Origin of the sequence: Actinoplanes siamensis (assembly GCF_016862395.1) — a bacterium.
GTDB classification, from domain to species: domain Bacteria; phylum Actinomycetota; class Actinomycetes; order Mycobacteriales; family Micromonosporaceae; genus Actinoplanes; species Actinoplanes siamensis.
On sequence record NZ_BOMW01000040.1, the window covers coordinates 1 to 56425 of the forward strand.

The 56425-nt window shown below is 72.1% G+C and carries 53 protein-coding genes, 1 tRNA gene and 1 pseudogene (1 of these 55 cut by a window edge); 27 read left to right on the plus strand and 28 right to left on the minus strand.

Going from position 1 to position 56425, the window contains the following annotated elements:
• Both Asi03nite_RS21175 and Asi03nite_RS21180 read right to left on the minus strand, forming a co-directional pair.
• Positions 1–2192 (minus strand): hypothetical protein (locus Asi03nite_RS21175; protein WP_203682163.1); only part of this gene is annotated, 2192 nt, incomplete at its 3' end.
• 133 nt (positions 2193–2325) lie between these two features.
• Positions 2326–3987, minus strand: coding sequence for a copper resistance CopC/CopD family protein (locus tag Asi03nite_RS21180; protein ID WP_203682164.1), 1662 nt, complete (start codon positions 3985–3987; stop codon positions 2326–2328).
• Between the two features lie 95 nt (positions 3988–4082).
• Between Asi03nite_RS21180 and Asi03nite_RS21185 the strand changes: the two genes are divergently transcribed.
• The 6 genes from Asi03nite_RS21185 to Asi03nite_RS21210 all read left to right on the plus strand — a co-directional run bounded on the left by Asi03nite_RS21185 (position 4083) and on the right by Asi03nite_RS21210 (position 9116).
• Positions 4083–4631: a sigma-70 family RNA polymerase sigma factor gene (locus Asi03nite_RS21185; RefSeq protein ID WP_203682165.1), complete on the plus strand. Its 549-nt coding sequence runs from the start codon at positions 4083–4085 to the stop codon at positions 4629–4631.
• 89 nt (positions 4632–4720) lie between these two features.
• Positions 4721–5206, plus strand: coding sequence for a MauE/DoxX family redox-associated membrane protein (locus tag Asi03nite_RS21190; protein ID WP_203682166.1), 486 nt, complete (start codon positions 4721–4723; stop codon positions 5204–5206).
• Positions 5203–5943 carry a DsbA family protein gene (locus tag Asi03nite_RS21195; protein ID WP_203682167.1) on the plus strand — a complete coding sequence of 247 codons (741 nt, stop codon included), beginning with the start codon at positions 5203–5205 and terminating at the stop codon, positions 5941–5943. The genes Asi03nite_RS21190 and Asi03nite_RS21195 overlap by 4 nt, the downstream gene beginning before the upstream one ends.
• Positions 5940–6998 (plus strand): hypothetical protein, encoded by a 1059-nt coding sequence (locus tag Asi03nite_RS21200; RefSeq protein WP_239102822.1) that lies wholly within the window; start codon positions 5940–5942, stop codon positions 6996–6998. Before Asi03nite_RS21195 ends, Asi03nite_RS21200 begins: the two co-directional genes overlap by 4 nt.
• A gap of 40 nt (positions 6999–7038) precedes the next feature.
• Positions 7039–8376 (plus strand): AAA family ATPase, encoded by a 1338-nt coding sequence (locus tag Asi03nite_RS21205; protein ID WP_203682168.1) that lies wholly within the window; start codon positions 7039–7041, stop codon positions 8374–8376.
• Complete coding sequence (locus Asi03nite_RS21210) at positions 8373–9116, plus strand: HNH endonuclease family protein (protein ID WP_203682169.1); 744 nt, start codon at positions 8373–8375, stop codon at positions 9114–9116. The genes Asi03nite_RS21205 and Asi03nite_RS21210 overlap by 4 nt, the downstream gene beginning before the upstream one ends.
• 11 nt (positions 9117–9127) lie before the next feature.
• Here the strand turns inward: Asi03nite_RS21210 and Asi03nite_RS21215 are convergent, their stop codons facing one another.
• The gene (locus Asi03nite_RS21215; RefSeq protein WP_203682170.1) at positions 9128–9499 is read right to left on the minus strand and encodes an Asp23/Gls24 family envelope stress response protein; all 372 of its coding nucleotides are present in this window, start codon (positions 9497–9499) and stop codon (positions 9128–9130) included.
• A 263-nt stretch (positions 9500–9762) separates the two neighbouring features.
• Here Asi03nite_RS21215 and Asi03nite_RS21220 point away from each other — a divergent pair, with 263 nt between their 5' ends.
• From Asi03nite_RS21220 to Asi03nite_RS21230, 3 genes are all read left to right on the plus strand, one after another.
• Positions 9763–10191, plus strand: a complete 429-nt coding sequence (locus Asi03nite_RS21220; RefSeq protein ID WP_203682171.1) for an S-adenosylmethionine decarboxylase family protein — start codon at positions 9763–9765, stop codon at positions 10189–10191.
• Between the two features lie 21 nt (positions 10192–10212).
• Positions 10213–10689, plus strand: coding sequence for a thioredoxin-dependent thiol peroxidase (gene bcp / locus Asi03nite_RS21225; RefSeq protein ID WP_203682172.1), 477 nt, complete (start codon positions 10213–10215; stop codon positions 10687–10689).
• A gap of 402 nt (positions 10690–11091) precedes the next feature.
• Positions 11092–11178, plus strand: a tRNA-Leu gene (locus tag Asi03nite_RS21230).
• 98 nt (positions 11179–11276) lie between these two features.
• On the opposite strand, the gene Asi03nite_RS21235 is transcribed toward Asi03nite_RS21230, so the two are convergent.
• Entirely contained in the window at positions 11277–11588 is a 312-nt protein-coding gene (locus Asi03nite_RS21235) for a hypothetical protein (RefSeq protein WP_203682173.1), read from the minus strand.
• 22 nt (positions 11589–11610) lie between these two features.
• On the opposite strand from Asi03nite_RS21235, the gene Asi03nite_RS21240 reads away from it, so the two are divergent.
• From Asi03nite_RS21240 to hutH, 8 genes are all read left to right on the plus strand, one after another.
• Positions 11611–12423 (plus strand): MOSC domain-containing protein, encoded by an 813-nt coding sequence (locus Asi03nite_RS21240; protein ID WP_203682174.1) that lies wholly within the window; start codon positions 11611–11613, stop codon positions 12421–12423.
• Positions 12424–12508: 85 nt separating this feature from the next.
• Complete coding sequence (locus Asi03nite_RS21245; protein WP_203682175.1) at positions 12509–13444, plus strand: expansin EXLX1 family cellulose-binding protein; 936 nt, start codon at positions 12509–12511, stop codon at positions 13442–13444.
• A 295-nt stretch (positions 13445–13739) separates the two neighbouring features.
• A complete protein-coding gene (locus Asi03nite_RS21250; protein WP_203682176.1) occupies positions 13740–14684 on the plus strand; it encodes a MurR/RpiR family transcriptional regulator in 945 nt (314 codons plus the stop codon).
• Positions 14685–14848: 164 nt separating this feature from the next.
• Positions 14849–16483, plus strand: a complete 1635-nt coding sequence (gene hutU, locus Asi03nite_RS21255) for a urocanate hydratase (RefSeq protein WP_203682177.1) — start codon at positions 14849–14851, stop codon at positions 16481–16483.
• Positions 16476–17630 (plus strand): allantoate amidohydrolase, encoded by a 1155-nt coding sequence (locus Asi03nite_RS21260; RefSeq protein ID WP_203682178.1) that lies wholly within the window; start codon positions 16476–16478, stop codon positions 17628–17630. The genes hutU and Asi03nite_RS21260 overlap by 8 nt, the downstream gene beginning before the upstream one ends.
• The gene (locus Asi03nite_RS21265) at positions 17627–18928 is read left to right on the plus strand and encodes a formimidoylglutamate deiminase (protein ID WP_203682179.1); all 1302 of its coding nucleotides are present in this window, start codon (positions 17627–17629) and stop codon (positions 18926–18928) included. The genes Asi03nite_RS21260 and Asi03nite_RS21265 overlap by 4 nt, the downstream gene beginning before the upstream one ends.
• Positions 18925–20151: an imidazolonepropionase gene (gene hutI, locus Asi03nite_RS21270; RefSeq protein WP_203682180.1), complete on the plus strand. Its 1227-nt coding sequence runs from the start codon at positions 18925–18927 to the stop codon at positions 20149–20151. Before Asi03nite_RS21265 ends, hutI begins: the two co-directional genes overlap by 4 nt.
• Positions 20148–21683: a histidine ammonia-lyase gene (hutH, locus tag Asi03nite_RS21275; RefSeq protein ID WP_203682181.1), complete on the plus strand. Its 1536-nt coding sequence runs from the start codon at positions 20148–20150 to the stop codon at positions 21681–21683. The genes hutI and hutH overlap by 4 nt, the downstream gene beginning before the upstream one ends.
• An 85-nt stretch (positions 21684–21768) precedes the next feature.
• On the opposite strand, the gene Asi03nite_RS21280 is transcribed toward hutH, so the two are convergent.
• From Asi03nite_RS21280 to Asi03nite_RS21305, 6 genes are all read right to left on the minus strand, one after another.
• Positions 21769–22179, minus strand: coding sequence for an MFS transporter (locus tag Asi03nite_RS21280; protein WP_203682182.1), 411 nt, complete (start codon positions 22177–22179; stop codon positions 21769–21771).
• Positions 22176–22889, minus strand: a complete 714-nt coding sequence (locus Asi03nite_RS21285; protein WP_203682183.1) for a MerR family transcriptional regulator — start codon at positions 22887–22889, stop codon at positions 22176–22178. Before Asi03nite_RS21285 ends, Asi03nite_RS21280 begins: the two co-directional genes overlap by 4 nt.
• A gap of 79 nt (positions 22890–22968) precedes the next feature.
• Positions 22969–23583 (minus strand): RdgB/HAM1 family non-canonical purine NTP pyrophosphatase, encoded by a 615-nt coding sequence (gene rdgB / locus Asi03nite_RS21290; protein WP_203682184.1) that lies wholly within the window; start codon positions 23581–23583, stop codon positions 22969–22971.
• 73 nt (positions 23584–23656) lie between these two features.
• On the minus strand, positions 23657–24385 hold the full coding sequence (rph, locus tag Asi03nite_RS21295; RefSeq protein WP_203682185.1) for a ribonuclease PH: 729 nt from the start codon (positions 24383–24385) through the stop codon (positions 23657–23659).
• Between the two features lie 10 nt (positions 24386–24395).
• A complete protein-coding gene (locus tag Asi03nite_RS21300; RefSeq protein ID WP_203682186.1) occupies positions 24396–25604 on the minus strand; it encodes a glycosyltransferase in 1209 nt (402 codons plus the stop codon).
• Between the two features lie 64 nt (positions 25605–25668).
• Positions 25669–26415: an MBL fold metallo-hydrolase gene (locus tag Asi03nite_RS21305; RefSeq protein WP_203682187.1), complete on the minus strand. Its 747-nt coding sequence runs from the start codon at positions 26413–26415 to the stop codon at positions 25669–25671.
• Positions 26416–26714: 299 nt separating this feature from the next.
• Here Asi03nite_RS21305 and Asi03nite_RS21310 point away from each other — a divergent pair, with 299 nt between their 5' ends.
• Positions 26715–27101 (plus strand): hypothetical protein, encoded by a 387-nt coding sequence (locus Asi03nite_RS21310; RefSeq protein ID WP_203682188.1) that lies wholly within the window; start codon positions 26715–26717, stop codon positions 27099–27101.
• A 9-nt stretch (positions 27102–27110) separates the two neighbouring features.
• On the opposite strand, the gene Asi03nite_RS21315 is transcribed toward Asi03nite_RS21310, so the two are convergent.
• The 5 genes and pseudogenes from Asi03nite_RS21315 to clpS all read right to left on the minus strand — a co-directional run bounded on the left by Asi03nite_RS21315 (position 27111) and on the right by clpS (position 29821).
• Positions 27111–28076 (minus strand): PLP-dependent cysteine synthase family protein, encoded by a 966-nt coding sequence (locus Asi03nite_RS21315; protein ID WP_203682189.1) that lies wholly within the window; start codon positions 28074–28076, stop codon positions 27111–27113.
• Between the two features lie 5 nt (positions 28077–28081).
• Positions 28082–28396 (minus strand): MoaD/ThiS family protein, encoded by a 315-nt coding sequence (locus Asi03nite_RS21320; RefSeq protein WP_203682190.1) that lies wholly within the window; start codon positions 28394–28396, stop codon positions 28082–28084.
• 55 nt (positions 28397–28451) lie between these two features.
• Positions 28452–28948: pseudogene (locus tag Asi03nite_RS21325) on the minus strand (M67 family metallopeptidase).
• 61 nt (positions 28949–29009) lie between these two features.
• Positions 29010–29510: a DUF2017 domain-containing protein gene (locus Asi03nite_RS21330; protein ID WP_203682192.1), complete on the minus strand. Its 501-nt coding sequence runs from the start codon at positions 29508–29510 to the stop codon at positions 29010–29012.
• 20 nt (positions 29511–29530) lie between these two features.
• A complete protein-coding gene (gene clpS / locus Asi03nite_RS21335; protein WP_185039781.1) occupies positions 29531–29821 on the minus strand; it encodes an ATP-dependent Clp protease adapter ClpS in 291 nt (96 codons plus the stop codon).
• 96 nt (positions 29822–29917) lie between these two features.
• Between clpS and Asi03nite_RS21340 the strand changes: the two genes are divergently transcribed.
• Together Asi03nite_RS21340 and Asi03nite_RS21345 are read left to right on the plus strand one after the other, a co-directional pair.
• The gene (locus Asi03nite_RS21340) at positions 29918–31204 is read left to right on the plus strand and encodes a nicotinate phosphoribosyltransferase (protein WP_203682193.1); all 1287 of its coding nucleotides are present in this window, start codon (positions 29918–29920) and stop codon (positions 31202–31204) included.
• A gap of 9 nt (positions 31205–31213) precedes the next feature.
• Positions 31214–31795 (plus strand): isochorismatase family protein, encoded by a 582-nt coding sequence (locus Asi03nite_RS21345; RefSeq protein ID WP_203682194.1) that lies wholly within the window; start codon positions 31214–31216, stop codon positions 31793–31795.
• Between the two features lie 141 nt (positions 31796–31936).
• Here Asi03nite_RS21345 and Asi03nite_RS21350 read toward each other — a convergent pair whose 3' ends face one another.
• From Asi03nite_RS21350 to Asi03nite_RS21365, 4 genes are all read right to left on the minus strand, one after another.
• Positions 31937–32974 (minus strand): LLM class flavin-dependent oxidoreductase, encoded by a 1038-nt coding sequence (locus Asi03nite_RS21350; protein WP_203682195.1) that lies wholly within the window; start codon positions 32972–32974, stop codon positions 31937–31939.
• 183 nt (positions 32975–33157) lie between these two features.
• Positions 33158–34447, minus strand: coding sequence for an MFS transporter (locus Asi03nite_RS21355; RefSeq protein WP_203682196.1), 1290 nt, complete (start codon positions 34445–34447; stop codon positions 33158–33160).
• A 279-nt stretch (positions 34448–34726) separates the two neighbouring features.
• Complete coding sequence (ctaD, locus tag Asi03nite_RS21360; protein WP_203682197.1) at positions 34727–36487, minus strand: aa3-type cytochrome oxidase subunit I; 1761 nt, start codon at positions 36485–36487, stop codon at positions 34727–34729.
• Positions 36488–36670: 183 nt separating this feature from the next.
• Positions 36671–37777, minus strand: a complete 1107-nt coding sequence (locus tag Asi03nite_RS21365; protein WP_203682198.1) for an FAD-dependent monooxygenase — start codon at positions 37775–37777, stop codon at positions 36671–36673.
• A 331-nt stretch (positions 37778–38108) separates the two neighbouring features.
• Between Asi03nite_RS21365 and Asi03nite_RS21370 the strand changes: the two genes are divergently transcribed.
• Together Asi03nite_RS21370 and Asi03nite_RS21375 are read left to right on the plus strand one after the other, a co-directional pair.
• The gene (locus tag Asi03nite_RS21370) at positions 38109–39170 is read left to right on the plus strand and encodes a DNA polymerase ligase N-terminal domain-containing protein (RefSeq protein WP_203682199.1); all 1062 of its coding nucleotides are present in this window, start codon (positions 38109–38111) and stop codon (positions 39168–39170) included.
• Between the two features lie 130 nt (positions 39171–39300).
• Positions 39301–40668: an MGH1-like glycoside hydrolase domain-containing protein gene (locus Asi03nite_RS21375; RefSeq protein ID WP_203682200.1), complete on the plus strand. Its 1368-nt coding sequence runs from the start codon at positions 39301–39303 to the stop codon at positions 40666–40668.
• 133 nt (positions 40669–40801) lie between these two features.
• Here Asi03nite_RS21375 and Asi03nite_RS21380 read toward each other — a convergent pair whose 3' ends face one another.
• The 7 genes from Asi03nite_RS21380 to Asi03nite_RS21410 all read right to left on the minus strand — a co-directional run bounded on the left by Asi03nite_RS21380 (position 40802) and on the right by Asi03nite_RS21410 (position 47013).
• Positions 40802–41887, minus strand: a complete 1086-nt coding sequence (locus Asi03nite_RS21380; RefSeq protein WP_203682201.1) for an S-(hydroxymethyl)mycothiol dehydrogenase — start codon at positions 41885–41887, stop codon at positions 40802–40804.
• 43 nt (positions 41888–41930) lie between these two features.
• Positions 41931–42380: a MarR family winged helix-turn-helix transcriptional regulator gene (locus Asi03nite_RS21385; protein WP_203682202.1), complete on the minus strand. Its 450-nt coding sequence runs from the start codon at positions 42378–42380 to the stop codon at positions 41931–41933.
• A gap of 199 nt (positions 42381–42579) precedes the next feature.
• On the minus strand, positions 42580–42969 hold the full coding sequence (locus Asi03nite_RS21390) for a cupin domain-containing protein (RefSeq protein WP_203682203.1): 390 nt from the start codon (positions 42967–42969) through the stop codon (positions 42580–42582).
• Between the two features lie 18 nt (positions 42970–42987).
• Positions 42988–44667 carry an EAL domain-containing protein gene (locus tag Asi03nite_RS21395; RefSeq protein WP_203682204.1) on the minus strand — a complete coding sequence of 560 codons (1680 nt, stop codon included), beginning with the start codon at positions 44665–44667 and terminating at the stop codon, positions 42988–42990.
• Between the two features lie 286 nt (positions 44668–44953).
• Positions 44954–45376, minus strand: coding sequence for a PDDEXK-like endonuclease domain-containing protein (locus tag Asi03nite_RS21400; RefSeq protein ID WP_239102823.1), 423 nt, complete (start codon positions 45374–45376; stop codon positions 44954–44956).
• A gap of 573 nt (positions 45377–45949) precedes the next feature.
• Positions 45950–46618, minus strand: coding sequence for a hypothetical protein (locus Asi03nite_RS21405; protein WP_203682205.1), 669 nt, complete (start codon positions 46616–46618; stop codon positions 45950–45952).
• Between the two features lie 137 nt (positions 46619–46755).
• Positions 46756–47013 carry a hypothetical protein gene (locus Asi03nite_RS21410; RefSeq protein ID WP_203682206.1) on the minus strand — a complete coding sequence of 86 codons (258 nt, stop codon included), beginning with the start codon at positions 47011–47013 and terminating at the stop codon, positions 46756–46758.
• A gap of 1249 nt (positions 47014–48262) precedes the next feature.
• Here Asi03nite_RS21410 and Asi03nite_RS21415 point away from each other — a divergent pair.
• The 5 genes from Asi03nite_RS21415 to Asi03nite_RS21435 all read left to right on the plus strand — a co-directional run bounded on the left by Asi03nite_RS21415 (position 48263) and on the right by Asi03nite_RS21435 (position 54488).
• Positions 48263–49558, plus strand: coding sequence for an AAA family ATPase (locus Asi03nite_RS21415; RefSeq protein WP_203682207.1), 1296 nt, complete (start codon positions 48263–48265; stop codon positions 49556–49558).
• A gap of 36 nt (positions 49559–49594) precedes the next feature.
• A complete protein-coding gene (locus Asi03nite_RS21420) occupies positions 49595–50593 on the plus strand; it encodes a beta family protein (RefSeq protein ID WP_203682208.1) in 999 nt (332 codons plus the stop codon).
• 21 nt (positions 50594–50614) lie between these two features.
• Positions 50615–51457, plus strand: coding sequence for a bifunctional DNA primase/polymerase (locus tag Asi03nite_RS21425; protein WP_203682209.1), 843 nt, complete (start codon positions 50615–50617; stop codon positions 51455–51457).
• A gap of 152 nt (positions 51458–51609) precedes the next feature.
• Positions 51610–52173 (plus strand): flavoprotein, encoded by a 564-nt coding sequence (locus tag Asi03nite_RS21430; RefSeq protein ID WP_203682210.1) that lies wholly within the window; start codon positions 51610–51612, stop codon positions 52171–52173.
• Between the two features lie 449 nt (positions 52174–52622).
• Positions 52623–54488 (plus strand): GAF domain-containing SpoIIE family protein phosphatase, encoded by a 1866-nt coding sequence (locus Asi03nite_RS21435; protein WP_239102824.1) that lies wholly within the window; start codon positions 52623–52625, stop codon positions 54486–54488.
• Here the strand turns inward: Asi03nite_RS21435 and Asi03nite_RS21440 are convergent.
• Both Asi03nite_RS21440 and Asi03nite_RS21445 read right to left on the minus strand, forming a co-directional pair.
• Positions 54465–55946 (minus strand): hypothetical protein, encoded by a 1482-nt coding sequence (locus Asi03nite_RS21440; RefSeq protein WP_239102825.1) that lies wholly within the window; start codon positions 55944–55946, stop codon positions 54465–54467. The two genes, Asi03nite_RS21435 and Asi03nite_RS21440, sit on opposite strands and share 24 nt — an antisense overlap.
• Positions 55943–56425: the 3' end of a hypothetical protein gene (locus tag Asi03nite_RS21445; RefSeq protein WP_203682211.1), read on the minus strand. 579 nt of this gene lie beyond the right edge of the window; 483 of the gene's 1062 nt are visible here — the last part of the coding sequence; its start codon lies beyond the right edge, outside the window; the stop codon is at positions 55943–55945. Before Asi03nite_RS21445 ends, Asi03nite_RS21440 begins: the two co-directional genes overlap by 4 nt.

Sequence of the window (56425 nt, forward strand, 5' to 3'; positions counted from 1 at the left end):
TCGGGCTGGCCGGACTCGGGCTGGCCGGACTCGGGCTGGCCGGACTCGGGCTGGCCGGACTCGGGCTGGCCGGACTCGGGCTGGCCGGACTCGGGGTCGGCGGCCTCGGCCTCGTGGATCGACGGGCGTTGCGTCTCGGCGGCGCGGGCCGACGGGACCGGCTTGGACGGCGCGGCCGGCTGCCGGGTGGGGAACGGGACGATCGGCGACTTGGGCTCTTCCCGCTTCTCCGTCTCCGGGGCCGGCTCCTCCGTCTCGCGCTTCTGATCCTTCTCCGTCGCCGCTGCCTCTACGGCCTTCTCCTCGGCGGCCGTGGCCGTTTCCCGGTTCTCGGTCGGGAAGTCGCCGGCCGGGGCCGGCTTCGCGGTGCGGGCGGGGTCGGCGGGCCGGGCCGGCGGGCGGTCGCCGCCCGTCCTGGTCAGGCCGGAGGCGGCCCAGTCGGTGATGTTCGGGCCGGTGAGCAGGGCGACTCGCCGCGGCGCCGGGGCCGGCCATCCACCGCCTCGCCGGGTGGTACCGCCCGTCGCCCGGTCCGCCGGCTGCGGAGCGGCGCTCGGCACGGCAGCCGGGGTGGCCGGGTTGTCGTGCGGAGACGCGGCGTCGGCAGCCGCGACGGCTTTGTCCGCCAGGGCGGCGGCGTCGGACAGTGCGACAGCGTCGGCGAGAGCGTCCGCCACCGAACCCGCGCCGGCCTCGGACGCGGGCGAGCTTTCCGCGGCGGAGCCGACGGCCGGGGTCCGGCCTGCGGGCGAGGCCGGCTGGGCGTCCAGGATCAGGTCCTTCGAGGGGAGCTTGGCGGCCCGGCTCCGCGCGGCTTCGGCCAGGGCGGCAGCGGCCTGCGCTTCGGTCTGACGGGCTCGTTCCGGGGCGGTTTCGGCCACCCAGGCGCCTACCGCGGTGGCATGGAACTCCGGCAGGTCGGCCGGGGCGGGCGGGCGACGGCGGCCGGAGCGCGGCGGGGTGGCGGTCTCGTTCAACAGGTTCAGCGGCTCGCCCGGGGCGGGTGTCGGGGTGGCGGCCCGCGAGACAGCGTTGCCGGTGGCGGCGTCGGGACGGGTGGCCGGGGACGGAACCGGAAGAGCGCCGGGCACCACCGGGGTGAGGCCGCTGGGCGAGATGCCCGCGTGGGTGTCCCCATCGGCAGGCCCGGCGGAGGCGGCGGACGCGGCGGGGACGGGGGTCTCGGTCGTACCGGGAACGGGGTTCGGTTCGGCTGAGGGGCCGACGGCCGTACCGGAAGAGATGGGGGAAACCGCAAGCGAGTCTCCTCCCGCGCCCACCGAATTCCGGGGCGGCCAGGCGAATTGCGGCAACGCCGGCGGCCGGACCGGGCGGGAATCGGCCAGGGTGCGCGGGCGGTGGGCGCCTTTGCCACGGCTCGGCAGGAAGCCGCCGAACATGCCGGAGCCGGCCGGAGGGGCTGCCGGCAGCGCCGGTTGCCGGCGGAACGGCAGCGGCGTGCCGATGGCCAGCATCAGGTCCGGGACCTGGCTGGGCTCGACGACGTAGACCACCTCGCGCCGGCGGCGCGGCGTGGCCAGCACCACCACGCCGATCATCAGGAAGACCGTGCCGAGCGAGATCAGCGCCCAGGCGGCCGGGTCGAGCCAGCCGGGGCGGGCCTCGACCGCGCCGTTCAGGCGCAGTTCCCGGGCGCCCGAGGCGTTCATGACGACCAGGCTGTAGTCGCCGGTCATCGCCTTCGGGGTCCAGTGGATCGAGCCGCTGCCGGTGCGGGTCCAGAAGTCCTGGCGGCCGGGCTCGCTGGGCAGCGCGTGGCCGCCGTCGACGGGGACCGAGGTGATCGGGAGCTCGCCGGTGCCGACCTGGACGCCGCGGATCTCGGTGTACGGAACGCCGCTCAGGTAGGCGGTGACCTTGTCGGAGGGGGCCAGGCCGACGAAGGCGGGGCCGGCTTCGGTGGCCGCGGTGATCCGCAGCTCCGTGTCGCCGATACGGGCGAACGAGGCGTCGTCGCGCAGCAGACGGTCGACGTCCGGGACGACGATCGCGTACCCGGGGGCGGTGAGCCGCTGCAGTTCGGCGCTGAACGCGCCACCCTCGTCGCGGTGCCGCAGGGCGGCCCAGAGGCACCCGCCGGCGAGCAGCGCGGGCAGTCCGATCGTCAAAAGCAGCATGCCGAGGACCGGCCGGATCAGCCGCATCGTCAATTCCCCCTTCTCGGGCCCCACTGCGCGCACCATACCGAGGCAAATATCCCCAAAATGGGCAAACGAGCAGCCCGCCCTCGATAGATACGGCAAAGGCCCGATCCCATCCGGAATCGGGCCTTTCGCCGGGGAGAATCGGCCGAACAGCCGAGGGTCAGCGGATCTCGGCGGTCATCGTGAACGTGCTCTGATCGATGTCCGACGTACGCGCGGTGAACTTGAACGTCCAGTCCCCGGCCTGCGGCAACGCGATGTCGCCGATCGCGTGGAAGTCGGTGATCCGCAGCAGCGGGATGTCGATCGCCTCGATGCCCTTGGCCGGCAGCGCCGCTGTCGCCTTCCACTCGACCACCGGCAGTGGCTTGTTGTCCGGGGTGTACGCGTACAGGTGCATCGAGTTGTTCCCGACCGCCGCCGGATAGAGGTCCACCTGCAGCGACATGGTCTTGTCCGTCAGCGTCCGGGTGACCGTGGTGTCGGCTGTCGTGGTCCGCGCCGCGTCGGCGGTGCGCGGTGGCGCGATCTGCACCAGCGCCGCGGTCACGCCGAGCACCACCGCGGTGATCCCCAGCTCGGCCAGCACTACCCGGCGCAGGCCGCGCGGCGACTCCTCGGCGGCCCGCTCCTTGACCAGCTTCCGGGAGAACGCGGCCACCCCGATCACGATCGCCGCCAGCGCCACCTTGGTCAGGATCAGCCGGCCGTACGTGCTGTTGAACAGCCCGTTCAGCGTGGACACCTCGATCAGGGCCTGGACCACGCCGGCGAAGACCAGCGCGCCGACAGCGGTGAACGCCCAGCGGGACCAGATCGGCAGGATCGCGCTCAGTTCCCGGGCGTTGGCCCGGGGCAGCAGGAACGCGAAGAGCATCACCAGGCCGCCCAGCCAGACCGACATGGCGGCCAGGTGCAGCGCGTCGAGCACCACCGAGACACCGGCCACCGGGGAGGCGGTCGGGTGCCCGGTCAGCGGCCAGGTGGCCAGCGCCGCCACACCCAGGACCCCGAGCAGCGCCAGGTCCAGTTTCGACTCGCCGCCGGAACCGAGCAGCAGCGGGCGCAGCAGGAACCCGGCGGCCACCACCACGGCCAGCCGGACCAGCATCACCGCGCCGAACGTGCTGCCCAGCACGTCCCTGAGGTCGCCGACCCGGACGTCGAAGAGGCTGGTGCCCAGCGTGTACGGCGCCTGCAGCCAGAGGGCCAGCACGGTGCTGCCGGCGACCAGGCCGATGCCGGTCCAGATCAACCGGCCGGGGTCACGGCGGGACAGCCGCTGCGGCCAGAGCAGCGCCAGCACGAGCACCGGTCCGACCAGGAGCACCAGACCCGCGTACCCCAGATATTTGCCGATCGGGATGAGGGCCCGGACCAGCGGGTCCACCTTGACGTCCTCGGCGCCGTCCGCGGTGGGCGTCGCCGACGCGGCGCCCACCGAGTAGGTGATCGTGCCGGCCACCGGGTGGGTGTCCGCGGAGATCACCCGATAAGTGACCAGGTACGTCCCCCGCCCGCCCCCGGACCGCAGCGGGATCGTCACGGTCGCCCCGTCCACGGTCGGGTCGCCCTGGTCGGCGCGGGACCCGTCGGGCGCGAGCACCTGGATCTTGCCGGAGATCAGCTGAACCGACTCGCTGAACGTCAGGGTCACCTTGTTCGGGGCGTCCGGCACGATGTTGCCGTTGTTCGGATCGCTGCTGACCAGCGCGGCGTGCGCGCTGGCCGGTCCGGCCGAGAACAGCACCCCGAGCATGCCGATCAGCAGCCCGAGCAGAACGGTCGCGGCGCGGCGTCGGTCGACGGTCATGACGGCCATGCTCTCTGATCACCATCCGATCGACCACCCGCGGGTGGTCGCGGGTGGCGTACGCATGGTCCCAGACCCGGCCGGGACGCGTACGATGCCCATTCGTGACCGCTGGTGAGCAGGAGACGGACGAGACCACCGCGCTGGCGCTGGCCGCCCGCGACGGCGACCCGGTGGCACAGGCCGGTTTCGTGCGCGCCACCCAGGCCGAGGTGTGGCGGTTCACCGCCGCGCTCGTCGATCCCGGCGCTGCCGACGACCTGACCCAGGAGACGTTCCTGCGGGCGTTCCGGGCGCTGGACACCTTCGAAGGGCGGTCCACGGTGCGCACCTGGCTGCTCGGCATCGCGCGGCGGACCTGCGCCGATCACCTGCGGACCGTGGTGCGGCGGCGGAAGCTGGACGTCCGGCTGGCCGCGCAGGCCGCCACCGAGGGGCCGGCGCCCGATCCGGCGCACAGGTTGACCAGCGCCGATCTGCTGGGCCGGCTGAGCAACGAGCGGCGGACGGCGTTCGTGCTCACGCAGGTGCTCGGATTGTCGTACGCCGAAGCCGCTGAAGTGGAAAATGTCCCGGTGGGGACGATCCGCTCCCGGGTGGCCCGGGCCCGCGACGAACTGATCACCGAAGTGGCCAAGGCCCGGGCGAGCTAGGACTTATCGCCCTGTTCGTGACGTCTGCCACGGAAGACGCGATGCTCGGGAACCCAGGCTCGGTCAACTCCGTCTAACGGGGCGTGACCATGGGAACCCTCACGCGGCCGGCGGTCTGGCCGTGGATCTCCACGCTGGCCCGGCTGGGGCTGGCCGCCGTCTGGCTGGTCGCGGGCGCCACCAAGGTCGGTGACCTGGCCGAGTCGGCGCGCGCGGTGAACGCGTACCAGCTGATGTCGTACGACGTGGCCAAGGTGGTCGGCGGCGTCCAGCCGTTCCTGGAGATCGCGCTCGGCCTGCTCCTGCTGATCGGGCTGTCCACGCGGCTCACCGCGGCGATCTCCGCCGCGCTCCTGGTGATCTTCATCGCCGGGATCGTCTCGGCCTGGGCCCGCGGCCTGCGCATCGACTGCGGATGTTTCAGCTCGGGCGGCGAGCTCGGCGCCGGGCGGGACACCGCGTACGGCCTGGACTTCCTGCGTGACCTCGGTTTTCTGGCACTCTGCGGGATCCTGGTGTGGCGGCCGCGGTCCCGTTTCTCGATCGATGGCGTGCTGATGGGGGAATCGTCGTGAGCAAGGGCACTCGGGACCGGGCGCAGAAGGCGCGGCAGATCGTCGCGCAGCAGCAGGCCGCGGAGAGACGCCGCAACGTCACCATCTGGACGTCGGTGGCGGTGGTCGTGGTGCTGGTCATCGCCGGCTTCGTCGGGTACGCCACACTCTCCGGGCAGGACAAGGGCAAACTCGTCACGCCGAGCGTGGCGGTGGACGAGGGCACCGCGTTCGCGGTCGGCACCGGGCCGGTCACCGTCGACATCTACGAGGACTTCATGTGCCCCGTCTGCAACCACTTCGAGCAGCAGAGCGGCGCCACCCTCAAGCAGTACGTCTCGTCCAACAAGATCACCCTGCGGTACCACCCGGTGTCGATCCTGGACCGCGCCTCGAACGGCACGGAATACTCGACCCGTTCGGCCGGGGCCGCCGCGGCCGCCGCGGAGCAGGGCAAGTTCACCGAGCTGCACGACGTGCTCTACGCCAACCAGCCGGCCGAGGGCAGCGACGGCCTCACCAACTCCAAGATCATCGAGCTGGCGAGGTCGGTAGGTTTGACCAGTGACAAGTTTGCCGATGCGGTCCACGCCGGTACGTACGAGCCATGGGCGACGAAGGTGACCGAGACGTTCTCCGCGCGCGGTTTCACCGGCACCCCGACCATCGTGATCAACGGGACCAGGCTGACCGGGCCGGGCGACACCCCGCCCTCCAACGAGCTGGTCACCCAGACCATCGACAAGGCGGCCGGGTGAGACGGCTCCTGCTGATCCTGGCGGTGGCCGGCGCGGTGATCGCGCCGGCCACGCCCGTGTCCGCGCACGGCGGCGAGGGGGCGAACGTCACGTCGTACCGGACCACGGTCACCGGCGTCAGCAGCCCGATGGACGGCCTGTCGGTACGCGTCGTCGAGGGCGGCGCCCGGCTCGAACTGGTCAACGACACCGGGCGGCCGATCGAGGTGCTCGGCTACTCCGGCGAACCGTACCTGGAGATCCGCCCGGACGGCGTCTACCAGAACCAGTCCTCCCCCGCGACGTATGTGAACCGGACCCTCGCCGGCGAGACCCCGGTGCCGCCGGCCGCCGATGTCACCTCCGCGCCCACCTGGCAGAAAATCTCCTCCGACAGCACGGTCCGCTGGCACGACCAGCGCACGCACTGGCTCGGGACGGCTCGCCCGCCGCAGGCGGTGGCCGACCCCGATCACGCGCATCGGCTGCGGGACTGGGCGGTGCCGCTGCGCGACCAGGTGCGGGTCTTCGAGATCCGGGGCACGCTCGACTACGAGCCGCCGCCGGTGACCTGGGCCTGGTGGGCCGGGGCTGTCCTGGCGGGCCTGCTCCTGACCGCCCTGCTCCGCTGGTGGCCGCGGTTGGTGGCGCCGCTCGCGCTGATCGCCGGCCTGTCCGTTCTTGTGTACGCGGTGACGCGCGGCCTGGACGGCGCGGGCTGGTCCGGAGTCCTGCTGGTGACCGGCGCCCTGGCCCTCGGCGCGGCGTGGCGGCACCCGCCGTTCTACCTGGCCCTCGCCGGCTTCGTGGTGGCCGCGTTCGCCGGTTTCGCCAGCTCCGACGCCTTCCTCGCGGCGGTCGTGCCGGCGGTGGGCCCCGGCTGGCTGGCCCGCGCCTGCGTCGCGCTGACCATCGCGGCCGGCGCCGCGCTGGCGATGACCGGCCTGCTCCGGATGCGCGCCGCCGTCCCGGCCACGCCGCGGCCATCCCCCGCCGAGACGGTGCCGGGCGACCAGCGCCGGCAGGCGCCGCCTGGGCCGCGCCGGAGCCCGGGTGATCCACGCGACAGACGCTAGGGTGTTCTGAACGTCGCCCGGTAGGTCCTGGGAGGAATCGGTGTATCTCCACCGCCTGCGTGTCAGCGGTGTGCGCGGTTTCCACGGCAGGCACGAGGTCGATCTCGGGTTCGACCTCGCGCCGGCTGACGGCGCAGGCAACCGCTACCCGGGATTCGTCGTCATAGCCGGGCGGAACGGATCAGGAAAGACGACGCTCCTCCGCGCCGCCGCGACCGTCCTGGCCGGTCCGGTGGTGTCCAACATCCTGACCGAAGGCGTCCGAGCCTGGGTCACACACGGAGCTTCGATCGCGGTGGCTCACGGCGAGGTCCAACCCTCCGGCGACGAGCTCGACGTGACAACACGCCGGTTCGACGCCCGGCTGAGGTGGGACCCGGCCGAGGGGCCGGTCACCCGGCCACACATCGACTGGCCGAGCGCTCCCGGGCAGCACGAACCCACCACACTTGCTGCCGAGCACTCTCCCTGGACACCTCATCCGCGAGGGTGGTTCTCCGCCGGCTACGGGCCGTTCCGGCGCTTGGCCGGGACCAGCGGCGAGGTCGCACGCCTGATGGCCGGAGATTGGACAGTCGCGAGATTCGCCACACTGTTCCGGGAAGAGGCCTCCCTCGCCGAGACCGTCCCGTGGCTGCAGCAGATCAACTACCGCGCCCATTCCGGGCAGACGCGTTACGCACAGCTGGAGGAACGCTTCTTCGCGCTGCTCAACGACGGGCTGTTCCCCGACGGGCACACCGTCGACCGGGTGGATCCGGACGGGTTGTGGATCGGCCGGGGACTCGGCGCGCCCGTCCAGATCGATGAGATGAGTGACGGCTACCGCAGCGTCGGGGCTCTGATCACCGACATCGTGCGGCAGATCGATTCCTGTTTCAACGGAGCGATCCCGTGGGCGGCCGACGGCAGTCCGAGAGTCCTGTGCTCCGGCGTCGTCCTGATCGACGAGATCGATGCCCACCTGCATGTATCGTGGCAGAAGCGGATCGGGCCGTGGCTGCGCGAGCACTTTCCGAACATCCAGTTCATCGTGACCACTCACAGTCCGTACATCTGCCAGAGCGCCTCCCCCGGTGGCCTCATCCAGCTTCCCGGGCCGAACGACGACTTTGCCCCCAGGGTGGTCCCCGACGATCTCTATCGGCGAGTGGTCAACGGCAGCGCCGACGACGCCGTGCTCACCGAGCTGTTCGGTCTCGAGTCGCCCTACTCGCAGCGCGTCGACCAGCTCCGCGCCGAGCTGACCCGCCTCGAACGACTGGCGATCCGTGGTGAGGCCCAGGCCGGCGACATGGAAAGGCTCACCGACATCAGTGAGGAGTTGTCGCCCTCCCCCGGCAGCCGGGTCCGCGACGTCCTCGGTGGGGACGCGTGATTCCTTTTGTCCGCCGGCCACTGCCGGCCGGTCTGTCAGCCACGCTCACCGCCAGGACAGCCGAGCTCCGCGGCAGCGCCAACCCGTACGAGGACGCCCGGAAGGCGTGGAAGGCCGCCGGTCCGATCCGCCGCGGCCTGAAGCGGCACCTGTGCACGGCCTGCGCCAGGCCCGCCTTCTGCATGTACTGCCACGAGAGCCGGGGCACGGACGTCGACCACTACGAGCCGATCAAGCGGCGGCCACTGCGCGCCTTCGACTGGCACAACCACCTCCTGGCCTGCTCCTGCTGCAACCAGCAGGCCAAGCAGGAGATTTTTCCGGTCGATCCGGCAGGGCGACCGCTACTGCTCGATCCGGCGGCCGACGACTCGGCCGATCACATGACGCTGGCGTCGACCGGGGAGTTCATCGACCTGACGCCCCGCGGGGCGGAGACGATCGCCGTGCTCGGCCTGAACAGGCGGGGCGAACTCGTTCAGGCTCGGTACCGCTCCTGGCGGGGCGTGATCCGGGTGTTCGAGCAGGCCGCCCGGAACGGAGACCTGCTCAGCCCGGACGATCTGGAGGACCTGCGGTTCCTGCCGGTCGTCGAGGCGTTTCACCACTTCGCCCATGACATCGCGGCCGGGCGGCTACCGCGGAAAGGCGTACGGCCGGGGATCGTGTCGTACGCACAGCAGAACCTGGCGGTGGTCAGCGGCGTCTTCGCCGCGTGTCGCCTGAAGCGCCTCGGCTGACTTTCCGGCGGTCAGCCGATCGCGATGTCGTCCACGTTCACGTTCACGGCGAGGACGCGCAGGCCGTAGCTCTCCACCGCCTCGGTGACCTTGGTCTGCACGGCGCTGGTCACCTCGGCGACCACGGTGCCGGGGGCCAGCACGACCACCATGTTGACGGTCACCGTTCCCTCCTTGACCTCGGCGGACACGCCGCGGCTGGCGTCGCCGACGGTGTCCAGGCCGACCTTGTCGAGCACGCTGTTGAAGAAGCGCGCGACGTCGCCGCCCAGGTCCGCGACGCCGGGGACGCCTCGGGCGGCCGCGGCGGCGATCTTCTCGACCACCTCGCCGGAGACGGTGATGGTGCCGTTCGCCGTGGTGCCGCCAGTGGGTTCGGTCATGGCCCTGTTCTCCGCTTCTCGGCGCAGTTCCGCTGCTTCGCCGGGGACTGTACTGAAGATCAGCGGCGGCTCGCCAGACCGGTATCCGACTGTCCGGAGCGGCACACACGGAATCGCACCGTCCATCGTGGCCGGAATGCGGAAAACGGTGCTGCCGCGGCCCGCCGAAACGGATTCCCCACCCCACTGCGACCTGGGAAAACGTGGCACGTTCCATTCTCCGCCGAGCCGGTAACGTCGATTCAACAGGCTCGGGAGGCGTCATGGAGAATGACCACTACGGCGATGAGCTGACCCTCCGGTTGTCCGGCATCGCCGACATCACCGCGCTCGACGACGATCTGGCCTTGACAACCTTCATGCGGGACCTGGTGACCCGGATCGGCATGACGGTGATCGCCGGGCCGCTGGTCGCCACCGAGGGCGGCCCGCCGGAGAAGGCGGGCAAGTCGGCAGTGGTGATCCTGGCCGAGTCGCACGCCGCCGTCCACACCTATCCGCACCTGCGGGAGGTCTTCGTCAACGTGTTCTCCTGCAAGCCGTTCCGCGAGGCCGACGTGCTCGCCGAGTTCCGCCGGCTGGTCGGCGGCTTCGAGATCACCGAGCACACGCTGCGCCGCCGGGGTGAGGAGTGGCCGCGGGATCCGGTCGCCGCCGGGAGTCTCTGGAGCGCCCGCCGGATAGGCGCCTGACCCGGCACTATCGTCGGTGCCATGACTGAGAACGTGCGTCTGAGCGCCGGCGACGCCGCGCCCGGCTTCACCCTTCCCACCGACACCGGCGAGAGCCTCTCGCTCTCCGACCTGCGCGGGCGCAAAGTGGTGCTGTACGCGTACCCGGCCGCCATGACGCCCGGCTGCACCAAGCAGGCCTGCGACTTCCGTGACTCGCTGGCGTCGCTGCAGGCGGCCGGGTACGAGGTGGTCGGCATCTCACCCGACAAGCCGGCCAAGCTGGCCACGTTCCGCGAACGTGACGCCATCACGTTCCCGCTGGTCAGCGACGAGGACAAGAGCGTGCTGACGGCGTACGGCGCCTTCGGCGAGAAGCAGCTCTACGGCAAGACGGTGACCGGCGTGATCCGATCCACCTTCGTCATCGACGAGAACGGCGCCGTCGAGCGGGCTCTCTACAACGTCAAGGCCACCGGGCACGTCGCGAAGCTGCGCCGTGACCTGGGCCTGGACTGACCGCTTCCGAACTGCGGAAAATCCACAAGTCCGGGTCCGGCCCGCCGATCAGGAGAGCACTTCGCCCCGGCGGGCGGTTCCCGGACTCACGGCGGCCGTCATGCGGTACCAACCCGCAAGGCGGCCGCCGTGCACGAACCCCATCGCTTCCGGCACGCACAGCCGGACGCGATGCCGGCGAGCCGCCGCGCCGCGCGCTCCCCGGCTGGTCCTGAGGGGTGCCTCAAGGCGTTCGAGACGCCTCCGGGGGCCGGCCGTACTGCCTCGGCTGGAGTTGAGGGGCGCCTTGAAGGTGTTCGAGGCGCCTCTGGGAGGTCGGCGGGCAGCCGGCACCGAGACGCCATCGGTCGAGGGAAACGTCTAGACTCTGCGCAACGCTTTGCCTCTGCGAGGGCGAAACGGGCGGGAGTGGCGAAATTGGCAGCCGCGCGGGTTTTAGGTGCCCGTGCCCGAGAGGGCGTGAGGGTTCGAGTCCCTTCTCCCGCACCAGATGGCCGGTGAGGCCGGCCCGCCGCCGTTCCGGTCGCGCCGGCCGGTCAGCCTGTCACGGACCCGGCGGAGGCCGGGGCACGGCGCGAGCGCGCCGATCAGCCGCAGTCGCGGGCCACCGAGTGGTGTGTGACGCTCAGCTCGCGCTCGATCAGATAGTCGTCGTCCTCCGGGTAGAAGACCGCCCGGTCGATGTCCTCGCCGGCGAAGCCCCGGATCACCTCGGCCGACTCCCACCAGCTCACCGTGCTCACCTCGGAACGGCCGTCGCCGAGGTCCCGCGTCCACATCTGGGCGCCGAGGTCCCCGGGGGTCGCCCGGTACGCCGCCAGACCGGTTCGTTCGATGTACGCCACGTACGCCTCCGCCTGGTCGGTGCGCACCCATCCCCGCCACATCCGCGCGATCACCCGCCCAGCCTAGGCTGGAGGCATGCGGATCGCCGAGCTGCACTCGTACCCGGTGAAGGGTTGCCACCGCCTCGATCACGACGAGGCCCGGGTGGAACCGTGGGGCCTGGCAGGCGATCGACGATGGATGATGGTCGACGCGGACGGGGTGGGCATCACCCAGCGGGACACCGCCCGGCTGACGCGGCTGACCGTCCGGCACCGGCCCGGCGGTCTCCGGCTGACCGCTCCTGACCTGCCCGGTCTCGACCTGGACGAGCCGGTCGACGGGCCGAAGGTCGTCGTGCGGGTGTTCCGCAACAAACCTGAGCTTCCCGCGCGTGTCGCGGAGTCCGAGTGGAGCAGCGCGTTCCTCGGCCGGGACGCGCGACTGGTCTGGCAGTCCGACCCGACCAGCCGGACCATCCCGGAGCACGCCACACCTGACGACCGGGTCAGCTTCGCCGACGGCTACCCGCTGCTGCTGGCCAGCACGGCGTCGCTGGACGCGGTGAACGACTGGCTGGTGGAGGGCGGCGACGAGCCGGTCCCCATGCACCGGTTCCGTCCGAATCTGGTGGTCACCGGCGCGCCGGCCTGGGCCGAGGACGGCTGGCTGGGCCGGCGGCTGCGGATCGGCGAGCTGACGTTCCGCGTGGCCAAGCATTGCGCCCGGTGCCGCGTGACCACTGTCGATCAGGAGACCGGGGAGATCGGGCGGCAGCCGCTGAAGGTGCTGGGGCTGCACCGGCGCATCGACGGCGGCTTGATGTTCGCGGTCAACCTGATCCCGGATCTGGCGGCGGGCGACACCGGGCTGTTGCGGATCGGGGACACGGTGGCGCCACTGGAGTGACAAGCCACTCGATAGCGGTATCGGTGTCTTAGAAGTCTCTTAGATGGTTTGCCGCGAGCGCCCGGCCCCACCAGTATCGCTGGGCGTGAGTGCTCATCGACGCCCGTTCCCGACCCGCTGGCTCGCCGCCGGCGGCGCCGCGGTCCTCGCCGGCATCGTCGGCGTGGCGATGCTGCTGCAGACCGGCGGCTCGGCCTGCGCCGCGCCGCCGAGCACGAGCAGCAAGTCCGGCAAGGCCACCTTCTACGACCTGGCCGGCTCGTCCGGCAACTGCTCGTTCGAGGTGCCCGCCGACGACCTGTACGTGGCGCTCGGCCCGGACCAGTATGCCGAGGGCGCCTCCTGCGGCGCCTATCTGGACGTCACCGGCCCGAAGGGCGCCGTCCGGGTCAAGGTCTTCGACTCCTGCCCGGAGTGCGAGACCGGCCACCTGGACCTCAGCCGCACCGCGTTCCAGAAGATCGGCAACGAGGTGGCCGGCATCATCTCCGTCAAGTACAAGCTGGTCACCAACCCGTCGGTGCCGGGCCCGGTGACCGTCCGGATCAAGGAGGGCGCGTCGCGGTACTGGTTCGCGGCGCGCATCGACAACCACGCCAACCCGCTCTCCTCGGTCCAGGTCGCCGGGCCGGGCGGCACGTTCCGGACCGCACACCGCACGGACTACAACTACTGGCTGGTCGACAGCGGCGCGGGCGCCGGGCCGTACCGGATCCGGACCACCGACGTCCACGGCAACAGCACCACGCTCTCCGGCATCCGGATGAGGCCGGGAGTGGTGCAGAAGACCTCGACCTCGGTCTCCGGCAAGTCCACCACGGTCACCCAGAAGAGCACCGTCGCCGCGTCGAAGACCACGTCGTCGTCGCCCGCCGCGAAGAAGTCCGTCTCCGCCTCGCCCGGCGTCTCCGCGCCGGCGTCCTCGGTGGCCCCGCTGCCCGAATCGGCCGCCGCCGTTCCGGGCACCACCGGGGACGCTCCACTCGCGGTCGCGGATCCGGAACCGGCGAGCTGCGGCTAGCCGAAACAGCGAAGGCACAGGCGGCGGCGTCCGGGTCCGACCCGGACGCCGCCGCCCGCTTCTTGTCGGCCATGGGTGGTTGCGGCACAGGCGATGACCTCATTTCGGCACGAACCGCATGTGCACAACCTGTGGAAAACCTGCGCCCTCAGGTCACGCGACCATAGGTGGCCAGTCTGCGCAACGACCGGATCTTCGTGAGGCCGGTGGTCGGCGCGACGACTATCGCGGATCGCTCCGGTCAGGTGGGCTGGGGTGCTGGTGTCGTGAAAGTTTTTATGCATAAGCTGTCACCGTGAATGACGGAGTGGTCAGAACGGCTGAGCGCGTGCTGGACCTCTTCCACGGGGCGCGGCTGACGCCGACCCAGCGGCGGATCGCGCACAGCCTGGTCGAGCATGCCGCTACGGCGGCGTTCCTCTCCGCGGCGGAGGTGGCCGAGCTGGCCGGGGTGAGCCAGCCGTCGGTAACCCGGTTCGCGATGGCGCTCGGCTACTCCGGATATCCGGCGCTCCGGCGGGAGCTGCGCACGCTGGCCTCGGACTCGCCCAGCGAGCCGGCCGGGGGGAACTCGATGCAGCGCGCGGTGCTGGCGGAGACCGAGCATCTGCGGCGGCTCGCGGACGACCTGCAGCGGCTGGACGACGTGCGGCGGGCCGCGCGCCTCCTGGTGGGCGCGGAAGGGGACTCTCCGCACGGCCGGGACCGTGCGGGCGGCAACGGCGAGGACAGCGGCGGGCCGGCCGGCGACGGCTCGGGCGGCGGGCCGGGCTGGCGGCGACCGCTGCCGGTGTTGGGGCTGCGGGCGGCGGCGCCCCTCGCGGCGTACTTCGGGTACTTCGCGGCGAAGGTCTTTCCGGACGTCCGGGTGCTGGACACCGGCGGGACCGGGCTGCACGACCGGCTGGATCAGGCCCGCGCGGCCGGCGCCGGTGCCATGCTGGCGATCGTGCTGCCGCGTTATCCACGCGAGTCGGTCGAGGCGGTCCGGGAGGCGAAGGCCGCGGGGTACGCCGTGGTGGCGATCACCGACTCGGCGGTGAGCCCGGTGTCCGGGACGGCCGACGTGGTGCTGCCCGCCGCGGTCGGTACGCAGCTCGTCTTCGACCTGCACACCGGGCCGATGGCGATGGCCATGGTGCTGCTGGAGGCGATGTGCGACGCCGCGCCCGAACCGGTGCAGCGGCGGCTGGAGGAGTTCGAGGCGTCCGCCACCCGGCGGAACATCTTCGTGGCATGAGCCCGGCAAGGGCATGACCCCGGCAAGGGGCATGAGCCCGGCAAGGGCATGACCCCGCCAGGGGTGCGGAGACCAGCACGTATGTCGGTCCGGCGGGAACGCGGGGCCAGCGAAGACGTGGACCAGCGATGAGACCGGCGTAGGGACGACGGAAGGAAGAGACGATGGATCAGGTCCGAGCCCCGCGCGGTACCTCGTACACCGCAAAGGGTTGGCCGCAGGAAGCGGCCAAGCGCATGCTGCTCAACAACCTCGACCCGGACGTGGCCGAAAGGCCACAAGATCTTGTGGTGTACGGCGGAACCGGCCGGGCCGCCCGCGACTGGCCCTCCTTCCACGCGATCGTCCGCGAGCTGGACCAGCTCCGGGGCGACGAGACCCTGCTGGTGCAATCCGGCAAACCGGTAGGCGTCCTGCGCACCCACGAGTGGGCCCCGCGGGTGCTGATCGCCAACTCGAACCTGGTCGGCGACTGGGCCACCTGGCCGGAGTTCCGCAGGCTGGAGCAGCTCGGCCTGACCATGTACGGACAGATGACCGCCGGCTCCTGGATCTACATCGGGACACAGGGGATCCTGCAGGGCACCTACGAGACGTTCGCGGCGGTGGCCGCCAAGCGGTTCGGCGGGGAGCTGGCCGGGACGCTGACCCTGACCGGCGGGTGCGGCGGCATGGGCGGCGCGCAGCCGCTGGCGGTGACCATGAACGGCGGCGTCTGCCTGATCGTGGACGTGGACCGGACCCGGCTGCAGCGCCGCGTCGACACCCGCTACCTCGACGTGATCGCCGACGACCTGGACGACGCGGTGAGCCGGGCGCTGGCCGCGAAGGCCGGGCGGAAGGCGCTCTCCATAGGCGTCGTCGGCAACGCCGCCCTGGTCTTCCCGGAGCTGCTGACCCGCGGCGTCGAGATCGACATCGTCACCGACCAGACCAGCGCGCACGACCCGCTCTCCTACGTGCCGGTGGGGGTCGAGCTCGCGGACGCCGCCGAGTACGCGCGGACCAAGCCGGAGGAGTACACCGACCGGGCCCGCGCCAGCATGGCGAAGCAGGTCGCCGCGATGGTCGGCTTCCTGGACGCCGGCGCGGAGGTCTTCGACTACGGCAACTCGATCCGCGGTGAGGCGCAGCTGGCCGGGTACCAGCGGGCGTTCGCGTTCCCGGGGTTCGTGCCGGCCTACATCCGGCCGCTGTTCGCCGAGGGCAAGGGGCCGTTCCGCTGGGCGGCGCTCTCCGGCGACCCGGCCGACATCGCCGCCACCGACCGGGCGGTGCTCGACCTCTTCCCGGAGAACGAGCCGCTCGCCCGGTGGATCCGGATGGCCGGCGAGCGGGTCGCGTTCCAGGGGCTGCCGGCGCGGATCTGCTGGCTCGGGTACGGCGAGCGGGACCGGGCCGGAGGCCGGTTCAACGACATGGTGGCGCGCGGCGAGCTCTCCGCGCCGATCGTGATCGGCCGTGACCATCTGGACTCGGGGTCGGTGGCGTCGCCGTACCGGGAGACCGAGGCGATGCTCGACGGGTCGGACGCGATCGCCGACTGGCCGCTGCTGAACGCGCTGGTCAACACGGCGTCCGGGGCGAGCTGGGTGTCCATCCACCACGGCGGCGGGGTGGGCATCGGACGCAGCATCCACGCCGGCCAGGTGTGCGTGGCCGACGGGACCCGGCTGGCCGGGCAGAAGATCGAGCGGGTGCTGACCAACGACCCGGCGACGGGCGTGCTGCGCCACGTGGACGCAGGGTACGAATCCGCGTCCGCGTCCGGCGTGCGCATCCCGATGCGCGATGAGTGACTTCGCGGCCCTGTGGGCCGAGATCGCGGGGGTCGGCCGGGCGCCGGGCGGGGGCTATCTGCGGTACGCCCTGACGCCGCCGGAGCTGGCCCTGCGCGACTGGTTCCGGGCACAGGCCGGGCGGCGCGGGATGGCAGTGACCGAGGACGGCAACGGGAACCTGTTCGCCTGGTGCTCGGAGCCGTGGGCCGGCGGGACCGTGCTGACCGGGTCGCACTTCGACTCCGTACCGCACGGGGGTGGTTTCGACGGTCCTCTGGGGATCGTCAGCGCTTTCCTCGCGCTGGATCGCATCGGCTACCACCGGAAGGTCGGTATCGGCGCGTTCGTCGAGGAGGAGGGCGGACGTTTCGGCGTACCGTGTCTGGGTTCCCGGCTTCTGACCGGCGCGATCGCGCCGGACCGGGCCGCGGCGCTGCGTGACCGCGACGGAGTGACCTTCGGCGAGGCGCTCGGCGCGGCGCCGGCCGGGCACCTGCCACAGATCACCAGGCTCAGCGCCTTCGTCGAGCTGCACATCGAGCAGGGCCGGGCCCTGACGACGCCGATCGGGGTGGCCAGCGCGATCTGGCCGCACGGCCGCTGGCGGATGGAGTTCACCGGGGCCGGCGACCACGCCGGCACCACCCGGATGACCGACCGCCGCGACCCGATGCTCACCTTCGCCCACACCGTGCTGGCCGCGAACGCCGAGGCCCGCCTGATCGGGGCGCACGCCACCATGGGCCGGGTGGAGGCCGAGCCGAACGCCACGAACGCCATCCCGTCGCTGGTCCGCGGCTGGCTGGACGCACGGGCCGCGGACACCGGCACGCTGGACCGGCTGCTGGAGGCGGTGATCAAGCAGGCCACCGAGCGGGCCGGGCGGGACGGCACCGAGCTCTCGGTGGTGGCCGAGTCGGTGACCGCCGAGGTGGCCTTCGACACCGAGCTGGCCCGGCGGCTGTCGGCGCTGCTCGGGGACGCGCCGATCCTGCCCACCGGGGCCGGGCACGACGCCGGGGTGCTGTCGGCGCACCTGCCGACGGCGATGCTCTTCGTCCGCAATCCGACAGGCGTGTCGCACGCGCCCGCGGAGGAGGCCGGCGTCGCCGACTGCGAGGCCGGGGTGGCCGCGCTGGCCCGCGTTCTGGAGGCGCTGACATGACCATCTACCTGGCCGAATACGCCTGGGTCGGCGGGCGTGTCGAGCGCGACGTCCGGATCGAGGAGGAAGCCGGGCGCTTCTCCGGCGTCGAGATCGGGACGACGGACCGCTCCGGCACGAGGCTGGCCGGCCTGGTGCTCCCCGGATTCGCCAACGCCCACTCCCACGCCTTCCACCGGGCGCTGCGCGGCCGCACCCACCACGACCGGGGCGGTTTCTGGACCTGGCGCGACCTGATGTACCGGGTGGCCGGCCGCCTCGACCCGGACAACTACTTCGCCCTGGCCCGCGCGGTCTACGGCGAGATGGCGCTGGCCGGCGTCACCTGCGTCGGCGAGTTCCACTACCTGCACCACGGCCCGGACGGCAGGCCCTACGCCGACCCCAACGCGATGGGCCACGCCCTGATCGAGGCGGCCCGTGCGGCGGGCATCCGGATCACCCTGCTGGACGCCGTCTACCTGACCTCCAGCGTCGACGGGAAGCCCCTGGAGGGGGTGCAGCGGCGGTTCGGCGACGGTGGCTACGAGGGCTGGCACGCGCGCTTCGAGCGGCTGCGCGACGGCGACGGCGCCCGGATCGGCGCGGCCCTGCACTCGGTACGCGCGGCTCCGGTGGACGGCATGGCGACATTCACGCACCGCACCGACGGGCTGCCGGTCCACGTGCACCTCTCCGAGCAGCCCGCCGAGAACGAGCAGTGCCGGGCCGTGCACGGTTGTTCGCCCGCCGAGCTGCTCGACTCGATGGGCGTCTGGCAGTCGATGACCACGGCGGTGCACGCCACCCATCTGACCGGATCCGATCAGGGGCTGCTGGCCGGCGGGCACGTCTGCCTCTGTCCGACCACCGAGCGGGACCTGGCCGACGGCATCGGCCCGGCGCGGGCGCTCGCGGACGCCGGCGCCACGCTGACCCTGGGCAGCGACAGCCACGCGGTGATCGACCTGTTCGAGGAGGCCCGCGGCGTGGAGCTGGACGAACGCCTGGCCACCCGGCGGCGCGGGCACTTCGGGGCGGCCGAGCTGATCGGCGCGGCCACCCGGGCCGGGCACGCGTCACTCGGCTGGCCGGACGCCGGGGAGATCGCCGTGGGGCGGCGGGCCGACCTGGTCGCGGTGTCGCTGTCCAGTCCGCGGACCGCCGGCGTCGACCCGGAGGGGCTGGTCTTCGCGGCGACCGCTGCCGACGTGACAGACGTGATCGCCGGCGGGCGCCCGGTGGTCGCTGCGGGGCGGCACCTGTCGATGGACGTTCCGGCCGCCCTGCGCACGGCGATCGCGGCGGTGCTGGCATGAGCCTGCTGATCACGAACATCGGCGAGCTGTTCACCAACGACTCCCACGCGCGGAGCCTGCCGGCCAGCGCCGCGGTGGTGCTGGACGGCGAGCGGATCGCCTGGGTCGGGGCGGCCGCCGACGCCCCGGCCGCCGACGAGCGGATCGACGCGGACGGCGCGGCGGTGCTGCCCGGGTTCGTGGACAGCCACGCGCACCTGATGTTCGCCGGGGACCGGGCCGCCGAATTCGGCGCGCGGATGGCCGGTGAGCCGTACACCGGAGGCGGGATCCGGACCACTGTCGGCGCCACCCGCGCCGCGAGCGACGAGGAGCTCCGCGGCAATGCGCGGCGCCTGGTCCGCGAGGCGCTGCGGCAGGGCTCCACCACCATCGAGATCAAGTCGGGGTACGGCCTGAACGTGCCGGACGAGGCGCGGTCGCTGCGGATCGCGTCGGAATTCACAGCCGAGACCACGTTCCTCGGGGCGCACGTGGTGCCGGCCGAGTTCCGGGACCGCCCGGACGACTACGTCGCCCTGGTCTGCGGGCCGATGCTGGCGCTGGCCGCGCCGCACGCCAGGTGGGTGGACGCGTTCGTCGAGCGGGGCGCCTTCGACGAGGACCAGGCCCGCGCGATCCTGTCCTGCGGCAAGGAGCGGGGCCTCGGCGTGCGGGTGCACGGCAACCAGCTCGCCCCGGGACCGGGCGTGCGGCTGGCCGTCGAGCTCGGCGCGGCCAGCGTGGACCACTGCACACACCTGAGCGACGCGGACCTGGCGGCGCTGACCTCGACGAGGGTGGAGTGCATGTGCCACGACGGCTGGGACACCACGGTGGCCACGCTGCTGCCGGGCGCGGAGTTCTCCACCCGGTCGCCCTATCCGGACGCCCGGCGCCTGATCGACGCGGGGGCGACCGTGGCGCTGGCGACCGACTGCAACCCCGGGTCGTCGTACACCTCGTCGATGTCGTTCTGCATCGCTCTCGCGGTCCGCGAGATGCGGATGACCCCGGCCGAGGCGGTCCGCGCCGCGACCCTGGGCGGCGCGCGGGCCCTGCGCCGCGACGACATCGGGGTGATCCGCCCCGGCGCGCGCGCCGACCTGCTGATCCTCGACGCCCCCTCGCACCTGCACCTGGCCTACCGGCCGGGCGTCCCGTTGATCCGCACCGTGATCGAAGCCGGCCGCGCCGTCTTCACCACCGATTCATCCAGTACGCCCGACGGAGTGCCACAATGACCGTTATTGTTCAGCCCACTGGGATCGACCCCGCCGACGTCCTCGCCGTGGCGCGCGGCAACGCGCCGGTCGAGCTCTCTCCCGCCGCCGTCGAGGCGATGGCCACCAGCCGCGCCATCGTGGACGGCATCGAAGCCTCCGGCCGTCCGGTCTACGGGGTCTCCACCGGTTTCGGCGCGCTCGCCAGCACCTCGATCGAGCCGGAACGCCGGGCCGAGCTGCAGCACGCGCTGATCCGCTCGCACGCCGCCGGGGTCGGCGCGCCGATGCCCCGCGAAGTGGTGCGCGCGATGATGCTGCTGCGGGTGCGCTCGCTCGCGATGGGCCGGTCCGGGGTGCGGCCGGCGCTCGCCCAGGGCCTGGTCGACCTGCTCAACCACGACATCACCCCGTGGGTGCCGGAGCACGGCTCGCTGGGCGCCTCGGGCGACCTGGCGCCGCTCGCGCACTGCGCGATCGTGCTGCTCGGTGAGGGCTGGGTGCTGGGCAAGGACGGCGCCCGGATGAGCGCCGCCGAGGCGCTGCACGCGGCCGGGCTGCGCCCGCTGGAGCTGGCCGCCAAGGAGGGGCTGGCGCTGATCAACGGCACCGACGGGATGCTCGGCATGCTGCTGCTGGCCATCGCGGACGCGGCGCACCTGTTCACCATGGCCGACGTGACCGCGGCGCTGGCCACCGAGGCGATGCTCGGCTCGGAACGGCCGTTCCTGCCCGAGCTGCACGCGATCCGGCCGCATCCGGGTCAGGCGGCGTCCGCCGCGAACATCCTGCGCCTGCTGCAGGACTCCGCCATCATGGACTCGCACCGGCACGATCTGGCGCACGCGGTGCAGGACGCCTACTCGATCCGCTGCGCGCCCCAGGTCGCCGGGGCGGCGCGGGACACCCTCGATTTCGTCCGGACCACCGCCGCCCGCGAACTCGTCTCGGTGGTGGACAACCCGGTCGTGCTGCCGGACGGCCGGGTCGAGTCGACGGGCAACTTCCACGGCGCCCCGCTCGGGTTCGCCGCCGACTTCCTGGCCATCGCCGCGGCCGAGGTGGGCGCGATCGCCGAGCGCCGCGTGGACCGGCTGCTCGACGTGACCCGCAGCCGCGACCTGCCGCCGTTCCTCTCCCCGGACGCCGGGGTCAACTCGGGACTGATGATCGCCCAGTACACCGCTGCCGGCATCGTGGCGGAGAACCGCCGCCTGGCCGGACCGGCGTCCGTCGACTCGCTGCCGACCAGCGGCATGCAGGAGGACCACGTGTCGATGGGCTGGGCGGCCACCAAGAAGCTGCGCACCGTCCTGGACAACCTGACCAGCCTGCTCGCGGTCGAGCTACTCGCCGCGGTGCGCGGCCTGCAGCTGCGCCTCCCGATCACGCCGTCCCCGGCCGGGCGGGCCGCGATCGCCGCGGTGGAGCCGTTCGCCGGACAGCCGGGGCCGGACGTCTTCCTGGCGCCGGTCCTGGAACAGACCCGGGCGGTGATCTCCGGGCCGGGCCTGCGCGCGACGATCGAGGCCGCGACCGCTCCGCTCAGCTGATTCCCCGGCTCACCCCGACGCCCGCCCGCCGGTCTCCCGGCGCCCCGACGCCCGGCGCTGGCGGACACCGGTCCTCCGGCTCCTCTCAACGGCCGGATCCGGCCGCGGCGGGGGTCCGGGTGGCGGCGTATCGCCGCAGCTCCGGCACCGCCCGCAGGACCACCGCGACGGTGACCACGGTGAGCACGCCGCCGGCCCCGATCGTCACCCGCGGGCCGGCCAGCGCGCCGATCGCGCCGTGCAGCAGGTTCGCCAGTTGCGGGCCGCCGACCAGCACGACCGTCATCGCCCCGGAGATCCGGCCGCGCATCGCGTCGTCCGTGCAGGCCTGGGTGATGGCGTTGCGGAAGGTGCTGAGCACGAAGTTGGCCGCGCCGCCGAGCGCCAGCACGGCAAACGCCGCGACCAGGCTGAACGAGCCACCGGCCGCGGCCACCAGCGAGGCCGTCCAGATGCGACGGAGCGCCGGGATCGCCAGTGGGCGCCGGTCCATCACGAGCCCGCCGGCTCGTCGAGGGCGACCACGTCGGCGACGACCACCGCCACGTTGTCCGGAGCCCGGTACGCGTAGGCCCGCTGGATCAGGTCCTCGACCACCTGCCGCGGAGCCCCCGGCACACTCAGCGCCTCCCGCAGCTCCCCGGCTGGCACAACCGTGGAGAGGCCGTCCGTGCACAGCAGATACCGGTCGCCGGCGAGGGTCTCCAGCGGCCGCAGCGCGCCGACCGCGGCCCGGCCCACCCGGTCACCGAGGCCGCGCATCCCGTCGGCCACCGCGAGCAGACGCGATCCGGCGTACGCGTAATCGTCGTTGGTGTCGCGCACCGGGCCGGGGCGGGCGCTCGCCGCGCACCGCAACCCGAGGGTGACCCGGGCGGCGGCCCGGCCGGACAGGTGATCCACCAGGAAGCCGGCCAGGCGGCCACGGGCGGCCGTCTCCGCCTCGATCTGCGCCCAGTACCGGGCCACCGCCCCGGCCGCCTCGTCCGGCGGCAGGTCGCAGACCTGCGCGATCCGGGCCAGCGGCATGCCGAGACGGCGCAGCCAGGCGATCAGCCGGGCACGGTCGAGCTGACCCTCCGCATAGGAGCGGTAGCCGGACGACTCGTCCACCGCCGCCGGCCGGAGCAGACCGAACTTGTCGTAGAGCCGGAGAGCCCGCGGAGAGAGCCGGGTGATCCGGGCGAACTCGCTGATCGAGAGCATGACGTCGATGCTGGACCTTGACGCGGGGGCAAAGTCAACCCGCTCCGCCGGCCCGCCTGCGGATCACCCGAGGCATGCCCTAGCGGGGCAGCTCCTTGGCGATGACCTTGGCCAGCTCCCGGAACGCCTTGCCGCGGTGGCTGATCGCGTCCTTCTCGGCCGGGCTCAGCTCCGCGTTGGTGCGGTCCTGGCCGTCGCCGACGAAGATCGGGTCGTACCCGAAACCGCCCTCCCCGCGCCGCGCCCGCAGCAACCGCCCGGACTGCCGGCCCTCGACCAGGTGCTCGCGGCCGTTCGGCAGGACCAGGGCGGCAGCGCAGACGAACGCCCCGCCGCGGTGCTCGTCGCCGACGTCGCTGATCTGGGCGAGCAGCAGGTCCAGGTTGGCCGCGTCGTCGCCGTGCCGGCCGGACCAGCGGGCGCTGAACACGCCCGGCATGCCGTTGAGCGCGTGCGCGGCGATGCCGGAGTCGTCCGCGACGGTGGGCAGGCCGGTCCGCTTGGCGCCCTCACGGGCCTTGATCAACGCGTTCTCGCCGAAGGTCAGACCGGTCTCCGGGACCTCCGGGTAGCCCGGGAAGTCGCCCAGGCCGACCAGCTCGATCCGGCTCATGCCGAGCGCGGCGTCGAGGATGCGTTGCAGCTCGACCAGCTTCTTCTTGTTCGCCGTGGCGAGCAGAAGCCGGGAACTCATGCCACCCCTCCGTTTCGCTCCGGGGCGCCCTGAGTTCGGCCATCGAGCCCGATGATGAACTGTTTCCGGTCGCTCACCGGGCGAGCGCCTTCTGCTGCGCGGCGTTCAGCTCGGCACACCCGAGGACGCCGAGGTCCAGCATGGCGTCCAGCTGGGCGCGGCGGAACACGCCGTTCTCCCCGGTGCCCTGCACCTCGACGAAGTCGCCCGCTCCGGTGCAGACCACGTTCATGTCGACCTCGGCGGCGACGTCCTCCTCGTACATCAAGTCGAGTCTCGCCTCGCCACCGATCATGCCGACGCTGACCGCCTGGATGGAGGTGTGCAGCACCTTTTCGATCTTGCCGGCCAGCGCCTTGCGCGCGGCCAGCCAGGAGACCGCGTCGTGCAGCGCGACGTAGGCGCCGGTGATCGCCGCGGTGCGGGTGCCGCCGTCGGCCTGCAGCACGTCGCAGTCCAGAACTATCGAGTTCTCCCCGAGCGCCTTGAGGTCGATGCAGGCCCGCAGGCTGCGCCCGATCAGGCGGGAGATCTCCTGGGTGCGCCCGCCGACCTTGCCCTTGACGCTCTCCCGGTCACCACGGGTGTTCGTGGCGCGGGGCAGCATCGCATACTCCGCGGTGAGCCAGCCGAGGCCGGAGCCCTTGCGCCAGCGCGGCACCCCCTCGGTGACGCTCGCGGTGCAGAGCACTCGCGTGTTGCCGAACTCCACCAGCACCGATCCCTCGGGGTGGATGCTCCAATGCCGGGTCAGCGTCACCGGTCGCAGCTGGTCGGCCGCTCGGCCGTCGGGTCGCGCCATGACCCCAACCCTATGCGTAGCGCGCCGCGCCCGCTTCGTCCGCCCCGGGCTCGCGTGTCGGCGGGGTCACCAGCCGGGGCCGCGGGACCGCCGGGCGGATCAGCGCGGGCGCCACCGCCGGCTCGATGCCGTGCGCGTGCAGGAAGCCCTCGACCGCGCGGGGCCAGCCGTAGCGCTCGGCCCGGGCCCGGGCCCGGGCCCGGCGCTCGTCCCGCGGGCGCTCCATGATCTGGGAGACCGCGTCGGCGAACGCCTCCGGCGTGCCAGGCACCGCGACACCGGCGTCGCCGATCACCTCGGGCAGCGCGCTCTGCTCGTCCACCACCACCGGGGTGCCGCAGGCCAGCGCCTCCAGCGCGGAGAGCCCGAAGGTCTCCACCGGGCCGGGCGCGACCACGACGTCGGCCGAGGCGAGCAGCGCGGCGACCGCCTTACGATCCCCGATGTGGCCGGCGAATCGGACCGGCAGCCGGGCGGCCCGGTAGGCCAGCGCGGCCCGCCGCGTGCCGTCCCCGGCCACCACCAGCACCGCCGGCACCTTGCCGTTGCGCAGCACGGCCACCGTGTCAACGGCCAGCTCCGGCCGTTTCGCCGCGGAGAGCCGGCTGGCAAAGACGATCAGCAGCTCGTCCGGCCGGGCGTAGCGGGACCGGACCGAGACGTCCAGCCGGCGCGGATGGAACACGTCCAGGTCGACGCCGAGCGGGACCTCCACCAGGTTCGGCACACCCAGCCGGCGGAACTCGGCGGCGGCGAACGCGGTGGTGCAGACGATGGTGTCGAACGCCTCAGCGGTCCGCCTGTTCAGCCGGTCCGCCATGGCGTCGCGTTTCGGCATGCCCCAGACGCCGAGCAGGCCGGCCAGGCTCTCGTGGGAGACCATCATCGACCGGACCCCGCGCCGCCGGGCCCAGTTGCCGGTCCAGCGCAGCGTGGTGCGGTCGGAGACCTCGATCCGGTCCGGCTCCAGGCTGTCCAGCAGTTTGATCAGCTCACGCCGGCCGGCCATCACCCGGTGGCCGCCGGTGCGCGGGATGGGCGCGCTGGGCAGCGTGATCACCCGGCCCTGGCCGACCTGCTGGTCCTTGAACGTGCGGCCGGGAATGATCAGGACCGCCTCGTGGCCGGCCGCCTCGTAACCCTTGCCGAGCTCGCGCAGGGCCGTCCGCAACCCGCCGGTATGAACCGTGACGAAGTTGGCCAGGCGAACGATGCGCATCCAACAGCTCCAAGGTCACGACACGAGGTGCACCGGTGTAAGCCGATCCCACCCCCGTACCGGCTCAGAGATCGTATCTGGCACCCGGGCGGACGACTTCGACCGGTCCCGCGTAAGCGGCGCCGGCCGCCTCCACGATAGATGCCTCGCTGGCCCACGCCGGAACGAGATGTGTCAACAGCAGCCGGGCGACATCCGCCTTGGTGGCCGCCTCACCCGCCTCGCCGCCGGTCAGGTGCAGGTCGGGCGGGTTGGCCACGCCGTCCATGTAGCTCGCCTCGCAGAGGAACAGATCCGCGCCGGCGGCCAGGCGCAGCAGCGCCTCGCACGGCGCGGTGTCCGACGAATAGGCCAGGACCCGGCCATTGTGCTCGATCCGGACGCCGTACGTCTCCACCGGGTGGTTGACCCGGTCCACGGTGACCATGAGCGGGCCGATCGGGAAGGTGCCTGGCTGCAGGCCGTAGAACGTGTAGACGTCGTCGACCGGCTCCCCCTCGGCGCTGTACGCCGCGGCGATGCGCTCGGCGGCGCCCAGCGGCGCGTAGACCGGAAGCGCCGGCAGCGGGCCGGCCGGGTCGTAACGCCGGACCACGACATAGGTGCACGCGTCCAGCATGTGGTCGCAGTGCAGGTGGGTGAGCAGGATCGCGTCGACGCTCCGCAAGTCGGAATACCGCTGCAGGGCGGAAAGCGCGCCCGACCCGAAGTCGATCAGGAGGCGGAATCCCTCGGCTTCCACGAGATAGGCCGAACAAGCCGACTCGGGGCCGGGGAAACTGCCGGCACACCCGAGAACGGTTAGTCGCATGCGGGTCCCTCTGACTCACACTGGGTCGGCCACCGGGTCGGCCACTTCTGGGTCGGCCGAATCTGGGTCGTCCACGCCCCGCCCGACCGGTCCGCGCTGGGCTTGTCAGACCAGTCAATCACGCAGCGAAGCGTACGCGCTGACCACTGCCTGACGTTAACAACTGATCGATTTGTCGCTAAATCGACAACGCACATCACAGCCGCTGTGACCTGGGTCGTCACATTTCCACCGTCACGTCCGGTAAGCCCTCCGCGTTGCTCTCAGTGAGGGCCTGAAAGCGATCTGATGGAGGCGACATGACCGCCGTCGAGCCGACCCACATCTCCCGTCCCGCGTTACCCGAAATCGTGTCCTTCGAACCGTCCTGGGAACCCCAGCCGGCGGTTTTCCGGTTTCCGGCGGAGGACGATCCGGCGCCCCGCCCGACCCAGGTGCTGGCGATGGCCGCGTACTCGGCGATGCTCGGACTGACCGGCGTGGGGGTCGGCCTCTACGGGCTCGTGGCGGTGCTGCGCGGGGCGCCCGCGTGGTACCTGCCGGCGCTGGCGGTGCTGACCATGTTCAGCGTGGCGCTGGCGGTCGGCGCGTTCCTCGCCGTCCACCAGCGCACCCTGCCGTGGATCCTGCTGCTCGCCGCGGCGCCGCCGATGGGTTGCGCCCTCCTGCTGGCGGTGAGCCGCTGAAGCCCGCCGTCAGGCCCAGAGCTGCCCTTCGAGGGCTTCCTCGGCGTCGTTGAGCGTGCCGCCGTAGGCCCCGGTGGACAGATACTTCCAGCCGCCGTCGGCGATCACGAACGCGACGTCGGCCCGTCTGCCGGCCTTGACCGCCTCGTGCGCCACCGCCAGCGCGGCGTGCAGGATCGCGCCGCTGGAGAAGCCGGCGAAGATGCCCTCGACCTCGACCAGTTGGCGGGTCCGCAGCACCGCGTCGCGGGTGCCGACCGAGAACCGGCGGTCCAGCACGGTGGCGTCGTACAACTCCGGGACGTATCCCTCGTCGATGTTGCGCAGGCCGTAGACCACCTCGCCGTACCGCGGCTCGGCGGCGACGATCTGGATGCCGTCGACCTTCTCCTTGAGGAACCGGCCGGTGCCCATCAGCGTGCCGGTGGTGCCCAGGCCCGCCACGAAGTGCGTGATGGTGGGCAGGTCCTGGAGCAGCTCCGGGCCGGTGGTCTCGTAGTGCGCGCGGGCGTTCGCCGGATTGCCGTACTGGAACAGCATCTTCCAGTCCGGGTGCTCGGCGGCGATCTGCTTCGCCGTCGCCACCGCCTGGTTCGAGCCGCCGGCGGCGGGCGAAAAAATGATCTCCGCGCCATACATCCGCAGCAGCTGGGTTCGCTCCGCCGAGACGTTCTCCGGCATCACGCAGACCAATCGGTAACCGCGCAGCTTGGCCACCATGGCCAGCGCGATGCCGGTGTTGCCGCTGGTCGGCTCGAGGATCGTGTCGCCCGGGCGCAGGCGCCCGGACTCCTCGGCCGCACGCACCATGGAGAGCGCGGCGCGGTCCTTGATGCTGCCGGTGGGGTTGCGGTCCTCCAGTTTGGCCCACAAACGCACCGGTGGCGCCCCCTCGGGCACCACCGGGGAGAGGCGGGGCAGGCCGACGAGCGGCGTGCCCCCGCACGCGTCCAGCAGGCTCTCGAAGCGAGCCATCGGGCTTAGCGCCCCAGCAGAGCGGCCGCGGCCGCGAAGCCCAGAGCACCGCCGGCCACGGCCGGGAGGATGGTGATCGAGTCACCGTCGTTCAGCTTCGCGTCGAGCGCGCCGAGGAACCGCACGTCCTCGTCGTTGACGTAGATGTTGACGAACCGGTGCAGGCCGCCCTCGGCGGTGATCAGCCGGCCCTTGATGCCGCTGTGCCTGGCGTCCAGGTCGTCGATCAGGGCGGACAGGCTGTCGCCGGCGCCCTCGACGACCTTGGCGCCGCCGGTGTAACTGCGCAGGATGGTGGGGACGCGAACTTCGATGGCCATGGTTGTCATGCTCCTAGAAAGTCGTTTTACGGGTCAGGCGGGGACGGTCTTCTTCTCAGAGGTAGCGACACTCGTAGAAGACCGACGCCGGGCTCTGCCCGAACATGTACGACTGCACGGCACACACCTTCACGACTTCACCGTCGCATCCACGATGTTGACCTCTTCCTCGGTCACCACACCGTCCACGATACGGAACGAGCGGATCTCCTCGGAATCCGGCTCACGGGTCGAGACGAGCAAATAGTGCGCGCCCGGCTCGCCGGCGAACGAGACGTCGGTGCGCGACGGATACGCCTCGGTGGCCGTGTGGGAGTGGTAGATGACCACCGGCTCCTCGTCGTTGTCGTCCATCTCGCGCCACACCCGCAGGTGCTCCATCGAGTCGAACTCGTAGAACGTCATCGACCGGGCCGCGTTGTCCATCGGGATGTGCCGGGTCGGCACGTCACTGCCGATCGGCCCGGCCACCACACCGCAGGCCTCGTCGGGGTGGTCCCGGCGGGCGTGGGCGACGATCGCACGCACGATCGAACTGTCGATGGTCAGCACGGCGTTCACATTACCGAACCAATTCGCCACCCTGCGCGTGGCGAGGCACACACTGCGTGCGCTACTTGATCTCGGGCAGCGCGTTGAGCAGCGATTCCTGCAGGTAGCCGAGATACGCGTAGACGGAGAGCTGGAACACCCGGCTGGAGCCCGGATCCTCCAGGACCGCCTCGTCCAGTTCCTCGGCCAGGTCGGTGTCGGCCTGGATGTCCAGGCGGGTGCCCATCGCCAGCCGGGCGTCGTTGATCGCCCGCAGCCAGGCCTCGGCGGCCTCGCCGTCCAGCCGGACCTCGCCCTCGCCCTCGTCGGGCAGCGCGGCCAGGATGGCGCCCGCCTGATCGATCTTGGCGGTCTTCAGGTCGCCCTCGGTGTACAGCCGGAACTCCTGGCTGTCCTCCGGCCGGTCCGGATAGATGTCCGGGAACAGCCGGCCGACCACCGGGTCGGTGTGATCCATCCCGTCGGTCAGCAGGCCCACCACCTCGGCGGCCACCTTCCGCAGGACACGCACCTCGTCGTGTGCGAACGTGGCCACACACTGACGGCCGCTGCGTCGGAACATGCTCTTCCCCACCCGCTTTGTCAGGCTCGGTCCACAGTTGCCCAAAGACCGTATCCGTGCAGTTGGTTGGCGTCCATCTCCATGCGCTCGCGAGCCCCGGTGGAGACCACTGCCTTGCCCTTGGTGTGCACATCCATCATCAGCCTCTCGGCCTTCTCCTTGCTGAAGCCGAAAAGCTTTTGGAAGACCCAGGTCACGTACGACATGAGGTTGACCGGATCGTCCCAGACGATGGTCACCCAAGGCCGGTCCTCGGCCGGGACCTCCTCGATCTCCGGCGTCTCGACGGGAGCAACTTGGGGTAACGCCATGCCCCCATGGTGCCACCGGTTGCGCCGGATCTGTGAACCGGAGCGCGGAACCGCAGGTCGCGACGCACTCCCGGGGCACGCATTAGGGTAGGTCCCGTGAATACGACCGGGTCGGCGCTGCTGACCGACCACTACGAGCTGACCATGATCAGTGCCGCCCTCAAGGACGGCACCGCGGATCGGCAGTGCGTCTTCGAGGTGTTCGCCCGGAGGCTGCCCACCGGGCGGCGGTACGGCGTGGTCGCCGGCACCGACCGGCTGATCGAGATGATCACCGATTTCCGGTTCGACCCCGCCGAGATCGAGTACCTGCGCTCGGCCGGCGTGGTGGACCAGCCCACAGCCGACTGGCTGGCGGGCTACCGCTTCACCGGCGACATCGACGGATACGCCGAGGGTGAGCTGTTCTTCCCCGGCTCCCCGATCCTCACCGTGAGCGGCCGGTTCGCCGAGTGCGTGGTGCTCGAGACGCTGATCCTGTCGGTGCTCAACCACGACTGCGCGATCGCGGCCGCCGCCGCCCGGATGGTCACCGCCGCCCGTGGCCGGCCGATCATCGAGATGGGCTCCCGGCGCACCCACGAGCAGGCCGCCGTCGCGGCCGCCCGCGCGGCGTACCTGGCCGGTTTCGCCTCCACGTCCAACCTCGCCGCCGGCCGGCGATTCGGCATCCCCACCACCGGCACCTCGGCGCACGCGTTCACGCTGCTGCACGACGACGAGCCGGCCGCGTTCGGCTCCCAGGTGGCGGCGCTCGGCAAGAACACCACGCTGCTCGTCGACACGTACGACATCAGTCAGGGCATCCGGAACGCGATAGCGGTCGCCGGACCGGACCTGCGCGCCGTCCGGATCGACTCGGGCGACCTGTCAGTTCTCGCCCAGCAGTCCCGCGAACTGCTCGACTCGCTCGGCGCCACCGAGACGAAGATCATCGTGTCGGGTGACATGGACGAGTACTCGATCGCCACGCTCGCCGCCGAGCCGGTCGACATGTACGGCGCCGGCACCGCGGTCGTCACCGGCTCCGGAGCGCCCACCGCCGGCCTGGTCTACAAGCTGGTCGAGGTGGCCGGCCGCGCGGTCGTCAAGCGCTCCGAGAACAAGGCGACGGTCGGCGGCCGCAAGACCGCGGTGCGCCGGCACAAGCCCACCGGCACCGCCACCGAGGAGATCATCGTCTCCCAGGGGGTGCCCGACCACCAGAGCAACGACCGGCTGCTGCAGCGCTCCTACATCGCCGCCGGCGAGCCGCAGACCCGGCCCAGCCTGCTCCAGTCCCGCGACCACCTGCGGCAGAACCTGATCTCCATCCCGTGGGAGGGTCTCAAGCTCTCCGCGGGCGACCCGGCCATCCCGGTCATCATCATTCCCACCGCTTAGGGGCTCTCCATGTCACGCGCGTTGATCATCGTGGACGTGCAGAACGACTTCTGCGAGGGCGGCTCGCTGCCGGTCGCCGGCGGCGCCGCGGTCGCCAAGGGCATCTCGCTGGTGCTCGCCAAGGCGGGCGAGCGCTGGGACCACGTGGTCGCCACCAAGGACTACCACGTCGACCCGGGCGCGCACTTCAGCGACCACCCGGACTTCGTCGACAGCTGGCCGGCGCACTGCGTGGCCGGCTCGGCCGGCGCCGACTTCCACCCCGAGCTGGTCACCGACCGGATCGAGGCGGTCTTCCACAAGGGCGCGCACCAGGCGGCCTACTCGGGCTTCGAGGGCCGGACCGAGGCCGGCGAGACCCTCGCCGGCTGGCTGCGGGGCAGGGGAGTCACCGACGTCGAGGTGGTCGGGATCGCGACAGATCACTGTGTACGGGCGACCGCGCTCGACGCCGCCGCCGAGGGTTTCGCCACCACGGTGCTGCTGGAGCTGACCGCCGGGGTGGCTCGGGCGACCACCGAGGCGGCGCTCGACCAGTTCCGCGCGGCGTCGGTGGAGACGACCGGCACCCCGGTCGTCGACCCCGTCTGAGGTCAGGCCGTTCGCCTCAGCCACCCACCGGACGCCACCCGACCGCCGAGAGACCTCCCACGACCAGCCGCGCGCGAACGGCTGGCGCTCAGAGACGTTTGGCGGTCCGCTGTGCCACCCGGCCGGACCGGCCGGGCCCGGTCAGCGGGCGATGCCGGCCAGCAGTTCGATCTGGCGCGGGTCGTCGGCGTAGCAGTACAGGATCAGCTCGTCCGCGCCGAACTCCCGATAGGCCGCAACGGTTTCCGCGATCCGTCCCGGGTCGCTCAGCGGCTCGCCCCAGCCGGCGCGCCCGGTGAAGGCGTAATAATCGGCCACCGCCCGCCTCCCCCGCCGCACCGTCTCGGCGTCGCCGACCGCGACGTTGATCTGACACACCAGGCGCGCCCGGCCCGCACGGCCCGCTTCCTTCCACTGCTCATTGACGGTACGGACGAGGCCACCCGCCCATTCCAAAGGCGCCGCACAGACGAACCCGTCGGCGAACCGCGCCACCCGCCGCAACGCCTCGGACGCGAACCCGCCGATCAGAATCGGCGGACCGCCCACCGCTGACGGCCGCGGCCCGATCCACCCCGCCGCCCCGATCTCCCCACGCCAACTCCTGCTGTCGTCAGCCGGCGCCGAGCCGGCCGCCCGCGACCCGCCCCGTACGCCGACCGCCCGCACAGCACCGCCGGCCAGGCCACGTGCGGCCGCCCGGGAGCCGGCCGGCTGCGACTCGGGTTCCCCTGGATCAGCCGACCGCGGCTCACCGCGCGAGCCGGCCGGCAGCGGCGCGCGGTAGGGCTCGCCGTTCCAGATCCCGCGCAGGTCGGCGAGCTGGGCGTCGAGAATCCGGCCGCGCCGGGTGATCGGCACCCCGGCCGCCGCGTGGTCGTCGTCCCGGCCGCCGATGCCGATGCCGAGCACAAACCGGCCCGCCGACATCCGGTCCAGCGTGGCGACCTGTTTGGCGAGCAACGCCGTCGACCGCAGCGGCCCGAGCAGCACCTCGGTCTGCAACCGGATCCGGCTGGTGGCTCCGGCCAGGACGGCGAGCGCGGTCAGCGGCTCCGGGTTGTCGTAGGCCAGCCGGTCCAGCAACGCGACCGTCGCGAACCGGTGGTCCTCCGCGAGCCGCGCCCACTCCAGCAACCGAGCCGGATCACTGATGGGCAGCCCAAGACCGATTTCCATGAACTTCTCCTCGAAAGGCAGGCAGCAACAACCGACGTCGCCACCTCCTCCCCGCTCACGGCGAGGTCACCGGCCTGTCCGCGACAGGTATCCAAGGCCCGATGATTCGGAGTTCCCGGCCAACCTACCGGCCCCACCGGTCCGGCGGGCAAGCCGTTTTCCACCACGACCCGCGGCGAGCAATCAGCGCGCCGCCGCGCCACCACCGGGGCCCGAGGTGCCGGCAGCGGCGTCGGCGGGAACCACCGCCGGCTCAATGCCCGGACCGGGAGCCGGCTCGACGGTCGACACGGCAGCGGCCGGAGTGCTCCGGCGGCGCAGTTCGGCCGGGAGGACCAGCAGGGCCACCAGGACGCCGACCGCGCCGACCGCGGTGAAGCCCCACTTCGGCCCCCACGTGTCGATCGCCAGACCGGCCAGCGGCCCGCCCAGGGCGACGCCCACGGTCAGGGCCGAGTTGTGCAGGCCCATGGCCTCGCCGCGGGCCGCGGCCGGGATCATCCGGCTGATGGCGTCGGAGCTGGCCGTGATCGTCGGGGCGCACAGGGCGCCGGCCGGGATCAGCAGGACGGCCAGCAGCCACCAGTGCGAGCCGCCGAGCCCGACCGGGATGGTCAGCAGGGCCATCGGGGCCAGCAGCGCCAGAGCCGGCAGGCCGCTGCGGACCAGGCCGTAGGCGAAGCCGCCGAGCAACGAGAAGAGCGCCCACAGCGACATCACCAGGCCGGTCCAGCCGAGCTCGCCGGAGGCGCGCAGCACGGCCACCACCGACACGTCGGTGCCGGCCAGCACCAGCGTGGCCGCCATCGTGACGGCCAGGACGGCGACGAACCGGGGCTTGAGCCACTCCCGGCGGGCGATCCGCTCGCCGGCCGAGACCGGGGCCTCGTGCGCGGCCCGGGTGGGCGGGTTGAGCAGCCACAGGCCGACGCCGGAGAGCAGGATGCCGGCCGCCAGCACGACCATGGCGACACGGGCGCCGGCGGTGGTGGCGATCAGCACGCCGAGAGCCGGGCCGGCCATGAACGACAGCTCGGTGGTCATCGAGTCGAGCGCGAAACCGGGCAGCCGATGCGACTCCGGCGTGAGGGCGGCGATCGCCTGCCGGGCCACCGAGAACGCCGGGAGCGCCAGGAAGCCGCCGACCAGCGCGACCGGCAGCAGCGCCCAGTACGGCAGGGACTGGGCGACCAGCCAGTAGACCACCTCGGCGACCGTCGTCAGGGCCAGCACCGGGCGCAGCCCCCGCCGGTCGATGAGCCTGCCGATCACCGGGGCGCCGATCGAACCGCCGATCGTGGAGGCCGCGCCGACCAGGCCCGCCGCTCCGTACTTCATCCCGAGGCCGGTCACCACGTGCAGGGTGAGCACGACCGCGCCGGCCGCGATGGGGATGCGGGCCAGCGTGGCGACCGCGAGCACCGACATGACCTTCGGCAGCGCGAGCGTTTCCCGGTAAGGCGTGAGCAACATGACGATCCTGACCTCCGCCAGCGATCCTGCCCCAGGGGCGCGACGGAAACCAACGGCTTTGGCGCAGCTCACGTCGGGTGCGGTGGCGAACCGGGCGAGGAGCAGCGCACCGCGATCGTCCGCGGGTCGCCGGGCCGGGTCGGCGGGCGGGCCAGCGGCACGGGTGGGCCAGCGGCACGGGTGGGCCAGCGGCACGGGTGGGCCGGTGTCCCAGCCGTCCGGGCCGGGAAAACGAACCGGCCCGCACTCCGTGCGGAGTGCGGGCCGGTTCGGCACGGCCTAGTGGTCGCGGTTGCTCTCGACGTCCTCCTGGTACGTCGCGCCGCCGTCGGACTCGTGGCTCAGCACGCGCGCGCCACCCTCCGGCGGCCCGCCGAGCGAGCCCTGGTCGCCCGCCGCGAGCTCCGGGAACTTCAGGTCGAAGGCGGGCCGCTCGGAGCGGATCCGCGGCATCCGGTCGAAGTTGCGCAGCGGCGGCGGGGTGGTGGTGGCCCACTCCAGCGAGTTGCCGAAGCCCCACGGGTCGTCGGCCGTGACGACCTTGCCGACCTTGTACGACTTCCAGATGTTGTAGAGGAACGGCAGCGTGGCCAGGCCCAGGATGAACGACCCGATCGTGGAGACCGTGTTCAGCGCGGTGAAGCCGTCGGTCGGCAGGTAGTCCGCGTACCGCCGGGGCATGCCCTTGGTGCCCAGCCAGTGCTGCACCAGGAAGGTGGCGTGGAAGCCGATGAAGGTCAGCCAGAAGTGGACCTTGGCGAGGCGCTCGTCGAGCATCCGGCCGAACATCTTCGGGAACCAGAAGTAGATGCCGGAGAAGACGGCGAACACGATGGTGCCGAAGAGCACGTAGTGGAAGTGCGCGATCACGAAGTACGAGTCGGAGACGTGGAAGTCGATCGGCGGGGAGGCCAGCAGCACGCCGGAGAGACCACCGAAGAGGAACGTCACCATGAAGCCGATCGCGAAGAGCATCGGCGGCTCGAAGCTGACCTGGCCGCGCCACATGGTGCCGATCCAGACGAAGAACTTCATGCCGGTCGGGACCGCGATCAGGAAGCTCAGGAAGCTGAAGAACGGCAGCAGCACCTGGCCGGTGACGAACATGTGGTGCGCCCACACCGACATCGACAGCGCGCCGATCAGCAGCGTCGCGGCGACCAGGCCCTTGTAGCCGAAGACCGGCTTGCGGCTGAAGACCGGGATGACCTCGGTGATGATGCCGAAGAACGGCAGGGCGATGATGTACACCTCGGGGTGGCCGAAGAACCAGAAGAGGTGCTGCCAGAGCATCGGGCCGCCGGTCTGCACGTCGAAGACGTGGGCGCCGAGCACCCGGTCGGCGGCGAGGGCGAACAGCGCGGCCGCCAGGAACGGGAAGACCATCACCGCGAGCAGCGCCGTGACCAGCATGTTCCAGGTCATGATCGGCATCCGGAACATGGTCATGCCGGGCGCGCGCAGCGTCAGGATCGTGGTGATCAGGTTCACCGAGCCGAGGATCGTGCCCAGACCCGAGATGGCCAGGCCGACCACCCACATGTTGCCGCCGACGCCCGGGGAGTGCAGCGAGTCGCTCAGCGGCGTGTAGGCGAACCAGCCGAAGTCGGCGGCGCCGCCGGGGGTGACGAACCCGCCGATGGTGATCAGGCCACCGAACAGGTACAGCCAGTACGCGAAGGCGTTCAGGCGGGGGAAGGACACGTCCGGCGCACCGATCTGGATCGGTACGACGTAGTTGCCGAACGCGAACACGATAGGTGTCGCGAAGAACAGCAGCATGATCGTGCCGTGCATGGTGAACAGCTGGTTGAACTGCTCGGGCGACAGGATCTGCATGCCCGGCCGGGCCAGCTCGGCGCGCATCAGCAGCGCCATGAGGCCACCCAGAAGGAAGAACACGAAGGCGGTGACCATGTACATGATCCCGATCTGCTTCGCGTCCGTCGTGCGCAGGATTCGGGCGAGGGCCGAACCCTTGACCTGCCGCCGGACCGGATATGGACGGGTCGCGATCGGCGACGGCGCAACGGTCGTCACGAAATGCCTCCGTTGTCTCGTTCGTCCCACTCGGCACACCTCGAAGATCGGGCGTACCTCGCTGGCAGAATAGTCCCCCGCCGACCCCCGGCCGTCGCGGGGTGACCAAAGGACCACGCAGGACGAACGCCCACCAGCGCGACAAGACAGTGGAGGACCGCGACCGATACCGGCCGGCGTGGCTCAGACCGGAGCGACCAGAGCCCGGTAGTGATCGTTGAAGATCTGCAGACCACGTCGCCGGAGCATCGGGTCGCGCAACGACGGCGGCACGTCGCGCGTCCGGTCCCGCTCCCGGGTGCGGTCGCGCACCTCGGCGCAGCGCGGCCGGCGCCGCTCTTCGTAGGCGCGCAGGGCGCCCGGGATGTCCGTCCCGACGCGCCGCAGCTCCTGACCGAGCACGTAACCGTCCTCGAAGGACATCGCCGCGCCCTGGGCCAGGGTCGGCGCGGTGGCGTGCGCGGCGTCGCCGACCAGCACCACCGGGCCGCGTGACCAGACCGGCAGGACCACCTCGTCGGTGCGGGCGACCGACACCTTCTCCACCCGTTCCAGGATCGCCGGGACCGGGCCGCCGAACGATCCGAACACCTCGCGCAGCCGCTCGCGCGGATCCGCCGGGTCGGGCGTCTCCGGGGCGGTCTCGTCGGCATAGAGGTAGATCCTGCGGCCGCCCATCGGCATCGCGACGAACTGCGCGCGCCGGCCCAGCACCGCCGTCCAGTCGGTCAGCGGCGGGCCACCGGAGACCACCGAGCGGTAGACGATCTGGCCGGTCGGGGTGGCCGGCCCCCCCAGGCCGATCTTCTCGCGGATCGTGGAGCGACGGCCGTCGGCGCCGACGACCAGGTCGTACTCCGCGATGGCGCCGGTGGAGAACTCGACCTTGGCGGCCCCCTCGATGATCTGGACGTCGCGCACCTCGGTGTCGTAGCGCACCTCGCCGCCGACCCCGGTGAGCAGCACCTGCTGCAGATCGCTGCGGGACAGCGCGCGGGACTCGCCGACCCCGGCCCAGAGCGCCGCGACGTCCATCTCGAACAGGCCACGACCGCGGGAGTCCAGGAAGACCTGCCGGAAGATGAGGTCACCCAGCGGGCGCAACGGCACGTCGAGGCCGAGCAGGCGCAGCGCGCGGGAGGCGTTGCCGGGCAGATAGATGCCGGCGCCGGGACTCATGGTGGCCGGCAGGGCCTCCACCACGTCCGGCCGGAAGCCCGCGACTCGCAGCCCTCGTGCCGCGGCCAGGCCGGCGATGCCGCCGCCCACCACCAGGATGCGCAAGGTCATCGGCCAACGCCTTCCTGTCGATGGACACGCGTCGGAGCCAGAACACTACCGCGTGCCACCGTAGCGGAAAAGCGACGATCAACAAGGCGCCCGATTCGCACCGGATCCGCTGCCTCCGGCCACAGTGGGGTCACCCCGGCGGGTGGTTCCACAGTGGCGAAGGCCCGGCCCGCCCGGGCCAGCGCGACCGCCCGGCGCGCCCGGATCACCCGGCGCGCCCGGACCACCAGGTGCGGCTGGTGCGGCAGCAGTTCCATCCCCGTCATGCGGACACCCAACCATCGGGGTACGACAATTCCGGGCGCCCGGACGCACCGGCAGAATCAAGGTCATGCCGGACCGCCTCGATGAGTACCGCCGCAAACGGGACCCCGCGCGCACGCCCGAGCCGATGCCGGCCGGCGACCCGCCACCGTTGACCGGCCGGCGCTTCGTCATCCAGCAGCACCACGCCCGCAGCCTCCACTGGGACGTCCGGCTGGAGCGTGACGGCGTCCTGGTCTCGTTCGCCGTCCCGCGCGGCCTGCCCCGCGACCAGGCCCGCAACAACCTGGCCAAACACACCGAGGACCACCCGCTGCAATATCTGGACTTCGCCGGCGAGATCCCGTCCGGCGAGTACGGCGGCGGCCGGATGACCATCTTCGACCGGGGCACCTACGAGAGCGACAAGTGGCGTCACGACGAGATCAGCGTCACCTTCCACGGCGACCGCACGAGGGGGCGGTACGTCTTCTTCCAGACCGGCGGCGCCGACTGGATGGTGCGCCGGATGGACCCGCCGGAGCCGGGCTGGGAGCCGATGCCCGACGACCTGCGCCCGATGCTGGCCACCCGGGCCGCCCAGCTGCCGCCGGACGACGCGGACTGGGGTTATGAGATGCGCTGGGCGGGACAGCGCTGCCTGGCGTACCTCTCCGGGGGGAGAGTGCGCCTGAGCGGACCCGGCGGCGAAGAGCTGACCCCCGTGTTTCCCGAGGTCCGGGGGTTGGGCCCGGCGCTCGCGCCGGTGGAGGCGGTCTTCGACGGCGAGCTGGTGGCCTTCGACGGCGCCCGGCCCGATCCGGCCCGGCTGTCCCGCCGGGCGACGGCCCGGAACCCGAAGCGGGCCGCCGAGCGCGATCCCGTGCAACTGCTGCTGTACGACCTGCTGTGGCTGGACGGGCACAGCACGACGGAACTGCTGCGCTACGCCGAGCGCCGCGAGTTGCTGGACGGCCTGGCGGTGGCCGGCGAGCACTGGCAGACCCCGCCGTTCTTCCCGGGCGGTGGTCTCTTCGCCCTGGACGCGGCGCGGGCGCAGGGCCTGTCCGGCGTGGTGGCGAAGCGGCTGGACTCCCCCTACCTGCCCGGCCGGGCGAGCCGCCTGTGGCGGGAGATCATCGTGAGCTGAGCGGCACCCCGGTCACGTACGCCGACACCGTGGTACCCAAGATGCAACCAGCAGTTCGTTCAGGAGCGTTACGGCTCGCCCGATGGCGGGGGTCTACCGGCGACCGCAGTGGAAAGGGCCCCACTTCACCATGCTCTCGTCCCCCGTCGCCTTCCCCGACCTGTCCGCGGAGCTCTGGCAGTCCGCGGTACGGGTGCTGGAGACCAACTGGTCCGGCGACCACACCGTCCCGTCCCGCCGCCTCTACCCGCACCAGTGGAGCTGGGACACCGCCTTCATCGCTGTCGGCCTGGCCTACGTCAACCCCACCCGCGCCTGGCGTGACCTGCACAACCTGTTCGAGGCGCAGTGGCCGGACGGCCGGGTGCCGCACATCGTCTTCGATGCGGCGACCGCTGAGGACGGCTACTTTCCCGGCCCCGGGTTCTGGAACGTCCCGGTGCTGGCCGGCCGCCCCGCCCGGCGCAGCACCGGCATCGTCCAGCCGCCGCTGCACGCGGTCGCCGCGTGGGAGGTCTACCGGCACGCCGCGGCGCACGGCGCGGCCTGCGTCAGCGAGGCGCGCACCGAGCTGGCCTGGCTCTATCCCCGGCTGGTGGCCCAGCAGGAATACCTGACGCGGCGCCGGGACGCCGGCGGCTCCGGGCTGGCCTCGATCGTGCACCCGTGGGAGTCCGGCCTGGACAACAGTCCCGCGTGGGACCAGGCGCTGGCCGAGGTGCCGGCCGACCTCACGCTGCTGGAGCGGCACCGGCGGCACGACCTGGCGGTGGCGGACGCCGCGCATCGGCCCACCGACGAGGACTATGCCCGGTACGTGGGGCTGGCCCTCGGCTACCGCGACGGCGGCTACTCCGACACCGAGCTGGTGCAGCGGCATCCGTTCGCCGTCGAGTGCCCGGCGTTCAACAGCATCCTGGCCGTCGCCGAGCTGGCCCTCGCGCAGATCGCCGGGGTGCTCGGGCGGACCGCCGGCGCCATCCGCCACCGGGACCGGGCCCGGGAGATCACCGCGGCGATCTCCCGGCGGCTGTGGGAGCCGGCCACCCGGACGTTCCGCGCCCGCGACGCCCGTACCGGACGGCTCAGCCCGGCCCGCTGCGTGAGCGGCCTGCTCCCGCTGATGCTGCCGGACCTGCCGGCCGACCAGGCCCAGGCGATCATGGCGGAGGCCCGGTCGGAGCGGTTCGGGCTGCCGGCGCCGAGCGCGGACCGGGCCGCGCCGTTCTTCGACACCCGCCGGTACTGGCGCGGGCCGGTCTGGATCAACGTGAACTGGCTGCTGCGACGCGGCATGCAAGTGCACGGTTTCCGCGGCGAGGCGGAGGAGCTGCGTCGGGCCATGCTGCGCCTGGTGCACGAGCACGGCCACTACGAGTACTTCGACCCGGACACCGGGCAGGGACTCGGGGCGCCGACCTTCAGCTGGACCGCGGCGCTCTGCCTGGACCTGCTCGCCGACCGCTCGGCCCCCGCCTACTCCCGAAGCCGGGCCTGACCGCGACCACGACGCATTCGCCCGTCGATGAGGAGGGCGCCGGAAACGACCACGCTTCGCTTGTCGTTTCCGGCGCCCTGGTCATCGACTCAAAGGGGCGGAATGCCCGCCGAGCGGAGCGAGGCCATCCAACTCAGAACACCACCACCGAGCGCAGCACGTCGCCGGTGTGCATCTTGGCGAACGCCTGCTCCACCCCGTCCAGCGGGATCTCCTCGGTGACGAACGCGTCCAGGTCGAGGCGGCCCTGCAGGTACAGCTCGGTCAGCATCGGGAAGTCGCGGCTGGGCAGGCAGTCGCCGTACCAGCTGGACCTCAGCGCGCCGCCGCGGCCGAAGACGTCGAGCAGCGGCAACTCGATCCGCATGTCCGGGGTGGGCACGCCGACGAGCACCACGGTGCCGGCCAGGTCCCGGGCGTAGAACGCCTGCCGGTACGTCTCCGGCCGGCCCACCGCCTCGACCACCACGTCGGCGCCGAAGCCACCGGTCAGCTCGCGAACCCGCTCCACCACGTCGTGCTCGCGCGCGTTCACCGTGTGCGTGGCGCCGAAGCCGCGGGCCCACTCCAGCTTCCGGTCGTCGGTGTCGATCGCGATGATCGTGGTGGCGCCGGCCAGCGCCGCGCCGGCCACCGCGCCGTCGCCGACCCCGCCGCAGCCGATCACCGCCACCGAGTCCCCGCGGGTCACCCCGCCGGTGTTGATGGCCGCGCCCAGGCCGGCCATCACGCCGCAGCCGAGCAGGCCGACCGCGGCCGGCCGGGCCCGCGGGTCCACCTTCGTGCACTGGCCGGCGTGCACCAGCGTCTTCTCCGCGAACGAGCCGATGCCCAGGGCCGGCGTGAGCTCGGTGCCGTCCTCCAACATCATCTTCTGCGCGGCGTTGTGGGTGGCGAAGCAGTACCACGGCTTTCCCTTGGCGCAGGCGCGGCAGGTGCCGCAGACCGCGCGCCAGTTCAGCACCACGAAGTCGCCGGGCGCCACGTCGGTGACCCCGTCGCCGACCGACTCGACCACGCCGGCCGCCTCGTGCCCGAGCAGGAACGGGAAGTCGTCGTTGATCCCGCCCTCCCGGTAGTGCAGGTCGGTGTGGCACACCCCGCACGCCTGCACCCGCACCACGGCCTCGCCCGGCCCGGGGTCCGGCACCACGATCGTGGCCACCTCGACCGGCTTGCCCTTCTCCCGGGCGATCACGCCCCGAACCCGCTGACTCATCTGTCCCACGCACCTTTCGTCATCGCCCACCCTCACCACGACCCTACGGATTTTCCAGCAGCGCTTCGGCAAGCTTCGTGAGCTGGCGGACCTGAGCGTCGGTGAGCCGGTCGAAGATCAGCTGCTGGACGGTACCGGCGTGCCCCGGCGCGCTCGCCACCACCTTGGCGTAGCCCTCGTCGGTGAGCACCGCGATCTGCACCCGGCCGTCGGCGGCGGCACGCTCGCGGCGCACCCAGCCCTTCTCCTCCAGCCGGGCCACCACGTGGGAGAGCCGGGACAGCGAGGCACAGGCGCGCCGGGCCAGGTGGCTCATGGGCAGCCGGCGCTCGGGATGCTCGGAGAGGGTCATCAGCACCAGGTAGCCCATGTGGGTCAGCCCGGCGTCCCGCTGCAGCTGTGCCTCCAGCGCGGCCGGGACCTTGACCAGCACCTCCACCAGCCGCCGCCAGGCCGCCTGCTGTTCCTCGGTCAACCAGCGGGGCTCTTCCATGCTGGAAGGTTAGTGGCGTTCGGACAGTGAGGTATGGGCCGGGCGGACAGCATTCCACCGAACGTCACCGAATCGATCGACTTACGTGAACCTCAGCGAGTAGGCTGTCCGAGGACTTTCTACCCCGACACGACGCCGGAACCGGCTGGCTGGGGGGCCTCGGCCGGTTCCGGCGTCGTGTGCCTTGCGGCGCTGGTTCTCACGCGGTGGGCGGCTCGTCCTGGCCGGCTTCCTCCGCGGCGTCCGCCTCCTCCTTGGTCTTGTGCACCGCGCCGTCGGCGTGCTCCGGCGGGCCGTAGACGGTGTAGAGGACCAGCGGGTTCGGCCCGTCGTTGAGGAAGTTGTGCTTGCGGCCGGCCGGCACGACCACGAGGTCCCCCTGGGCCACCTTCCGCGTCTCGCCGGAGACGACAGCCTTGCCGACGCCGCTGACGAAGGTGAGGATCTGGTCCACCTCGTGGACCTCCTCACCGATCTCGCCGCCCGGCGGGATGGTCATGACGACGAGCTGAGTGTGCTTGCCGGTCCAGAGGACACGGCGGAAATCCGGACTCTGCTCCGCGACAGTGGCGATCGTGTAGTGCTCCATGGCAGCACGTTACCCAACTCAGGCGTCGCGCAACCGGCCCGGCACGACCGGCGACGGGCGCCCGATCAGGTAGCCCTGGACGTAGTCGACGCCCAGCTCACGCAACATCCGCAGGGTCGCCTCGTCCTGCACGAACTCGGCCACCGTGTGGATCCCGTACGCCTGGCACACCTGCACCAGCGCGCGTACCAGCACCTGGTCCTGCGGGTTACCGGCCAGGTCCACCACGTACTCCCCGTCGATCTTGACGAGGTCGATCGGGAAGAGCCGCAGGTAGCGGAACGACGCGTAGCCGGAGCCGAAGTCGTCGAGCGCCAGGGAGCAGCCCAGGTCGCGGATCCGGTCGGCGAACCGGCGGGCCTCGCTCAGGTTCCCGATCAGCGCCGTCTCGGTGATCTCGAAGGTGAGTTGCCCGGGGTTCACCCGGTACTGCGCGAGCAGCCGCTCCACCTCGGCGGTCAGGCGCGGGTCGCCGACCGAGCGGCCGGACAGGTTGATCTGCAGGCCCATCCCGGGCTGCTCGGCGGCGAGCCGCATGGCCCGCTCCACCACCCACAGGTCGATGTCGAAGACCGCGTCCAGCCGCTCCGCGGTGTCCAGCACGTGGATCGGCGACTGCGGGCCGTCCGCGTCGTCGAGCACCCGCAGCAGCAGCTCGTGCCGCGTGACCCGATTGGTCTGCAGCTCCAGGATCGGTTGCGAGTAGAGGGTGAACCGGTCGGTGCCGAGCGCGTCGGCCACCCGGTTGCGGTACGAGCCCTGGCGGTCCCGCGCCGGCACCGGGTGCGCGACCAGGGTGATCGGGCAGTCCACCTCGCGCGACTGCCGCCAGGCCTGCTCGGCGTCGATCAGCAGGTCGTGGCTGCCGGCCTCGGAGTCCGGCCGGAACCGGACCAGGCCACCCCAGACCAGCGTGCCGGACTCCGCGCGCAGCGCCTCGACCAGGGCGGCCGCCTGCTTGCGGGCGGCGGACCAGTTGGTCGACGTGAGCAGGACCGCGAGCTCGTTGGTGCCGACCCGGCCGAGCAACTGCTCCGGCCCGACCCGGTCCTCGAGCCTCCGGGCGGTCCGCTGCAGCAACTCGGGGTTGCGCTCCGGGCGGACCGCGTCGCCGGCCCGCTCCGCCTGCACCCGCAGCACCAGCAGCGCGCCGGCGGCGGCCCGGCGCAGCGCGCGGTCGATCTCGTCGGCGAACCGGGCGCGGGTCAGCAGCCCGGTCGCCGGATCCGGCTCGACCAGCGAGGACTGCACGGTCTCGCCCCGGCGGGTGAGCCGGGCGTCCTCGCGGCGGGCACGCTCGCGGTCGGTGACATCGCGGACCGTGCCCCGGATGCCGCGGACCGTGCCGTCCGGGCTCGTCACCGGCTCGAGCCGGCAGTCCACGTCGAACCAGCCGCCGTCCTGGCGCATCAGCCGGACCGTGGCGAGCACGGTGGCCCGGCTGGTCCAGGCCTCGGTGATGGCGCCGAGCGCGGTGGCCAGATCGTCCCGGTGTACGTAGCGGGCCAGCACCTGGCGGGTCATCTCGCTCTCCGCGGGGGCCCGGCCGAGCATCGCGGACAGGGCCGCCGACCAGACGATCTGGTCGCTCGCGGCGATGTAGGAGAACCAGGCGGCGCGGTCCTCGACCGGCGGGCGCGGCTCGGGCAGCGAGGCGGCCGGCGGCGCCCATCGCTCCCGTTCCTCGGGCACGGTCATCCGGCGGCACCTCCCCCCTCGCGCACGACTGTCTCCGCTGCCACCAAGTCCCTCACCTATTACGACCCGTCACCGGGCCGTAATAACAGTGGACGCCACCGTCAAAGTTTTGACGTATCCGCAGGCAAGGCCAGGAGCAGGGAATTATCGCCCATCCAGAGTATCGAAACAACCGAACGGTGGACCGCTATGCCACCCAAAGCTACCGAAAAGCGTCGCGGCCTCCATAACAGAAAGTCACTGCGAGTGTTCATCGGAAAACCTTCAGCGATCCCCTACCCGCAAGTCACCGTCCACATGCACGCCACGTTCCGAGAACCATGCGCTGGGTGAGCGTCACTCGACGACCGGAGTGATCTCCAGCTCGTTGATCCGCTGCCGGACCGGCCGCATCGCCGCCTCCGGCTCCCGGGCGGAGACGCCGCCGGCGGATGCGGACGAACACGCGGTTGCCGACCCGCTCCAGCACCGCCTGCCGGCGCACGTCGCTCTCCCACCGCCGCGGGCCCCGATACGTGTCGCCGCCGCGCTCGATCGCCAACCGCCGCCCGTCCGGTGCGCCGAGCACGAAGTCGATGCGGTAACCACCGATCCGGAACCGCGGAACCGGCCGGCAGCCGCGGACCGCGAGCAGGCGCAGCACGTCCCGCTCGAAGTCGTTCCCGAAGTCGGCCTCCACCACGCCGCCCGGCCCGGCGAGGCCTTGCAACTGACCCCAGACGCCGCTCGTCGAGGCCGCGCCGGGCGTCCGTCCGCAGCCGGGACGGACCGGCCGGGGAGACGGTGATCAGCGCGCGGTCCGGGTCGTGGTCGTCAGGACCGGCGTGGCGACCAGCGGGTAGCGGACCCGGGCACTGCCCATGGTCGCCTCCAGGATGCCGTGGCCCCGGACCATTTCCCGCCGACGTGCCCGACCCGGTGTTCGCGCTCACCGCGGCAGCTCCCAGCCGGCCGTGACCACGAATGAGCACCGCCCGTCACCGCCCCCACCCGCGCCGACTGTCCCGCCCGACCCGGACCAGTCGAACGGCCAGCCGTCGCCGTCGATGAGCCCTGATCAGGCAACCGCACCGCGGCGGAACCGGTGGACGCCGCCCGGGGCGGACGGGCGGCATCCACCGGGCGGCTCCGGCCCGCCGCCGGCAGAGGCTCCAGAAGCGTCACCACTCGGGAGGACGTCGCCGCCCGGAGCGCCACCCTCGCGGGCGGGCGCCCCCTCCCGGCGAGCAAGCGTCGCCGCTCGACGAAGGGAGCGCCATCGCCCGTCAGCAAGCGCCACCGCTCAGGGGAACCGCATGCGCCGGGGCCGCGGGATGACCGGAGGCGGCAGCGGCAGGTCGTCGAGGTGGCTCCAGTTCAGCGTGCCGTTGTCCGTGGATTTCACCTCGCCCAGGCACGCCCGGAGCAGGCCGAGATTCGGCGCTCCGGCATAGCCGGCGATGACCACCTCCGGTTTCGGCTCGATCCCGGAGATCGCCGCGCAGATCTTGGCAACCTCGCGCTCGTCGACCGCGTCCAGCGGGAGCGGCGCCTCCACCGGGGATCGGCGCCACGGCGGCCCGAACCGGCCGAGCAGCTCCCGCGCGAGACGGCCGAACGAGCGGCCCACCTCGGCGTCGGCCATCGACAGGCGCGCGGACTGCCCGTAGCACCACGGCACGACGATGTGCCCGTTGATCAGCACCAACTGGTACACCGACCGCGGCACGCTGATGATCTCGGCGCCCGGCAGCGTGCCGAGGAAGAGGACCAGCTCCTCGTAGGGCAACGGCCAGCGCGGATTGCCCAGCACGCGCTCCACGGTCTGTGTCATGGCCGGGTGGGCGTGCACCTCACGGTCGATCGCTGTACTCAGGGCCTCGGGCACCCGGGTCCACAGCTCGTCGGCGATCTTGTCGCCGAACTGCTCGACCAGCCAATCGCTGGGACCGACGAGAACGTCTGGACGCATTCCTCACCACCACCGTCCGTGATGTCGACGTCACTGCTGGCTAGAAGAGTTGCACTTCCGATGATCGACTGGAAGGGGCCGCGACGAGATCATAAAAACAAGCACGAATGAAATCGCACGTACCGAGCAAAGATTAGTCACCGCGACGGGACATCGAGCCGAGAAGCATCAAAACCTGCAACTTGCGCGGCGAAGCGCACGCGCAAGTTGCAGACCGGTTTCGCCATTCCCCGTACCCGACATTGAACACCCGACTTATTTCCGAGCGGTGACAGAGAGGCAAACATCCTTTCACCCGACATGATCAAACCGCTTGCGACCTGCGCGGGGGCCGACTGGCCGAGCAATCCGGCCGCCGGCCCGAGGTCGGCCCGGCCGATCGAAATTCCTTCCACGTCGTGCCCACTCCTTACGCCTGGATCCACATAGCTGGCACAGAGTGCTCGCAACCGGGCGAACCTCGGACGTTTGCGCAACTTGAGACGGGCCGAGTGTCGGATTCCCGTCAGAACATCTGTTCTCAGATCGAGAACTTCCCGCAGGCGCTCTCCCGGTCCCCTCCGCCTCGCCCCCATCCGATCCCGCTGCCCGGATCGGACCTCGGCCGGGGCGCGCACGCACGTAGTGGCATCCGCACCAGCCAGCCAGCCAGCAACCCTTGGAGACGGCGCCTCGGAAAGCACCGCCGTACGCATCGGTCGGCGCAGCGATCGTCACGGCGTCGAGACGTCGCCCTGACAGGCGCCAGCGAAACGCCAGGCCAGACAATTATCGAGTGATTAATAACGACCGATCACGGTTGCGGAGCCGACGACTCCACGCAATGGGCCACCGTCGAACAGAGCCGTCCGGCCCTATTCCGTCCTCCCAATAATCAGACACCCGAATCCGCAACGGTCAACGCCTCCGAATCCGCACCCGGAGCCGCAATACGTGAACGATTTCCGCCCTCCGCACCGCATTCCCGGCGGGACTGTCACTCTCTGCGGAACGCCGTGATCGCTGACACCGCGTAAGCACCCGGCGGTCGGCACCGAGTTACCAGCCCCCGTGGATCTGCGAGCCATCGGCCCACCCACCTGTCCGAACTCGGGCCTCCGAAGATCCGCCAATCACTCCCGATCACTCATGTCCCCGCCTATCCGGTAACGGCAAATCCGGCGCCATCCCCCAATCGGACACCAAAACCGCCAGCACGGACGGTCGCCCCATCCGAGCTCTGGGCCGCCCCCATTCCGGCGCAGAAGCCGATCGGCGGATCTCGGCCTGAACCGGTACAGCACCCGACCCGCCAAGCCCTGGTGGGAGCCGGCGCCGGAGGTCAACTCAGAATGATTCCCGCAGGTGGCGAAGGCGGATGCCGGCCATCGGCGACCATGGCACCGGATGCCACGGCATGCGCCTGCCCCGATCGCCGAGTCGCCCCGTGCAGCGCGGATCCGAACCGGACGCCGGCCGCTCACCCCGGGTTCGCCGTCCCCTCCGCACAGGTCTCGATCACCACACGCCCGGTGGTCGACGCGGCGCCGACCGTCTCCCCGGTCGCCGCCTGCCAGCGGAGATCTGCTCCGCAAGTGGCACGGCTTTCCGCGGACCGCACCGTGCGCCAGCGATCCTGCCCGCCGCCCGCGCTACGGTGCCCGGGTGAGTTCAGTCAGCCCGGCCGAGGAGGCCGCCACCGTGATCGCCGCGGTGCTCGGCGATCTTCGCTCCGGCCGCCACCGGGGCGTCGTCGTCGACTCGCCGCCCGGCGCCGGCAAGTCGACACTGGTGGTACGCGCGGCCGGGGAGGTGGCCGCGACCGGCGAGCCGCTGATCATCGTGGCCCAGACGAATGAGCAGGTGGACGACCTGATCGAGCGGCTCGGCGCTCGATCACCCGAGGTGAGCGTGGGGCGGTTGTCCGCAGTCGACTACGAGCGCAGCGACCGGGTGAAGGCGCACCCGAACTGCCGGGTCGCGGCCAAGGTGCCCGATCTCGGGTCGCCGGCGGTGACCATCGGGACGGCTGCCAAGTGGGCGACGGTCACCGAGGGCAGCTGGCCGTGGGCGATCGTCGACGAGGCCTATCAGATGCGGTCGGACGCGCTGTTGCGAGTGGCGCCACGGTTCGAGCGCGCGCTGTTCGTGGGCGATCCCGGTCAGCTCGACCCGTTCTCGACGGTCGAGGTGGAGCGCTGGACCGGCCTCTCCTGGGATCCCATGCAGAGCGCGGTGGCGGTGTTGCTGCGGCACAATCCGGAGCTTCCGGTGCATCGACTGCCGGTCTCCTGGCGGTTGCCGGCTTCCGCCGCGCCGGTGGTGGCCGAGGCGTTCTATCCGTTCACCGGGTTCCGCTCGGGCACCGGACCGGGTGATCGCACCCTGCACTTCGAGCGGCCCGCCGAGACACCGCTCGACCAGGTGCTGGATTCCGCGGCGAAGACCGGTTGGGGCCTGCACGAGCTGCCCGCGCGATTCACCGTGCGCACCGACGCGGAGGCGGCGGCCGCCTGTGCCCAGCTCGCCGCCCGCGCGCTGGCCCGGGGCGGGATCGCCGGGTCGGAGGCCGGGACCGGGGCGCTCACCGCGACCCGGATCGCGATCGGCGCCGCGCATCGGGACCAGGCCGCGGCGATCCGCGCCCTGCTGCCTCCGGAGGCGGCAGGCATCACCGTCGACACCGCGAACCGCCTGCAGGGCCGGGAGTACGACCTGACCGTCGTGCTTCACCCGCTCTCCGGCCGGCGTGACGCCACAGCGTTCCATCTGGAGTCCGGGCGGCTCTGCGTGCTCACCTCGCGGCACCGGCACGCCTGCGTGGCGGTGGCCCGTTCCGGCATCCCCGAACTGCTCGACGCACATCCCTCGACCGAGCCCGTGCATCTGAACGTGCCGGTCAAGTTCCCGGACGGGTGGGAGGCGAACCAGTCGATGTTGGCGCATTTATACCGAACGTAACCCACCGGTAACCGCTGATCCGGTTACCGTGGTGCTATGACGCCCAACGGGGCTTATCGGCCGATTCTCCGGCCGCGCCGCGGTGAGTTCGCGGCGCTCGCGCATCTCTCCACGGAGGAGGCCGCGCGGGTCACCCCGATCGTAGAGGTGGATCCGGCGGTCAGCGTCGTGCCCATGGTTCGCGAGCTGCCGCCACGGACCGATGCGCTGGCGCTGGACTTCGCGAGCGTGCCCGAGCCGGCCGCGCCGGTGGCGGCGGCGGAACGGCTGGCCCGCCTCGGCGTGGCGATGGTGCCGGTGGTCCGGCCGCACGAGAGCGACCATCGCCTGGTGGCACACGGCAGGGCCGCGCGGATGCACCGCCACAACGCGGTACTCCGGCTGCGACCACACGTCGACGCCGGGAATCCGGCGAAGGCGGACGCGGCCACCGACCGGGTGCTGGCCGCCATCGCGCTCGACCCGGGCCAGGTCGATCTGCTGATCGACCTCGCCGAGACGGCTTGCCTCGCGCACGCCGTCGAGGTCGAGGAGCGGGCGCGCCGGGTGCTGCGCTGGGCGCGCACCGTGCCGTGGCGTTCGGTGAGCGTGGCGTCCGGCGCGATGCCGCCCAACCTGGACCATCTGCCCACCGACCGGCCGGTGGCGGTCGGCCGGCTGGACGCGCGGGTGTGGGCGCGGCTCGGTGCGCCGGGGATCGGTTATGCGGACTACGGCGTCACGTCCCCGGTCCGGCGGCTCGGCGTACAGCATCATCGGCAGTTGCCGACGTTGCGGTACACCACCGAGCAGGCCTGGTGGATCTACCGCTGGGCGCGGCGGGGCGGGCGTAGCGACGACCGTTGCCACGACCTGTGCCGGACGCTGGTGACGTCGCCGCAATGGCCGTCCGCCGGTGCCCGGTTCTCATGGGGCGACGCGGAGATCGCGCGCCGGGCTCGCACCGCCCGGGGCGCGGGCAGTTCGGCGAGTTGGATCGCCTGGAGCACGTCGCACCACATCTCGCACGTGCTGCGGGCACTGCCGGAGCGGTGAAATTGTCGTACGCTTGTTCTAATGTCGCTCACGACCGCCCTGGCGTACGCCCGGCACGGCATCCCGGTCCTGCCGGTGCACACGCCTGACCGGGGTGGTGTCTGTTCGTGCACGCGAGCGGAGCGATGCGACAGTTCCGGCAAGCATCCCCGGCTGCGGCACGGGGTGAACGAGGCGAGCACCGATCCGCGCCGGATCGAGCTGTGGTGGGCACACTGGCCGGGCGCCAATGTGGGCTTGCGCACCGGCGTGGTGATGGACGTGGCGGACGTCGACTCGGCGGAGGGCTGGCACGGGTTGCGCCACCTGCTCGACGACGAGATCCCGCCCGGTCCGCTGGTGCGCACCGGCTCGGGCGGCCGCCACCTGTGGTTCCGGCCGACCGGATTCGGTAACCGCGTGCGCCTGCTGCCCGGGTTGGACTGGCGCGGCGTCGGCGGGTACGTGCTGGCGCCGCCGTCCCGGCACGCCACCGGTGCGGTGTACACCTGGATACACCGGCCGGGGACGGTGCTGCCGGCCCTTTCCGCGGCGCTGCGCTCCATGATCGCGGGTCCGCCGCCGGCGCCGTTGCGGCCGGTCGCCCGCCCCGACCGGTATGCCTCGGCGGCGCTGGACGCCGAGGCCGACCGGGTGGCACGGGCTGCCGTCGGGTGCCGCAACGACACGCTGAACCGGGCGGCGTTCGCGCTCGGCCGGTTCGTCGGCGCCGGGCTGCTCGACGCCGGAACGGTCCGGCGCGAACTGGAGGCGGCGGCACGCTGCGCGGGGCTGGGCCAGGCCGAGATCCGTGGCACGATCCGGTCCGGCATGCGCGCGGGCACCCGGCAACCGTTCCACCACCCCGCCGACCACGCCGCCTGACGCCGACCGGCACGCGGCGACGCGCCGGCGACCGCATGCGCATGGCCCGGACGGGGGAGGCGACGGCGGGCGTTGCGCGGGGCGTCGGGACCGGGTGTCCGGTGGGGGCGGAAGTCGGCGGCGGGGGTGCGGTGGTGGATCAGAATCGCCGGATGAGCGATGGCAGCAGGGTTCTCTACATCATCGTGTGCGCCGCCGGACCGGCCGGGAGTGTGGGCCGGCTGGTGGGCCTCGCGCAGAACGCCGGGTGGGCGGTTCAGGTCGTCGCCACGCCGTCGGCGCTCGCCTTCGTCGATGTGGGCGCGATCGAGGAGCAGACCGGACGGCCGGTGCGCAGCCGGTATCGCAAGCCCAGCGAACCCCGCAGCCGGCGGGCCGACGCGATCATCGTGGCGCCGGCCACGTACAACACCATCAACAAGTTCGCGCAGGGGATCGCCGACACCTACGCGCTGGGGCTGCTCGCCGAGGCGTCCGGCCTGGGCATCCCCGTCGTGGTCCTGCCGTTCGTGAACAGCGCACTGGCCGATCGCGTCCCGTTCCGGCGCAGTCTGGAACAGTTGCGAGCGGAAGGCATCCGGATCCTGTTCGGGCCCGGGGGGAGTGAGCCGCACGCCCCGGGCACCGGCGGTGACCTCGTCGACACCTTTCCCTGGCACCTCGCCCTGCGGGCCACGGCCAGCGGCCGCAGACAGACAACCCACCAGGAACGATGACACGGCACGAGGACGCCGTACCGGACCGCGGGCACGCGGGAGAACCAGCCGGAACGCGACCGAGAGGCCAACCGGAACGCACCGACGAGCGACACCAACCGGGCCGCACGCACCAGCGGAGATCTGCCGGGCCGCGCGGACCAGCGCCACGAACGGCGGACGGTACGCCGAACTCCCCCGGCGCTGTCCGATTTTCGTGGAAAGTCTTGCGGCGGGCCGGTGCGGCTGGGACGGTGTCCGCACCTGGCCGCCGCCGCGAGGCGAGCCAGGAGAGACCACGAGCGGCGCAGCCGGGGGACAACGCACGCCGAAAACGGAACCAGGCCCGAGGCAGCGCGGACCGACGGGCGACAGTACAGGGGATCAACCCTCTCACCACCTGGAATGGCAGGGATGAGGGGGCCAGGTGACCAATCGGGCTACCGGAAACGGATGATCGGGTCCGGAGCGTGCGGGCTGACACGCCCCGCACGCCGGTAGCCTGGCAGGCGACCGGCCGGGGGGCGATGGTGCTTCAGTGGGACGTCATCGGTGACACCGAGCGCAGTGTGCTCGCCGATCCGGTGCGCCTGCGTTCGGTGTGGCGGCTCGGTGAGCCGGGGCCGGACGAGGCGTTCGACCGGCTGGCGATGCTGGTCCGCAAGCTCGTGGACGCGCCGATCGGCGTGGTCTGCCTGGTCGGCGCCGAGCGGCAGCACCTCGCCGGGCAGGTCGGCATGCCCGAGCCGTTCGCCAGCGAGCGGAGCATGCCGCTGACCCACTCGTTCAGCCGGCACGTGGTCGTCGCCGGCGAGCTGCTGGTGATCTCGGATGTGCGGTCCGACCCGCGGACGCGCGGCAACCCGTCGATCGACCAGCTCACCGCGATCGCGTACGCCGGTGCGCCGATCACCGACCCGGACGGCCTGGTGGTGGGGGCGCTGTGCGCGGTGGACCACGAGCCGCGGGACTGGACGAAAAGTGAGATCGCGCTGCTCGCCGAGCTGGCCGCGGTCTGCTCCTCGGAGGTGTGCCTGCGGATCGCCCGGTCCACGGCGGAGGACGCGCGGCGGGCCGCCGAGTCGGCGCACCACCAGCTGGAGTTGCTCACCGACCTGACCGAGTCGCTGGCGGCGACGATGGACGTGGACGAGGCGATGAGCCGGCTCGGGCGGATCGTCACCACCCGGCTCTCGGACTGGTGCATGGTCACCTACGCCGACGAACCGGGCGCCGCGCCGCGGGTCAGCGCCGCACACCGGGATCCGGCACGGGCCGTCGACATGGCGCGGCTGGCCGATCTGGCCACCCGCTCGCGCACCGACGTGCAGGCGATCGTGCAGACGGCCCGCCGGCACGGCCGCCCGGTGCGCCGCACGGACGGTCTGGCGCAGCTGCGCGGGCAGCTGCACGACGCGGAGATCGCCGACCTCGCCGCCTCGGCCGGGCTGGGCTCGTCGATGGTCGCGCCGATCGTCTCGCCAGTGCGGCACCGGGTGCTGGGCGCGGTCCTGCTGGTGAACGGGCCGGACCGGGCCCCGTTCAGCGCCGCCGAGGAGCGGATCGCCGCGGAGATCGGCCGCCGCGCCGGGCTGGCCGTGGAGAACAGCCGGCTGTACCGGGAGCAACGTCACGTGGCCGAGGTGCTGCAGCGCAGCCTGCTCACCGAGTTGCCCCGGCTGCCGGGGGTGGAGCTGCACGCCCGCTACCTGCCGGCGCAGGACGGAGCGGCGGTCGGCGGGGACTGGTACGACGCGTTCGCCCAGCCGGACGGCAGCGTCATGGTGGCGGTGGGAGACGTTTCCGGCCACGACATCGAGGCCGCTGCCACGATGGGACAACTGCGGAATCTGGTACGGGGTGACGCGTACGGCCGCTCGGACGAGCCGGGCGTCCTGCTCACCCAACTCGACCAGGCGCTTCATGGGCTGCGGGTGCCGGCCGCCGCGACCGCGGTGCTGGCCCGGGTGCGGCAGTCCTGGTCGGGTTACGCGATCAGCTTCGCGAACGCCGGCCATCCGCCACCGTTGCTGCTGCTCCCGGACGGCCGGGTGCAGGTCTGGTGGGTGCCGCCGGAGCCGCTGCTCGGCCTGCCGCCGCCCAACGCGCGCACCACCACGGTGCGTTACGTCCCGCCGGGTTCGACACTGGTCCTCTACACCGACGGCTTGGTCGAGGACCGCGATCAGCTCCTCGACGACGGGGTGGCACGGCTGGCCGAGAGGCTTCGCGAGAGTTCCGCCTACCCGGGTGACGAGTTGTGCACCCGCCTGCTCGAGGTCGCCCCGCGCCGCAGCGACGACATCGCCCTGCTACTCGTCCGGCTGACCGGCTGACCCACCCGGCGTGGAAACGAGGCCGGCCGGCCCACCCCGCGCGGGTGCGGGCTCCTCGAAGACCGGCGGCCCGCCGTGGGTCCACGGCGTCTCGGACACATCGGGCAACGCCCCGCTCCGGCGGAACTCCTCGCTCAGCGTGGTCAGCACCACCCGCTCCCCCACCGCCGGCACGCTCCCGGGCTCGGCCACCAGCTTGCGCCCCATCCCGCCGGACAGCTCCAGCAGCACGTCGAACTCCCCGGACCCGGCCACCGGGCTCACCGAGACGACTCGCGCCTTCTGCCCGGGGCGGCTCGGCGAGGTCAGCGACGTCCCCGGCTCCACCCGCACGGTCTCCGAGGTCCGCACCATGATCCGGGGCCGCAGGACCGGGCGCTTCCCGCTGTCGTCGATCCGGTCCGGGGCGGCCAGCGTCACCGTGCCGGCGAAGGCCGCGCCGGCCAGCCGGTACTCCGCCAGGATCAGCGGGTCGTCGAAGGCGCGCTGCACCGCGTACCGGGCCGCCGCGGACTCCAGGCGCTGCAGGCGGGCCGCCGCGGCGACCGCCCCGTCGCGGCGCGGCTGCGGGGCGCCGCCTTCCGCCACGTACCGCGCGAAGGCCGTGTAGGCGTCCTTGTCCCCGCCCCACCGCTGGGCCACCCGCTCCCCCGCCGGGAGCCGGCGCAGCAGGCCGAGGACCCGCCACATCCGCTCCCAGGTCGGCAGCATCAGCTCGCGCAACACCTCGGGCAGTTCCGGCGCCTGCCGCTCGATCAGCGGCGCCAGCACCCGGTTGTCGAACTCCGGGTCGGTGGCCGGCCCGGCGACCGGGCCGTTCTCCACCGCGCGGGCCGCCGCGGCGCCTTCCTCGATCCACGCGAGCAGCACGCCCAGCTGGGCGTCCTCCGCGCTGCTCTGCCCGGTGGCCCAGTGCGTCCCGAGCGCCTGCACCGCGTTGAGCAGCAGCGACGAGCCGGGCACCTCGGCGCTGTTGGCCAAGAACGTCAGCCACCGGCCGAGCAGCGGCACCGTCGCGGGCACCGGGTGCTCGCCGTCGACCGCGCGGAACCGGGTGGACCGGCCGAGCAGGCGCAGGAAGTCCTCGCCGCCCGGGTTCGGCACCCAGAGCTGCGGGGCGTCGGCGTACCTGGTCCGCACGTCCTTGCCCCGATCCACCGGGACGTCCTCGGTCAGGTCGGCGAACGAGTCCACGTACGAGATCAGGATCCGGCCGAGATGATCGGCGAATCGGAAGCGTTCGTCGCGGTCCCGGGGCTGGGTGACGACGAGGAGCCGCGGCGCGGCCGGGTCGGTGCCGGCGAGCGCGGCCAGTGGCGCGTTCGCCTCGCCGGCCATCGCGAGTGGCACCAGCACCATCGGGTGGTCGTGCACGTGCAGGTGGCGGACGGTGGCGATGGGCTGGGCCCGCCCGGTGGCCACGGCCTGCGCCCGGGCGAGGGCGGTGAGCGTGCTCACGAGGCGCCCTCGGCGAGCGCCTCGGACCGCAGCCGGAGCGCCTGCCGCAACAGCGCCGCGGCCTCCTCCTGCTCCGGGGTCGGCGCCTGCGATCCGGAGGCGAGCGCGAGCACCTCGCCGACGGTCGGGATCCCGCCCAGCGCCTCCCGGACCGGCCGGCCCAGCGCCCCGGTCGTCCCGGCCGCCTCGTGCCTGCAGAACATCGACAGCTCGCAGGTGGAGAGGCACTCCGGCGCGTACCGCGGCTCGACGTGCCCGAGCGCCGCGACCAGTTCCTCGGGTGACCGATTCAGATCAAACGTGACCCCGGCCGGGAGCGCGTCGACGATCGCGCCTACCGAGGCCAGCCGGGACAGCTGCCGGCGCAGCGTGGCGAGCTGCTTGCGGACGTCCACGCGCACCGCGACCGGGGTCATCGCGAAGTTCTCCGGGCAGACCAGCACCACCTCGTGGTCGACCAGCAGCGGGTCCATGCCGAG

Coding starts and splice junctions, on each gene's coding strand:
- Asi03nite_RS21180 (WP_203682164.1), bottom strand. CDS start 3,987: ATGGCCGTCATGACCGTCGACCGACGCCGCGCCGCGACCGTTCTGCTC.
- Asi03nite_RS21190 (WP_203682166.1), top strand. CDS start 4,721: ATGGGAACCCTCACGCGGCCGGCGGTCTGGCCGTGGATCTCCACGCTG.
- Asi03nite_RS21215 (WP_203682170.1), bottom strand. CDS start 9,499: ATGACCGAACCCACTGGCGGCACCACGGCGAACGGCACCATCACCGTC.
- Asi03nite_RS21220 (WP_203682171.1), top strand. CDS start 9,763: ATGGAGAATGACCACTACGGCGATGAGCTGACCCTCCGGTTGTCCGGC.
- bcp (WP_203682172.1), top strand. CDS start 10,213: ATGACTGAGAACGTGCGTCTGAGCGCCGGCGACGCCGCGCCCGGCTTC.
- Asi03nite_RS21240 (WP_203682174.1), top strand. CDS start 11,611: ATGCGGATCGCCGAGCTGCACTCGTACCCGGTGAAGGGTTGCCACCGC.
- hutU (WP_203682177.1), top strand. CDS start 14,849: ATGGATCAGGTCCGAGCCCCGCGCGGTACCTCGTACACCGCAAAGGGT.
- Asi03nite_RS21260 (WP_203682178.1), top strand. CDS start 16,476: ATGAGTGACTTCGCGGCCCTGTGGGCCGAGATCGCGGGGGTCGGCCGG.
- Asi03nite_RS21265 (WP_203682179.1), top strand. CDS start 17,627: ATGACCATCTACCTGGCCGAATACGCCTGGGTCGGCGGGCGTGTCGAG.
- hutI (WP_203682180.1), top strand. CDS start 18,925: ATGAGCCTGCTGATCACGAACATCGGCGAGCTGTTCACCAACGACTCC.
- hutH (WP_203682181.1), top strand. CDS start 20,148: ATGACCGTTATTGTTCAGCCCACTGGGATCGACCCCGCCGACGTCCTC.
- Asi03nite_RS21285 (WP_203682183.1), bottom strand. CDS start 22,889: ATGCTCTCGATCAGCGAGTTCGCCCGGATCACCCGGCTCTCTCCGCGG.
- rdgB (WP_203682184.1), bottom strand. CDS start 23,583: ATGAGTTCCCGGCTTCTGCTCGCCACGGCGAACAAGAAGAAGCTGGTC.
- rph (WP_203682185.1), bottom strand. CDS start 24,385: ATGGCGCGACCCGACGGCCGAGCGGCCGACCAGCTGCGACCGGTGACG.
- Asi03nite_RS21300 (WP_203682186.1), bottom strand. CDS start 25,604: ATGCGCATCGTTCGCCTGGCCAACTTCGTCACGGTTCATACCGGCGGG.
- Asi03nite_RS21305 (WP_203682187.1), bottom strand. CDS start 26,415: ATGCGACTAACCGTTCTCGGGTGTGCCGGCAGTTTCCCCGGCCCCGAG.
- Asi03nite_RS21310 (WP_203682188.1), top strand. CDS start 26,715: ATGACCGCCGTCGAGCCGACCCACATCTCCCGTCCCGCGTTACCCGAA.
- Asi03nite_RS21315 (WP_203682189.1), bottom strand. CDS start 28,076: ATGGCTCGCTTCGAGAGCCTGCTGGACGCGTGCGGGGGCACGCCGCTC.
- Asi03nite_RS21320 (WP_203682190.1), bottom strand. CDS start 28,396: ATGGCCATCGAAGTTCGCGTCCCCACCATCCTGCGCAGTTACACCGGC.
- Asi03nite_RS21330 (WP_203682192.1), bottom strand. CDS start 29,510: ATGTTCCGACGCAGCGGCCGTCAGTGTGTGGCCACGTTCGCACACGAC.
- clpS (WP_185039781.1), bottom strand. CDS start 29,821: ATGGCGTTACCCCAAGTTGCTCCCGTCGAGACGCCGGAGATCGAGGAG.
- Asi03nite_RS21345 (WP_203682194.1), top strand. CDS start 31,214: ATGTCACGCGCGTTGATCATCGTGGACGTGCAGAACGACTTCTGCGAG.
- Asi03nite_RS21350 (WP_203682195.1), bottom strand. CDS start 32,974: ATGGAAATCGGTCTTGGGCTGCCCATCAGTGATCCGGCTCGGTTGCTG.
- Asi03nite_RS21355 (WP_203682196.1), bottom strand. CDS start 34,447: ATGTTGCTCACGCCTTACCGGGAAACGCTCGCGCTGCCGAAGGTCATG.
- Asi03nite_RS21365 (WP_203682198.1), bottom strand. CDS start 37,777: ATGACCTTGCGCATCCTGGTGGTGGGCGGCGGCATCGCCGGCCTGGCC.
- Asi03nite_RS21370 (WP_203682199.1), top strand. CDS start 38,109: ATGCCGGACCGCCTCGATGAGTACCGCCGCAAACGGGACCCCGCGCGC.
- Asi03nite_RS21375 (WP_203682200.1), top strand. CDS start 39,301: ATGCTCTCGTCCCCCGTCGCCTTCCCCGACCTGTCCGCGGAGCTCTGG.
- Asi03nite_RS21380 (WP_203682201.1), bottom strand. CDS start 41,887: ATGAGTCAGCGGGTTCGGGGCGTGATCGCCCGGGAGAAGGGCAAGCCG.
- Asi03nite_RS21385 (WP_203682202.1), bottom strand. CDS start 42,380: ATGGAAGAGCCCCGCTGGTTGACCGAGGAACAGCAGGCGGCCTGGCGG.
- Asi03nite_RS21390 (WP_203682203.1), bottom strand. CDS start 42,969: ATGGAGCACTACACGATCGCCACTGTCGCGGAGCAGAGTCCGGATTTC.
- Asi03nite_RS21395 (WP_203682204.1), bottom strand. CDS start 44,667: ATGACCGTGCCCGAGGAACGGGAGCGATGGGCGCCGCCGGCCGCCTCG.
- Asi03nite_RS21405 (WP_203682205.1), bottom strand. CDS start 46,618: ATGCGTCCAGACGTTCTCGTCGGTCCCAGCGATTGGCTGGTCGAGCAG.
- Asi03nite_RS21420 (WP_203682208.1), top strand. CDS start 49,595: ATGACGCCCAACGGGGCTTATCGGCCGATTCTCCGGCCGCGCCGCGGT.
- Asi03nite_RS21425 (WP_203682209.1), top strand. CDS start 50,615: ATGTCGCTCACGACCGCCCTGGCGTACGCCCGGCACGGCATCCCGGTC.
- Asi03nite_RS21430 (WP_203682210.1), top strand. CDS start 51,610: ATGAGCGATGGCAGCAGGGTTCTCTACATCATCGTGTGCGCCGCCGGA.